Source organism: Dyella soli (genome assembly GCF_054482295.1).
Genome location: NZ_JBTFFU010000001.1, coordinates 2200622 through 2245703, shown reverse-complemented (window position 1 = coordinate 2245703; position 45082 = coordinate 2200622). Strand labels below are relative to the sequence as shown.

Sequence of the window (45082 nt, the reverse complement as noted above, 5' to 3'; positions counted from 1 at the left end):
TCCCGAACTCGGAAGTGAAACGCAGCTGCGCCGATGGTAGTGTGAGCTTTCATGCAAGAGTAGGTCACCGCCAGGGGCTTCATCCCTCAAACGCCTTCCCATCCGGGAAGGCGTTTGTCTTTGCGCGTTCGAAAAATCTCCCGCGACGCAACGCGGTCGCGCACTGAGTTCCCGTGGTGCCCCGCGCGTGGGCCTGGCTCCCATCGCGGCCTGGTGTTGCTACGCTTCGCCACGACCACCCAAGCCTGATGGAGCAAGCGGATCGTGGAGAAGCGTTACGTGCTGGCCCTGGACCAGGGCACGACGAGCTCGCGGGCGATCCTGTTCGACCGTGCCGGCTCGGTGTTGGGGTGCGCGCAGAAGGAATTTCCCCAGGTATTCCCCCAGCCGGGTTGGGTCGAACACCGTCCGCGTGACATCCTGACCAGTGTCCTGGTGACGGTGACCGAGCTGCTCGCCAAGGCCCAGGTCGAGCTGGGCGAGATTGCCTCCATCGGCATCACCAACCAGCGCGAAACCACCGTGGTGTGGGACCGCGCCACGGGGCAGCCCATCTACAACGCCATCGTGTGGCAGTCGCGCCAGAGTCTGCCGATCTGCGAGCAGCTGCGTGCCGATGGCTGCGAGCCACTCGTGCGCGAGCGCACCGGCCTGCTGCTCGACGCCTATTTCTCGGCCACCAAGTTGCGCTGGATCCTCGATCACGTGGACGGCGCGCAGGAGCGTGCCGAGCGTGGCGAGCTGCTGTTCGGCACCATCGATACCTGGCTGATCTGGAACCTGAGCGGCGGCGCGGCGCATGTCACCGATGCCACCAACGCAGCGCGCACGCTGCTGTATGACATCCATCGACGTTGCTGGGACGACGACCTGCTGCACATGCTGCGCATCCCTCGGGCCATGCTGCCCGAGGTGCGTTCGAGCAGCGAGGTTTACGCCAACACCGCCCCGTCGCAGTTTTTCGGCGCCAGCGTGCCGATTGCCGGCGCGGCGGGCGACCAGCAGGCGGCGCTGTTCGGCCAGGCGTGCTTCGAGCCGGGCATGGCCAAGAACACCTACGGCACCGGCTGCTTCATGTTGATGCACACCGGCGCCCAGGCGGTGCCATCGAAGCATGGATTGCTCACCACGATTGCCTGGCAGCTGGGCGATCGCGTCGAGTACGCGCTGGAGGGCAGCATCTTCGTGGCGGGCTCGGTAATCCAGTGGCTGCGCGATGGCATGCGCATGCTGGGCAAGGCGAGCGATTCGCAGGCTTACGCCGAGCGGGTGTCGTCCAGTGATGGCGTGTACGTGGTGCCGGCCTTTGTCGGCCTGGGCGCACCGTACTGGCGCAGCGACGTGCGCGGCGCGGTGTTCGGCCTGAGCAGGGGGACCAGCAAGGAGCACTTCGTGCGTGCGGCGCTGGAGTCGATGGCCTATCAGTCGCGCGACGTGCTCACCGCCATGGAAGCGGATGCCGGCGTGCCGTTGAAGGAGCTGCGCGCCGACGGTGGCGCGATCTCCAATGACTTCATGGCGCAGTTCCAGAGCGACTTGCTCGGCGTGCCGGTGGTACGCCCACGCGTGCAGGAAACCACGGCGCTCGGCGCGGCCTACCTGGCGGGCCTGGCGGTCGGCTTCTGGCGTGACTGCCATGAAATCGCCGGCCTCTGGCAGGTCGATCGCCGCTTTGCGCCGCAGATGCCCGCGGCCGAGCGCGACCGCCTCTATCGAGGCTGGCAGCAGGCGGTGAACGCAACCATGGGATTTCGCGTCGACTGAACGAGCGAGGCCTCCGTCAGGAGGCCTCGTCGTTACTTGCCACGCCCGCCGGGGTTCAGTCGAGCGCGTAGCCGAACTGTTCCTTGAACTCGGCAGCGAACTGCGCATAGTCGAAGCGCTGGTTCTGCGTGCCCGGGTGCTCCACCTTCAGGGCGCCCATCAGCGAAGCCATGCGACCCACGGTCGGCCAGTCCTTGCCGGCCATGATGCCGAAGATCAGGCCGGCGCGATAAGCATCGCCGCAGCCGGTCGGATCGACCACGCGACGCTCGCGCGCCGCCGGGATGTCATGCGTGGTGCCGCCGGTGTGGATCTGCGAGCCGCGCGGCCCCTGCGTCACGATATAGGCCTGCACGCGCGAGGCGATGTCCTGCGCGCTCCAGCCGGTGCGCTGCTGCAGCAGCTGCGACTCGTAGTCGTTGACGATCACGTAGGTGGACTTTTCGATCATCGCCCGGAACTCGGCGCCGTCGAACAGCGGCATGGCCTGGCCCGGGTCGAAGATGAAGGGCACGCCGCGCGCGGCGAACTCGTCCACGTGCTGCAGCATGGCGTCGCGGCTGTCCGGCGCCACGATGGCGAAGCTGATCTGCGGGATGTCGCGCACGTGGTTTTCATGCGCGCTGAGCATGGCGCCCGGGTGGAAGGCGGTGATCTGGTTGTTGTCCAGGTCGGTGGTGATGAAGCACTGCGGCGTGAACTGGTCCTCGAACTCGCGCACGTAGTCCAGGCGGATGCCGCACTTTTCCATGTGGGCGCGATAGGGCGCGAAGTCCTGGCCCACCGTGGCCACCGGCAGCGGATCGGCACCCAACAGCTTGAGATTGTAGGCAATATTGCCCGCGCAGCCGCCGAATTCGCGACGCATCCGCGGCACCAGGAACGACACGTTCAGGATGTGCACCTGGTCGGGCAGGATGTGGTTCTTGAACTGGTCCTGGAACACCATGATGGTGTCGTAGGCGAGCGATCCGCAGATGACGGCAGACATGATGGCAGGACGTTCCCTGGCAAATGAACGGGTAGCCTGGGCGCTGACTGGAAGCGGCCCGGCTCAAAGTTCCCGATCATACCGGGATCCGCTTTCGACCGCGACTTTCCCGCGTGCGGCAGGACGCCTGCGGATATCTGAAAACGCGCATATCATCGCGTTGCCAAAGGCTTTCTTAACGAGATTGTCCTTGCGATCCGGGGGTTTGCTGACTAGACTGGCCCGCTTACTTTTTAGCCACAGCCGGCCTACGGCGGACCCATGTTCAAGAAGTTTCGCGGCTTTTTCTCCAACGACATTTCCATCGATCTCGGCACCGCCAATACGCTGATTTACGTGCGTGGCCAGGGCATCGTCCTGAATGAACCGTCGGTGGTGGCGATCCGTCAGGACCGTGGTCCCGGTGGCCCGCGTGCCGTCGCTGCGGTGGGTACCGACGCCAAGCGCATGCTGGGTCGTACGCCCGGCAACATCGCCACGGTGCGTCCGATGAAGGATGGCGTGATCGCCAACTTCTCGATGACCGAGGCGATGCTGCAGCATTTCATCAAGCAGGTGCACAAGTCGCGCATGCTGCGTCCAAGCCCGCGCGTGCTGGTGTGCGTGCCGTGCGGCTCCACCCAGGTGGAGCGCCGCGCCATCAAGGAATCGGCCGAAGGCGCCGGTGCGCGCGACGTGTTCCTGATCGAGGAGCCGATGGCTGCCGCGATCGGCGCCGGCATCCCGGTGCACGAGGCGCGCGGTTCGATGGTGCTGGACATCGGTGGCGGCACCTCCGAAGTGGCCGTGATCTCGCTCAACGGCATCGTCTACTCGCAGTCGGTGCGCGTCGGTGGCGACCGCTTCGACGAGGCGATCATCAATTACGTGCGCCGCAACCACGGCACGCTGATCGGTGAATCGACCGCCGAGCGCATCAAGCTGGAAATCGGCTGCGCCTTCCCGCAGACCAACGTGCGCGAGATCGAGATCTCCGGCCGCAACCTGGCCGAAGGCGTGCCGCGCATGTTCACCATCAACTCCAACGAAGTGCTGGAAGCGCTGCACGAGCCGCTGTCGGGCATCGTGGCGGCGGTGAAGTCGGCGCTGGAACAGACCCCGCCGGAGCTGTGCTCCGACGTGGCCGAGCGCGGCATCGTGCTCACCGGCGGTGGCGCCCTGCTGCGCGACCTGGATCGCCTGATCTCCGAGGAGACCGGCCTGCACGTGCAGGTGGCCGACGAGCCCCTGACCTGCGTGGCGCGTGGCGGCGGCAAGGCGCTGGAGCTGATCGACCAGCACGGCAGCGATTTCTTCGCTGCGGAATAAATCTAGCGACAGGGGAAGAGGACGATGGCGCTTGCGCGCGAGGAATCCTCGCCCCTGTTCGCCGGCACGGTTGCCGGAACACTCAGGCTGATCTTTTATCTCGCGCTGGCCATGGTGCTGATGGTGCTCGACCATCGCAATGGCTGGATCTGGCGCCTGCGCTACACCACCTCCGTACTCGTCGAACCGGTCTACCGGCTGGCCAGTTTGCCTGCGGCTGGCCTGCGCGCGGCCAGCGTGGCCTTTTCCGACCGCAAGCTGCTGACCGAGCAGAACCAGCGCCTGCGCGAGGATCTGCTGCTGGCCAATGCCAAGCTCAACCGCATGGCGGCCGTGGCCGAGCAGAACCAGCGCCTGAAGGAGCTGCTCGACACGCAGCACAGCCTGGAACTCAACGTGCAGCTGGCCCGCGTCATTGACGTGGACCTCGGCTCGTACCGCCATCGCATGCTGCTCAATGTCGGTGCCCGCGACGGCGTGAAGTCCGGCCAGGTCGTGATCGACGCGCATGGCGTGATCGGGCAGGTGGTGGAAGTGATGCCGCGCACCTCGCTGGTGATGCTGGTGACCGACCCCGACCACGCCATTCCGGTGGTGATCGAACGTACCGGCCTGCGCACGGTGGCCTATGGCACGCGCGACGGCGACGCGCTGAGCCTGCCCAATATCTCCATGGCCTCCGACGTGCACGCCGGTGACAAGCTGCTGACCTCCGGCCTCGGCGGGCGTTTCCCGCCGGGCTTCCCGGTGGGCGAGATCCGTTCGGTGGGACAGTCGGCTTCCGGCATGTTCCTCGAAGGGCATGCGCGTCCCACCGCCGACCTCGACCGCAGCGAAGACGTGCTGTTGCTGCACGACCTTGCCGAGCCCGTGGGGCCGCCGGCGCCGGTGACGCCTTCGGGGCCGCCCACCGACCTGGCGCCGGCTCCGGGCCAGGCTCCGGCGCCCGCTGCAAGCAGTGCAGCGCCGGCGCGTGCCGCCGAGGCGCATGCGTCGCCGGCCCCCGCCACCAGCACCGCGCAGGCGCAGCCATGAACAAGCAACGCGTCAATCTGCTGTGGTTCGTCAGCACGCTGGTGTTCGCGTTGTTGATGATGCTGGTTCCGCTGCCGGCGCCGCTGCAGCCGTTCAAGCCGTATTGGCCGGCGCTGTTCCTGCTGTACTGGTCGCTGGAATCGAGCGACCGGGTGAGCCTGGGGCTGGCCTTCACCATCGGCCTCGGCGCGGACCTGCTCGATGGCGTGCTGCTGGGCGAGCAGGCCATGCGCCTGTGCGCGCTGGTGTTCATCGCGCTGCGCTTCCGTTCGCGCCTGCGCTTCTTCCCGATGTGGCAGCAGACCCTGGCAGTGCTCGCGCTGTTGCTCAACGACCGCTTCCTGCTGCTGATGGTGCGCACCTTCGCCGGTGAGTCGTTGCCGCCGGCCAGCTGGTGGATTTCACCGTTCGTCGGCGCGATGCTCTGGCCGTTCCTGTTCCTGCTCATGGACGACCTGCGCATGCGCTTGCGCATCCAGTAACCGCCATGGCCCTGAAGCGACGCTCGATCAAGGATTCCCGCGGCGAGAGCGCACTGTTCCGTGTGCGTGCGCTGGTGGGTTTTGCCTTGATCCTGCTCGGCCTGGGCACGCTGGTGGCGCGCTACGTATACCTGCAGGTCCATCGCCACGACGAGTTTGCCCTGCGCTCGGAAAACAACCGCGTGAAGCCGCGGGCGATCCCGCCGGCGCGCGGGCTGATCTTCGACCGCAACGGCGTGCTGCTGGCCGACAACGTGCCAGCCTTCCGGCTGGAAGTCGTGCCCGAGCAGGTGCCGGACATGAAGGCGCTGCTCGCCGAGATCGGCACCGTGGTGCCGCTGGGCGATGACGACATCGACACGTTCCGCAAACAGCTCAAGCAGAACCGCCGCTTCGACAGCGTGCCGCTCAAGCTGCACCTGACCGAGGACGAGATCGCCCGGTTCGCCATCAACCGCTGGCGTTTTCCGGGCGCCGACGTCGTGCCTTACCTCACGCGCCGCTATCCGTACGGACCCTTGTTCGCGCACGTGGTGGGCTATGTCGGGCGCATCGATGCGGACGACCTGAACCGGCTCGACGCCGACCGCTACAAGGGCACCAGCCACGTGGGGCGCAGCGGCCTGGAGCGCTCCTATGAAGACATGCTGCACGGCGAACCCGGCTACGAGCTGGTCGAGGTCAACGCCGACGGCCGCACCCAGCGCGTGCTGGAAACGCATGCGCCGACGCCGGGCAGGAACCTCTACCTGAGCATCGACGTGCGCGTGCAGAAGGCCGCCAACGATGCGTTCGCGGGACGTCCTGGCGCGGCGGCGGCGATCGATCCGCGCAACGGCCAGGTGCTGGCCATGGTCAGCGTGCCGAGCTTCGACCCGAACCTGTTCGTCAATGGCATCAGCCGCGCCGACTACACCTCGTACATGACGGCCGAGGACAAGCCGCTGCTCAATCGCGCGCTCAAGAGCTCCTATCCGCCGGGTTCGACGGTGAAGCCGTTCCTGGCGCTGGGCGGCCTGGAATACGGCATCCGCCGGCCGGAGGACACCGTGCTGTCGACCGGCGAGTTCTGCATACCCGGCCAGCAGCGTTGCTACCGCGACGACACGCGCGGTGGCGACGGCACGGTGAACATGGTGCGCGCAATCGAGAAGTCGACCAACACGTACTTCTACAAGCTTGCGCTGGACATGGGCATCGACCGGCTGAGCAGCTGGATGGGCAGCCTGGGCTTCGGACGCAAGACCGGCATCGACCTGCTGGGCGAAGCCGAAGGCATCCTGCCGTCGCGGGAATGGAAGGCCACGCGCAGCAAGTACGGCTGGTTCCCCGGTGAAACCGTCATCGCGGGCATCGGCCAGGGCTACTGGAACGTGACGCCGCTGCAGCTGGCGCATGCCATCGCCACGCTGGCCGGCCACGGCACGCCTTATGCGCCGCGACTGGTGATGGCGACTGCCAATGTGAAGGAACATCCCACGCCGCTGGCCAATCCGCCCAGCGGACCGTCGCTGATTCGCAAGCCCAACGACTGGAACGTGGTCAACCAGGGCATGGAAGCGGTGGTTTATGGCGCCGGCGGTACCGCCAAGGTGGCGGGCGTGTTCAACGGTTTCCCGCTGGTGGTGGCCGGCAAGAGCGGCACCGCCGAGCGCTTCTCGCGCCGCGGCAACGACTACGACACCAACAAGAACACGGCCTACCTCGCGACACGACATCGCGCCTGGTTCATGGCCTATACGCCGACCGAGGCACCGCGCATCGCCGTGGTGGCGATGCTGGAGTCGGGCGCCTGGGGTGCCGCTGACGCAGGCCCGATCGTGCGCAAGGTGATGGATGCCTGGCTGGTCGCGCAGGGTGGTCCGGTGCCGCCGAAGAACACGCCGGAGACGGGCATCACCACCACGCCCGCCGCCGAAGAACCCGAAGACACCCCGGTGGCCACGCCGGCCGACATGCCCGCCGGCGCGCCGGCCGACAGTTCAAGCACTGCAACGCCCGAGGACGGAGGCAACCCATGATCGACGCCCTCCAGGCACGTTTCCTGCGCTTCGTGCGCCGCGTGATGACGCGGCCGCGCATCGACCTGCCGCTGGCCTTTGGCCTGTTCCTGCTCGGCATCGTCGGGCTGATGACCTTGTACAGCGCCAGCGGCGGCAGCATGGGCATGATCGTGGGGCAGGCCGGGCGCTTTGTCTTCGGCGGCCTGCTGGTGCTGCTGATCTCGCGCATTCCGCCCACCGTGCTGCGCGGCTGGACGCCCTGGCTCTACGCAGGCAGCGTCGCCCTGCTGCTGGTGGTGGCCGCCGTGGGCGAGGTGCGCAGTGGTTCCAAGCGCTGGCTGGACCTGGGCCTGCTGTCGTTCCAGCCGTCCGAGCTGCTCAAGCTCACCATGCCGATGATGGTGGCCTGGTACCTGCATCCGCGCCAGCTGCCGCCCAGCTGGAAGGACATCGTCATGGTCGGTGTGCTGATCGCGATTCCGGCCGGACTGATCGCCGAGCAGCCGGACCTGGGCACGGCCTTGCTGGTGACGGCCGCCGGCGCGTTTGCGCTGTTCCTGTCGGGCATGGCCTGGTGGAAGATAGGCAGCCTGCTGGCCGCCGTGGGCGGCATGATCCCGGTGGCCTGGCATTTCCTGCACGAGTACCAGCGCAACCGCGTGCGCACGCTGCTGGATCCGGAATCCGATCCGCTGGGCAACGGCTGGCACATCATCCAGTCGCAGATCGCGGTGGGCTCGGGCGGCATGTTCGGCAAGGGCTGGCAGCACGGCACGCAGTCGCGGCTGGATTTCCTGCCCGAGCACACCACCGACTTCATTTTCGCGGTGTTCTCCGAGGAGTTCGGCCTGGTCGGCGTCATCGGCATCATGCTGCTGTACGCCTTCATCATCGGCCGCTGCCTGTGGATCGCCATGGAGGCGCGCGACACCTATTCGCGCCTGCTGGCCGGCGCGATCGGCATGAGCTTCTTCGTGTACGTGTTCGTCAATGGCGGCATGGTCGCCGGCATGTTGCCGGTGGTGGGCGTGCCGATGCCGCTGGTGAGCTACGGCGGCACCTCGGCGGTGTCGCTGCTGACCGGCTTCGGCGTGCTGATGTCGATCTTCGCCAACCGCAAGATGCACGACTGATCGCAGCAAAATATCGCGCGATGTGCCTGGTTTGCGCCGGCTCGCGTGCTAGGCTTTGCGTGAAGCCGTTCACGACAGCGAAGTCCTTCATGCCCTTGATTCCCGCGTCGCTCCCGACTCGTCGCCTCGTCGCCACGCTGGGCCTGCTCATCGCCGCCGTCTGCACGCCGGTTCTCGCGGAAACGCATCCCGGCCAGGACCAGCTGGTCAGCGAAGTGGCCAAGGACACCGGCAAGAGTCCGCAGGCACTGAATGCCTTGCTGGATGGCGCGAAGAAGCAGCAGAGCATCCTCGACGCGATCAGCCGCCCGGCCGAAGCCAAGCCGTGGAAGGACTACCGGCCCATCTTCATCACCGACCAGCGCATCAACGACGGCGTGGCCTTCTATCGCGCGCATCGCGACGTGCTCGAGCGCATCGGCCAGCAGTACGGCGTGGCCCCCGAGTACATCGTCGCGATCATCGGCGTAGAAACGTTCTATGGCCGCAGCACCGGCAAGTACAAGGTGCTCGATGCGCTGGTGACGCTGGGTCTGTACTACCCGCCGCGCGCCACGTTCTTCCGCGAGCAGCTCAAGACCTTGCTCGAGCTGCCGGACAACCATCTCGCCGGCCCGGTGGATACGCTCACCGGCTCGTACGCGGGGGCGCAGGGCTGGGGCCAGTTCATGCCCTCGAGCATCCGCGACTTCGGCGTGGACGCCGATGGCGACGGCCGCATCGACCTGAAGAACTCGCTGCCCGACATTTTCGCCAGCGTGGCCAATTATTTCGCCAAGCACGGCTGGCAGGCGGGCGGCCCGGTGGCGGCGCGCGCGCAGCCCGATGCCGCTGCCAGGAAAATCACCGTCAACGACTCCTCGCCGCAGTGGCCCCTCGAGCAGCTGGTGGCCTGGGGCTACGCGCCGGTGCAGCCGCTCAATCCGGGGCAGCCCACGAGCCTGCAGTCGCTGGAAGGCGCCAACGGCATGGAGTACTGGTACACCTTCCAGAACTTCTACGTGATCACCAAGTACAACCGCAGCCCGCTGTACGCGCTGGCGGTGTTCCAGCTGGCGCAGGCCATTGCGGAAGGGGTAGGCATGGCGGATAGCCCGCGATGAAGTGGCAGCACGCGCTGCCGATCCTGATGATCGCGCTGCTGGCCGGTTGCAGTGGCGGCAAGACGCGGCCCTCGTCGGGTCACGCGGGCTCGTCGTCGTCGCGTAGCGCGGCGGGCGGCGCCAGCGGCGCGCCAGGCGGCGGTTTCTATGACGACACCAGCCGGCCGCAGAACAGCCGCTACCGCGACGGCAGCGACAGCGTGCCGGGCGGCCCGCCGCCGGACGTGAGCAAGCTGCCCGAGCCGGTGCCCCGGGTCGAGCCGCGCGCGCTGTATGGCAACAAGTCGCCGTACACCGTGCTGGGCCAGACCTATACGGTGCTGCCCGGCCCCGGCGGCTACGTCGAGCGCGGCATCGCCTCGTTCTACGGCAACAAATTCCACGGGTACAAGACCTCGAGTCTCGAGGACTACGACATGTACCAGTTCACCGCGGCGCACAAGACGCTGCCGCTGCCCAGCTATGCCCGCGTGACCAACCTGGACAACGGCAAGAGCGTGATCGTGCGCATCAACGATCGCGGCCCGTTCCACGAGAACCGCCTGATCGACCTCTCGTTCGCCGCAGCCGTGAAGATCGGCGTGTGGCCCAAGGGCACCGGCCTGGTGGAAGTGCGCGCGATCGACCCGTCGCAGTCGCTCGACGTGCAGGCCCTGCCGCCACCACCGCCGGCGCCGAAGCCTGCCAGTCCGGGGCCCGGCATTTACCTCCAGGTCGGCGCATTCTCCGACCTCGGCAACGCCGAGCGGGTGGCCCAGCAGCTGCGCAGCGCGAATTTTGCGCCGGTACAGGTGGTGGATGCCCAAATCAACGGTCGCGCCATCCGCCGCGTGCGGGTGGGACCCATCGCCAGCGTCGACCAGGCGGACGATGTCACCTCGCGAATCGAGGGCATGGGGCTGCCTCGGCCGCAGGTCGCGGTAGACTGACGCACTGAAATTCTTGCGGCGTCTCAGGCGCCGCCATACAGCACTGGATTGAACCGAACGATGAAGCTGATTCGCCGCACCCTGTCCTCGCTCGCCGTCGCCGCCCTGGTTGTCGGTACCGCCCTCGCCCAGCAGACCCCGCCCAAGCCCGTGCCGGTGCCGCGTCCGGTGGTGCCCGAGGCACCGGTGCCGCCGCCGCCGGATGTGGACGGCAAGAGCTGGGTGCTGATGGACTACGCCACCGGCCAGGTGCTGGCGTCGAAGGACCCGGACGTGCGCGTGGAGCCGGCCTCGATCACCAAGGTGATGACCGACTACGTGGTGTCCGCCGAAGTCGCCAACGGCAAGATCCACATGGCCGACCCGGTCACCATCAGCGAGAACGCCTGGCGCAGCGGTGGCGCCGGCACCGACGGTTCCACCAGCTTCCTCAAGCTCAACAGCCAGGTGCCGCTGAAGGACCTGCTGTACGGCATGATCATCCAGTCGGGCAATGACGCCGCCATCGCGCTGGCCGAACACACCGCCGGCTCGGAGTCCGCGTTTGCCAACCTGATGAACGCCTATGCCAAGCAGCTGGGCATGGTGAACTCCAATTTCGAGAACGCCTCGGGCTATCCCATCACCAACCACTACAGCACGGCGCGCGACATCGCCTTGCTGTCGCGCGCGCTGATCCACGATTTCCCCGAGGACTATGCGATCTCGGCGATCAAGGACTTCGAGTGGAACGGCATCAAGCAGCACAACCGCAACCTGCTGCTGTGGCGCGACAACACGGTGGACGGCATCAAGACCGGCCATACCGCCGCCGCCGGCTACTGCCTGGCCGCCTCGGCCAAGCAGGGCGACGCGCGCATGATCGCGATCGTGATGGGCGCCAGCAACGAGAAGGCCCGCGCCGACGCCGCGCTGGCGCTGATGAACTACGGCTTCCGCTTCTACGAGACGCACAAGCTCTACGACAACACCAAGCCGCTGGCCACGCCGAAGCTGTGGAAGGGCCAGGCCAATAACCTGCCGCTGGGCGTTACCGACAATGTGCTGGTCACCGTCAAGCGCGGCGACTACGACAAGCTCAAGGCCACCATGGACATTCCGGCCACGCTGATCGCTCCGTTCACCAAGGGCCAGCAGGTGGGCACGCTGCGCATCACGCTCGATGGCCAGTCGGTGCAGAACGTGCCGCTGGTGGCCCTGGCCGACGCGCCGCAGGGCGGCTTCTTTGCCCGCCTGTGGGACAGCATCATGCTGTGGTTCCATGGCGACAAGAAGAACGACGCGAAGTAACGGAGGTGGCGTGATGCGCGATATCGATTCCATCCAGGCCCAGCAGGAAGGCCAGGGCTTCCAGTTCCCGGGCGAGTTCGAGATCACCGCCATGGGCAATGCCAGCGTGGACCTCAAGGCCCGCGTACCGCAGATCCTGGAAGGCATCGGCCTGCACGTGCTGCATGAGACGGTCAAGCACCGCCACTCGCGGGAGGGCAACTTCCTCTCGGTGACGGTGAGCTTCCGCTGCGAGACGCGCGAGCAGTACGACGCGGCGCACTCCGCGCTGCGGGCCGACCCGGATATCCGCTACACCCTGTAACACCCGCATGGGCAGGGCCGGGGGCGCCGCAGCACGCGCCCCGGTCGATCCCGGGCCGACCCTGACTTCCGGCCCACTTGGCTTCCGTGCATCCCGGCCACACTTCTTTCGATCATCCCCGTCCCCAGGTGCAGTCCCCATGTCCCTGCCGCTCAAAGTCCGCCGTCTCGGCCGCCAGCCCTACGCGGCGACGTGGGAGGCGATGAGCCAGTTCACCAACAACCGCGGCCCGGACACGCCCGATGAACTGTGGCTGCTCGAGCACGACCCGGTGTTCACCCAGGGGCAGGCGGGCAAGGCCGAGCACCTGCTGGCGCCCGGCGATATCCCGGTGGTGCAGGTGGACCGTGGCGGCCAGGTGACCTATCACGGCCCCGGCCAGATCGTGGGCTACCCGCTGATCGACCTGCGCCGCGCCGGGGTCAGCGTGCGCGAGCTGGTCAACAAGATCGAGCAGTCCCTCATCGATACGCTGGCGCATTGGAACATCGGCGCCGAACGGCTCGAGGGCGCCCCCGGCGTCTACGTGGCCGGCGCCAAGGTGGCGGCGCTGGGCCTGCGCGTGCGGCGCGGCTGCAGTTTCCATGGCCTGGCCTTCAACGTGAACATGGACCTGGAGCCCTATCACCGCATCAATCCTTGCGGTTACAAGGGTTTGGCGGTCACCCAGGTGCTAGACTTGGGCGGTCCGTCGCGCCTGTCGGACGTCGAGGACGCGCTGGTGGAGGAGTTCTGCCGCCAGTTTGGGTTCGACGCCGAACCGGCCACCCCCACACTCCCTGAACTACCCGCTCGCGTAGCGGTCTGAGCCTGCCTACATGAGCGAAATCTCCTCTTCCAAGGTCATCCCGATCAGCGTCGTCGCTGGCACGCCTGCGGTTGAAAAGCAGCTGGGCAACGACAAGATCGCGCTGAACCGCGCGGGCTTCGAGACGGCCGTGCCCACCCTGCGCAAGCCGAGCTGGATTCGCGTGCGCCTGCCGCAAGGCAACGCGGTGGCGCAGCTGAAATCACGCCTGCGCGAGAACTCGCTGGTCACGGTGTGCGAAGAAGCCAGCTGCCCGAACATCCACGAGTGCTTCAGCAAGGGCACCGCCACGTTCATGATCCTCGGCGAGGTGTGCACGCGCCGCTGCTCGTTCTGCGACGTCGCCCACGGCCGCCCGGCCGCGCCCGATCCGATGGAGCCGGCGCGCCTGGCCGAAACCATCCGCGACATGCGCCTGAAGTACGTGGTGATCACCTCGGTCGATCGCGACGACCTGCGTGACGGCGGCGCCGAGCATTTCGCCGCGTGCATCCGCGCGGTGCGCCACGCCAGCCCAAACATCCGCATCGAGATCCTCACGCCCGACTTCCGCGGCAAGGGCCGCATGGAGCGCGCGCTGGAAGTGCTCAAGGACTTCCCGCCGGACGTGTTCAACCACAACCTCGAAACCGTGCCGCACCTGTATCGCGAAGTGCGCCCGGGTGCCGACTACCAGTGGTCGCTGGACCTGCTCAAGCGCTTCAAGGCGCAGCATCCGGAGGTGCCGACCAAGTCCGGCATCATGCTGGGCCTGGGTGAGACGATGGAGCAGGTGCTCGAGACCATGCGCGACCTGCGCGCCCATGACGTCGAGATGATCACCATCGGCCAGTACCTGCAGCCCACGCCGCACCACCACCCGGTGATGCGTTACTGGACGCCGGAAGAATTCGAGACATTGCGCGAGGCCGGCGAGGCGATGGGTTTCCATCACGTCGCTTCCGGCCCGCTGGTTCGTTCGTCCTACCACGCCGACCTGCAGGCTCACGCCGCGGGCGTCACCGAACACGCCTGAAGAGCACCTATGAAACTGCGCCCATCGATCGCCCTGCTGTTCGCCCTTGCCGTCACCGGTGCCGGTGTCCATGCGCAGTCCGCCGCGGACCTGACCCCCAGCACGCCGCGCAAGGTCTCCTCGCTACCGCTGAAGGCCACGTCCACCCAGGCCGATGCGGCCAAGCTGTCGGCGCGATTCCTCACCCGCTTCCACTACGACGCCAAGCCGCTCGACGATGCGATGTCGCAGAGGATCTACAAGGCGTACCTGGACAGCCTCGACAGCGAGAAGGTGTTCTTCACCCAGGGCGACCTCGTGAAGTTCGCGCCGCTGAAGACGCAGATGGACGACGCGATCTGGAACGAGGACCTCTCCGGTCCGTTCAACATGTTCAACATCTACGTGCAGCGCGCTGTCGAGCGCATGGGCTTTGCGCGCAGTCTGCTGGCCAAGGGCTTCGATTTCCAGGCCAACGAAAGCTACAACTACGACCGCAAGAACGCCCAGTGGCCGAAGGACCAGGCCGAGCTCGACACGCTGTGGCGCCAGCGCACCATGAACGACTGGCTGCGCCTGAAGCTCGCCGGCAAAGCCGACGATGACATCCGCAAGACGCTGGACAAGCGCTATGCCGGCTACATCGACCGCGTGAAGCAGCTCGACGGCGAGGACGCGTTCCAGTCGTTCATGAACGCCTACGCCGAATCCACCGACCCGCATACCGACTACCTAGGCCCCCGCGCCGCGGAGAACTTCGACATCGCGATGAAGCTGTCGCTGGAAGGCATCGGCGCGGTGCTGCAGGCGCGCGACGAATACACCGCGATCCGCGAGGTCGTGCCCGCCGGCCCGGCCGCCAAGTCCGGCAAGGTGCACGTGGGCGACCGCATCGTCGCCATCGGCGAAGGCACCAACGGCCCGATGGTCGACGTGATCGGCTGGCGCCTGGATGACGTGGTCAAGCACATCCGCGGCAAGAAGGACACGACCGTGCGCCTCGAGGTCCTGCCTTCCGACGCGGGCGTGGATGGCAAGCACGAGCTGATCACCCTGGTGCGCCAGAAGGTCAGCATCGAGGAGCAGGCGGCCAAGAAGAAGGTCATCGAGATCAAGGACGGCGACGTCAGCCGCAAGATCGGCGTGATCGACCTGCCGAGCTTCTATTCCGATTTCGGTGCCCGCCGCGAAGGCGACAAGGACTTCAAGAGCGCGACCCGCGACGTTTCCAAGTTGCTGGGCGAGCTGAAGGCCGCCGGCGTCGAAGGCGTGGTGATGGATCTGCGCAACAACGGCGGCGGTTCGCTGGCCGAGGCCAACGAGCTCACCGGCCTGTTCATCGACAAGGGCCCGGTGGTGCAGGTGCGCGATGCACGCGGCCAGGTCGAAGTGCAGGGCGATGACGATGCCGGCATGGCCTGGAGCGGCCCGATGGCCGTGCTGGTGAACCGTGGTTCGGCCTCGGCGTCGGAAATCTTCGCCGCCGCGATCCAGGACTACGGCCGCGGCCTGATCATCGGCCAGCCGACCTTCGGCAAGGGCACCGTGCAGAACCTGGTGGACCTGGACCGCTTCACCCGCAGCACCCGCGAAAAGCCGCAGTACGGCGAGCTGAAGATGACCATCCAGGAATTCTTCCGCATCAACGGCGGCTCGACCCAGCTCAAGGGCGTGACGCCGGACATCCAGTATCCGAAGAACGGCGACGAGAAGGACTTCGGCGAGTCGACCTACGACAACGCGCTGCCGTGGACGCAGATCGCGCCGGCGGACTACAAGCCGGTGGCCGACCTGAAGGCCTACCTGGGCCAGCTGCAGTCCCGCCACGATGCGCGCGCGGTCAAGTCGCCGGGCTGGAAGCTGATGCTCGACGAGCTGGCGCAGTACCGCAAGATGCGCGACAAGACCACGATCTCGCTGAACTTCGCCCAGCGCCAGGCCGAGCGCAAGGAACAGGACGCCATCCAGGCCGACTTCCGCACGCGCCACAAGGCGATTGACGGTGTTGCCAGCGGCGGTGACGAGGATGCGGTGGTGCTCGACGATGGCCTCAACGCCAACGAGCGCAGCCTCAAGAGCGAGCTGAAGCAGGAAGACGAGGCCAAGAAGGCGGCCGATCCGCAGCTGCAGGAAACCGCGCACATCCTGTTCGACGCGGTGGGCCTGATCAAGGCCGACCCCAGGCTGGCGGCGGCGGTGCTGCCGTATGGCGGCAAGCCCAACGGCGGCTCGACCGCCTCGGTGGCGCCGGCCAACCCGAGCCCGACCACGCACTGACCGAAGCCTCGGTCGAATCATCAAGGGCGGTGCGCAAGCGCCGCCCTTTTTGTTTGCGCGCGGCGCCTCGCTTGACCGCGCCAGCGAGGGGCGCATGCTTGTCGCACGACGATCGCGTTGCGGCCACGGGAGCACCGATGGACACGCTGCAGAGCATTGCATTGGCGGGCGGCCTTTCCTGGGCCAGCGGCTTGCGCCTCTACGCCACGGTGTTCATCACTGGACTGCTGGCACGGCTGGGTTTCGTGCACTTGCCCGACGGCCTGAGCCTGCTCACCGACAACTGGGTGCTCGCCGTCGCCGGTGTCCTGGCGGTGGGCGAATTGCTGGCGGACAAGCTGCCGGCGTTCGACAGCGTGTGGGATGCCGTGCACACGTTCATCCGGATTCCTGCCGGCACGCTGCTGGCGTGGGGCGTGTTCCGCGACTCGGGCCCCGGCGTGCAGCTGGCCGCGGCACTGCTCGGCGGCGCGCTGGTCTCCGGCACCCACCTGGCCAAGACCGGCAGCAGGGCGCTGGTGAATACCTCGCCCGAGCCCTTGAGCAACTGGAGCCTCAGCCTGGGCGAGGACGTCTCGTGGCTGGGCGGCCTGTACCTGATGTGGCAGCACCCGGCGCTGTTCCTCGCCCTGTTGCTGCTGTTCGTGCTGTGCCTGCTGTGGCTGCTGCCGAAGATCGTGCGGGGCCTGCGCGCCCTTGCGCGCAGGCTGCGGGGTCTCGGGGCAAGCTCGTCGAATGCGTGACCGGCGCTGCAGTCAGCGCGTGTAGCGCTGCTGCAGGAAGGCAAAGAACGCGCGCAGGCCCAGTGCCTCGCCGCCGCGCGGACGACCGGGGCGATCACCGTCATTCCAGGCGTAGGTGTCCAGATGCAGCCACGGCGTGGTCTCGGGCACGAAGCGTTCGAGGTAGAGCGCGGCCGTGATCGCGCCCGCATGGCGCGAGGGCCCGGCGTTGGCCATGTCGGCCAGGTACGACTCGAGCATCTTGCGGTACGGGCGCCACAGCGGCAGGCGCCACAGCGGATCGTTGATCGCGCGGCCGGCGGCCACCACCTGGTCGGCGACATCGTCGCGATTGGCGAACAGCGCCGGCAGGTCCGGGCCGAGCGCGACGCGCGCGGCGCCAGTCAGCGTGGCGAAGTCGACGATCAGGTCGGGCTGCTGCTCGCTGGCATAGCTGAGCGCGTCGCACAGCACCAGGCGGCCTTCGGCGTCGGTGTTGTCCACTTCCACCGTGATGCCGCCACGCGTGGTGATGACATCGCCGGGACGCAGCGAGGCGCCCGATACGGCGTTCTCCACCGCGGGAATGAGCAGGGTGAGTCGCACCGGCAGCCTGGCCTGCATGATCAGGCCGGCCAGCGCGATCGCGTGCGCGGCGCCGCCCATGTCCTTCTTCATCCAGCGCATGCCATCGGCAGGCTTGAGGTCGAGGCCGCCGGTGTCGAAGCACACGCCCTTGCCGACCACAGCGAGCTTGGGATCGCCGGCCTTGCCCCAGGTGAGTTCCACCAGGCGCGCCGGGCGATGGCTGCCACGGCCCACGGCGTGGATAGTTGGGAAGTTGGCGGCCAGCAAGTCGTCGCCGACCCACTCGCGCACCTTGGCCTTGTGCGCCTTGCCCAGCTGTTTCACCGCGTCGGCGAGCTGCTTGGGGCCCATGTCTTCGGTGGGCGTGTTGACCAGGTCGCGCACTTGCGCGGTGGCCTCGACCAGCGGCGCCAGCAGCTGCGCCTCGGCGGCGGCGATGGCCAGCCGGGCCGGCGCGCGGCGCGCCTTGCGATAACGGGTGAACTCATAGGCGCCCAGCGCCCAGCCCAGCGCGGCCTGGCGCGTGTCGTCGAGCACGCCTTCGTCGGCCAGGTGGTAGGTGGCCTCGGGCAGGGCGCGCGGCAGCGTAGCCAGCGCGCCCAGGGCGTCGCCCGCGTCCACGCCGGCGAGCACGCGCACCAGCTTGCCGGTGGCATCGGCGACCAGCGCAAACGTGCCTGGCGCGGCCTCGAAGCCGCTGTCGGCCAGCCAGCGACGCTGCGCGGCGGTGAGGCGGCGTCGGGTGGCGGCAAAACGGGAAGGGTCGGTGGTCTCGATGGCGATGCTCTGGCGCTCGCCGGCTTTGCGTTCGATCAGGACAGACATGAAATTCCTTGCGCGGCGCGGCGCGTCCGCTGGCCGCGGTGGCTACGTGGTAATGGTGCCAATGATGCGCGCTTTCGGCGGCGCTGCCTACGCGGAAGCGGTGTCGCTGGCTTCGAGCCAATGGGCCAGCGCCGTCATGTCGCGCAGGTCCAGGTCGGGTGCGCTGCCCAGCGCGCCAGGCCACGGGTGCCGGCCGCGATTGATCCACGCCGTGCGCATGCCGGCGTCGCGGGCACCTACGACATCCAGCTCGGGATCGTCGCCCACGTGCAGGATCTCGTCGGGGGCGAAGCCCAGCCGCTCGGCGGCGAGGGTGAAGATGCGCGCATCGGGCTTGGCGATGCCGGTGTCACGGGCGCAGACGTGATGCGCGAAGTGGCCGCGGATGCCAATGCGCTCGAGGTCGGCGTTACCGTTGGTCAGGCTTGCGATGGGCCAGCGGCGGGTGATGCGTTCCAGCGCGGGCAGGCTGTCGGGATACAGCTCGACGCTGTTGCGCGCCGAAAAATAGATTTCCCACAGCGTGTCCAGCGGCGCCTGCTCGATGCCGCAGGCCGCGAACGCGCGCTGCATGGTGATATAGCGCTGTGCAGTGAAGTCGTGGGCCAGATCGGTGCGATCAGCGGCGACTTCGGCACGCAGCGCGCGCATGGCCGGGATGGGCCAGGCGCGCGCGACGTCGGGAAAGTGCTGGCGCAGGTACGCGTCCAGGTCACGATCGGCTCGCTCCAGGGCCGGCAATACCGGCCACAGGGTGTCGTCCAGGTCGAGCGTGAGGGCGCGGATGCGCACGTTGCGCCGCCCTCAGTCGCCGCCGGCGGGCAGCATCGGATCGAACGCCGCTGTGGCGCGCGACCGATGCATGCAGCTCCCCGGCGGCGTCAGGGTCACCGTGCCGCTGCCGTCGGGACGGCGTCCTCGGCCGGCATCTTGAGGCCGATTTCGCTGAGGATCTTGGCGCGGCGCGCGTGATCCTGCTCGGCCAGGCCAGGCGCATCGGCGTATGGCACCAGCTGGTGCTGGCGGGCGAGTGCCTTGACCTGGTCGGTGCGCAGGAATTCCATGAACGCCTCGACCTGGGTGGCCTTCGAGCTGTTCTTGTTGGTCACCAGGTAGAGCGGGGTGTACAGCAGGTAGCTGCCGTCGGTCACCGTGGCGAGGCTCGGACGCGTGCCGTTGACGCTGACCATCTTCACCTTGCTGTTGGTCGCCACGCCGGACAGCGTGGTCACGCCCAGTGCATTCGGATCGAGCGTGACGGCTTCTTCCAGCTTGGCCGTGTTGACGTACAGGCGCGGAGCGGCCACCGGCTGGTTGCCGCGACCGAAGATCAGGCGGCGCAGGCTGTACTCGACACCGTCACCGGGGCTGGCCACGGCGTACAGGTTGATCGGCGCGTCCTTGCCGCCCAGTTCCTTCCAGTTGGTGATCTTGCCGAAGTAGATGTCGTGCAGCTGCTTGACGGTGAGGTTGCTCACGCCATTGGACGGATGGTCGATCATCACCAGCGCGTCATAGGCGACCGGCGTGAACACCAGGTCGCTCTCGGCGCCACCGGCGCTGCCGCGTGCGCTGCCGGCGACGTCGGCGAGGCCGTGGGCCACGGCGTCCAGGCCCGAGGCGGTGTTGAACGGCTGGATCTCGAAGCGGCCCTTGCCGCTCTTCTCCCAGGCCTTGGCCACGTCGTCGACCACGCCACGGGCGGTGGCGTAGTCACCACGCCAGATCAGTGCGGGTGCGGTGGAAGCCTTGGCGGGTGCCTTGGCCTTGGTCTTGCCGGCGGCGGCGGCTGCGTATGCGCCGCTGGCGGCGCAGGCGCTGAGCAGCGCGACGATGAGTAGGCGGGAAATGCGATGGGACATGGCGGTTGTGAACCCCGGATGCTGATGATGGTGTTCGCGAGCCGCCTTAATCGGGCGCGCGTGCAGGAAGTGTGTAGCCAGGCTATTTCAGCTAGCTCGACACCAAACATCAAGCGCAAACACGTGCGCAAACCATTGAAAAACGCGATGCGGCGCACGCTGTACTCAAGCCGTTCATCGGGGGTTGCGCGTCTCAGCGGGGGCCATACCGTCGCAGTTGGAGTGCGACGAGTGCGGCCCCGGCTGCTGCGCGCATCCGCGCCTGCCTAGCGGCGACGAACGGCGACGTTGCCGTTCGCCTAGCGAATATCCACGTAGCGCACGCCGTCGTCGTCGGACACCACCAGCACGAGCTGGCGCGGATTGACGCCGGCGAGCCGGCTCATCGTGCGCAAGTCAGGTACGCGCAAGTTGCCCACGCCGATCACGATGTCGTTGGACTGCAGCCCCGCCTGCGCGGCGCGACTGCCGGCGCGCACCGAAATCACGCCCACGCCCGCGATGCCCTGGCCGCGCAGGTTCTGCGGGAGATCGCTGAAGGTCACCCCGGCCAGCCGTGCATCGAGCTTGGCGCCGTCGAGCGTGGCGAGCTTCTCGGGCACCAGCTTCGCGGTGACTTCGCGCGCGCTGCCGTTGCGCTGCACGCTCAGCTTCACCGCGCTGCCGATGGGCAGCAGGCCTTCGGCGTTGCGCAGCTCTTGTGCGTTGCGCAACGGCTTGCCGTCGACCGCCGTGATCACGTCGCCCACCTGGATCTCGGCGCCCTCGGCGGCGGAGCCGGTCGTCACGCGCGTGACCACCACGCCGCTGGTGTCCTTCAGGCCCAGCACCTGGGCGATGCGCGGGGTGATGTCCTGCGTCTCCAGTCCCAGGTTGCCGCGGTTGACCTTGCCGTGGGCGATCAGCTGCTGCATCACCTCGCCGCTGAGATTGGTCGGGATGGCAAAGCCGATGCCGACGTTGCCGCCGGACGGCGAGAAGATCATGGTGTTGATGCCCACCAGTTCGCCGCGCAGGTTCACCAGTGCGCCGCCGGAATTGCCGGGGTTGATCGAAGCATCGGTCTGGATGAAGTCCTCGTAGCCGGTGCCGCCGAGCCCGCTGCGGCCCAGCGCGGACACGATGCCCGAGGTCACCGTCTGGCCCAGGCCGAACGGGTTGCCCACCGCCACGACGAAATCGCCCACGCGCAGCCTGGCCGAATCGGCCATCGGCAACGCCTGCAGGCCGCTGGCCTGGATCTGCACCACGGCCACGTCGGTATCCGGGTCGGTGCCGACCAGGCGGCCCTTGAAGTTGCGTCCGTCCTGCAGCGTCACCGTGATGTCGTCGGCGCCGCCCACCACATGGTTATTGGTGAGCACATAGCCCTTGGCGGCATCGACGATCACGCCCGAGCCCAGGCTCTGTTCCACCCGTTGGCGCGCCTGGCCCTGCAGGCCGAAGAACTGGCGGAACATCGGGTCTTCGAAGAACGGGTTGCGCACCTGCACGCGCGTCTTGGTGGAGATGTTCACCACCGCCGGCGTCACCTTCTCCAGCATGGGCGCCAGCGAGGGCAGTGGCTGGCCGTCGATCGACGGCGGCAACGCGGCGTGGCCGGCCAGCGGTGTCGCGGCAACCAGGGCGAGGCACAGCGCGGCCAGACGGCGGGCGAGGCGGGCAAACATGGACGCTCCTTTCGCTATGGAATCAACCGTCGTTCGACTCGGCGCAGCGGTGGCGGTTCCGTCAGCCGACGCCGACAAAACCACTTTACATCGACGCATGCGAGGGGTAACTTTCACTTCCGTTCACGACCACAACATCTTGTGTAACCAAGCCGGGATCAAACCCAAGAGCTGGTGTCACAAGGCCTCTCTCAGGGGGAGCTGTCGTAGGTCAGGGGGAGTTGTCGGAGGTCAAGGCATGGAACGTCGGGTCGGGCCGCTGTGCTGGCTTGGTTTTTTCCGGTGCATGGCCTGACGTGGACGGCTTAGCCGAGTAAAACAAAAACCAACGGGGCCGCAAGGCCGTACCGCGAGGTCAGGAAGCCGATGAGCACCATGCGTGCACCAGCCGTAATTCGTGATACCGCAGCCATTCCGCTGCAGCCGGCGTCCTACGACATCTGGGACAAGAAATACCGCCTCAAGGCCAAGTCGGGCGAGCCCGTCGACGGCAGCGTCGACGAGACCTACCAGCGCGTGGCCCGCGCCCTGTCCGAGGTGGAAGCCACCCCGGAGCTGCGCGAGCACTGGTTCGAGCGATTCCTGTGGGCGCTGCGCCGCGGTGCGATTCCCGCCGGCCGCATCACCTCCAATGCCGGCGCGCTGGAACACAAGCCCGCCACCTCCACCATCAACTGCACCGTGTCGGGCACCATCCGCGACTCCATGGACGACATCCTGGAGAAGGTGCACGAGGCGGGCCTCACGCTGAAGGCCGGCTGCGGCATCGGCTATGAGTTCTCCACGCTGCGTCCGCGCGGCGCGTACGTGTCGGGCGCCGGTGCGTACACTTCCGGCCCGCTGTCCTTCATGGATATCTACGACAAGATGTGCTTCACCGTGTCGTCGGCCGGTGGCCGTCGCGGCGCGCAGATGGGCACCTTCGACGTGGCCCATCCGGACGTGAAGGAATTCATCCGCGCCAAGCGCGAAGACGGCCGCCTGCGCCAGTTCAACCTGTCCCTGCTGGTTACCGACGGCTTCATGCAGGCGGTGGAGCACGACCAGGACTGGCCGCTGGTGTTCCCGATCCATGTCAAGGAACAGGGCGAGATCGACCTGGCCGACGCCGCCAAGGTCGTGTGGCGCGAATGGCCCACCCACGAGAACTACGTGGAGCGCGAGGACGGCCTGGTCGCCTGCAAGGTCTACGGGCACATCCGTGCGCGGCACCTGTGGGACATGATCATGGTGTCCACCTATGACTATGCCGAGCCGGGTTTCATCCTGATCGACAAGGTCAACGAGATGAACAACAACTGGTGGTGCGAGCACATCCGCGCCACCAACCCGTGCGGCGAGCAGCCGCTGCCGCCGTACGGCTCGTGCCTGCTGGGCTCGGTCAACCTCACCACCTTCGTGCGCGACCCGTTCGGCCCCAAGGCCCGCTTCGACTGGGACGAATACCGCGAAGTGGTCAAGGTGTTCACCCGCATGCTCGACAACGTGGTGGAGATCAACGGCCTGCCGCTGCCGCAGCAGCGCGACGAGATCCTCTCCAAGCGTCGCCACGGCATGGGCTTCCTGGGCCTGGGCACCACGCTGACCATGCTCAAGATGCGCTACGGCACCGCCGAGTCGGTGTCTTTCACCGAGGACGTCTCCCGCGAGATGGCCGTGGCCGGCTGGGAAGTCGCCCTCGACCTTGCCCGCGAAAAGGGCCCGGCCCCGGTGCTGCTGCGCGACTACACCGTCACCGGCGACATGCTGCGCAAGCGTCCGGAGATGGTCACCGACGGCTACAAGGTGGGTGACACCATTCCGGGCCGCCTGCTGCACGCCAAGTACAGCCGCTACATGCAGCGCATTGCCAGCGTGGCCCCGAACCTGGTGGCCGAGCTGGCCGAGACCGGCGCGCGCTTCACCCACCACAGCTCGATCGCGCCCACCGGCACCATCTCGCTGTCGCTGGCCAACAACGCCAGCAACGGCATCGAGCCGAGCTTTGCCCACCATTATTCGCGCAACGTGATCCGCGAAGGCCGCAAGACCAAGGAAAAGGTCGAGGTCTTCAGCTACGAGCTGCTGGCCTACCGCGCGCTGATCAACGCGGACGCCATGCCGTTCTCCAGCGAGGCCCACGCCAAGCTGCCGGACTACTTCGTTTCGGCCGACGACATCTCGCCGAAGGAGCACGTGGACATCCAGGCCGCCGCCCAGCTGTGGGTGGACTCGTCCATCTCCAAGACGGCGAACGTGCCCACGGACTACCCGTACGAAGACTTCAAGGACATCTATTTTTACGCTTACAAGCAGGGTCTGAAGGGCTGCACGACCTTCCGTTTCAACCCCGCCGCCTTCCAGGGCGTGCTGGTCAAGGAAGCGGATCTTGAGAGCACCCTCTATCGCTTCGAATTGGAAGACGGTAGCGTTGTGGAACTGAAAGGCAACGAAGAAGTGGAATACGACGGCGAAATGCATACCGCCGCCAACCTGTTCGATGCCTTGAAGGAAGGGTATTACGGAAAGTTCTAAACTCGCTGCCGGGACCTGGCCTCCAGGTGCCGGCATGCTTGCGAAAGCTGTTTCGGGTACCTAGAGGCAAGGCTCACTACAAGTTCCAAAATCCACGTCGGAGGGGATTACAAGCATGTCCATCGATACCGAAGTCGCAATGAAAGAAGACGTCGCACTGGTTGTTGATGCGCCGGTGGAGGTTGCCGCAGTCGCTGTGACGCCGGCCGCCCCCAAGAAGGCCCGTGCCAAGAAGAAGTCGGCTCCGGCCAAGAAGGCAGCTCCGGCCAAGAAGGCTGCGAAGAAGGCGGTGAAGAAGACCGCCAAGAAGGCTGCTGCCAAGAAGGTCGCGAAGAAGGCCGTGAAGAAGGCGGTGAAGAAGACCGTCAAGAAGGCCGCCGCCAAGAAGGTCGCCAAGAAGGCGGTCAAGAAGGCAGCTGCCAAGAAGGTCGCCAAGAAGGTCGCCAAGAAGGCGGTCAAGAAGGGCGCCCGCAAGGCGGTCAAGAAGGCCGTGGCCAAGCGCGTTGCCAAGAAGGTGGCACGCAAGGCCGTCAAGAAGGCCGTCGCCCGCAAGGTCGCAAAGAAGGTCAGCAGCAAGAAGACGGCCAAGAAGGCCGCAGTAAGGAAGGTGGCCAAGAAGGTCGCCGGCAAGAAGGCCGCCAAGGCGGTCAAGAGGTCCACTGCCAGCAAGAAGGCAGGCGTGAAGAAGGCGGTCCGCAAGGTCGCCAAGAAAACCGCCCGCCGCAAGTAAGCCGTACCGCGGTCCGGCCCGGCGCTAACCCGCCGGGCCGGGTCGTTCCAGAGTCACCGACAGGACCCAAGGGAACAGGACGCTTCAGTCGTCCCGTCATTCCTGCGAAAGCAGGAACCCAGCGCCTTTAAGGCCCTGGCCCCAGTCCCAACATAAGGGACTACGGCCCTCCTGCCGACCACCCAAGCCGTCGCGCGCCGCCAACTACTCCAAAAGAAGCACACACCATGGCGATCAAGATCGAAAAGAAGATCAAGGGCTACAACGTCGTCAAGCCCGAGGACAAGGCCGCGCCCGCCGCCGCTGCCGCCCCTGCCGCTTCCAAGGAAGCGCCCAAGGCGGAAGTGATCCAGATGCACGAGAGCCTGGAGCGTCCCGAGACGCTGGTCGGCTCCACCTACAAGATCAAGTCGCCGCTGTTCGAGCATGCGTTGTACGTCACCGTCAACGACATCGTGCTCAACGCCGGCACCCCGTACGAACAGCGCCGCCCCTTCGAGATCTTCATCAACTCGAAGAACATGGACCACTTCCAGTGGATCGTGGCGCTCACCCGCATCACCTCCGCCGTGTTCCGCAAGGGCGGCGACGTCACCTTCCTGGTGGAAGAGATGAAGGCCGTGTTCGACCCGCGCGGCGGCTACTTCAAGGCCGGTGGCGTCTACATGCCCTCCATCGTGGCCGAGATCGGCACCGTCATCGAGCAGCACATGAAGATGATCGGCCTGATCCACGACCCGGAGATGGACGAATCCACCCGCAAGCTGGTCGCCGAAAAGCGCGCCGCCTACGAGGCAGCTGCCAGCGGCAAGAAGTCCGCTGCCGCCACCACCGACGCCCCCGCCGAAGCCTCCACCGGCTTCCCGGCCGGCGCAACCCTCTGCGCCAAGTGCAACACCCAGGCGCTGGTGCTGATGGACGGCTGCCAGACTTGCTTGAATTGTGGGTATAGCAAGTGTGGCTGAGATTGGCTTGTAGGTACTGACATGCGTCCAGAGAAGGCGGCAGTGATGCCGCCTTTTTTTTTGCACCGATTGTCGAAGACGACCGTGCGTCGATTGAGATGGTGAGCTACGTTGTCAGATGAAATTGCCCCCTTGATTTCAACGTTGCGTCGCACTTCTCTTCAAACTTCACTGGGGCTCTAGCTATGGCCTGGATTCCTGCAATTACAACGACGTCGCTATTCGCGGCAGGGCTCTGGTTAGCGCGCAACCTCATATCGACGCGTCTGACGAAACGTGTCGAGCATGAGTTCAATGAAAAGCTCGAAAAGACTCGCGCGGACTACAGACGGGGCGAGGACGAGCTCCGTGCAGTCCTGCAGGCAAGAGCGGCTGAAATCGAGGCTCTAAGGGCTGGCGCCCTCGCCACAATGTCCACACGACAGGCTGCTATCGACAAGCGTCGTCTCGAGGGGGTGGACCAGGTTTGGGCATCAGTAATGGCGTTGGGCCAGGTAAGGGTTTTGGCTGCGTCGCTTTCCGCAATAAGGGTTGATGTCATTGGGGAAATGGCAGGGCGTGACGAGAAGGTTCTTCGATTCGTTGAAATGCTTGGTTTCGGATTCGATCCAAAAAAGTTGGATCATGCTAGCGCTGCTAAGGCGCGGCCATTCGTCTCGCCCATGGTATGGGCCGTGTACTCAGCAATGCAGGCAGTGGCTAGCCATGCTGTCATTCAATGGCATGCCCTAAAGAACGGCGTCAATCCCAATGGTCTTCTAGATGAAGGTAAGATCAAAAATCTCATTAAGGTCGCCTTACCTCACTACGGCGACTATATCGATAAGCATGGAGCGGAGGCCTTCTACTACACACTTGACGCGTTAGAAGCTCAACTTCTAGTTGAGATACAGAAGATGCTAAATGGCGCCGAGGATGATAAGGCCAGCATGGACCGTGCCGCTGACATTCTTCGGCATTCTAAAGAGCTTATGAGGGTGGCCGCGACAGCTACTCCAGCAGCCTAAGTGTTAGCGGGGCCGCACAGGACGGAGTCAGGTATGAGCAACGCCATTGGTTACGCCGAGCGATGCTTGCCTGGAAGGCATATGCCGCCGCAAAGTCCGGCGGGTGATGGTGCGCATTGCTGCGTCTAATTCTAGAAGACGTCCGACAATCTATTTTCAATGTGCACAGTGCGATTGTCTATCTGTCGATATCAGAGGCTGCATGAAACGGAACTGGTCGCCGGCAAAGAGCGTGCTTTTACTTCTTGGCCTATTCTTCATTCTATCTATTTCAACAAGCCTAATAGGCTTGGAGCGGCATCTAATTTCATTAAATGAGAGCCAGGTTCTTTATCTGTTTTCTACCTCCGCGCAGGTGATAGCTGGGATATATGGCTTGACCATCACGGGGTTTATCTTCTTTCGAAACGAACTTAGTCGCGAGGAGTTTGAAGATGAGACGTTGATGGACGTCGTGGAGAGCCTGAAGCGGCGATATTCGTTACTTCTCCTGTTTGTTACTGCCTTTGTTTTACTTACTTTGCTCCTATCCAATTTGGCAATAGCATATGAAGCTTACGGTGAGCCAACAGTCCGCACTATTATTGTGAACACGGCTCAATCGTCGTTTGTCGTAAGTCTTCTTGCCATAACCTATTTTATCTTCGACGTTATAGCACCCAAGAGAATTCAAGCGGCTAGTCAGCGCCTTCAAAATAAACTGGACCCCAGTCGCTCGAGTGAAACTAAGGGAGGGCTAGAGGCGTTTTTGAGGAACTATAATCAGATTGAGGATCTGCTCTTCGCTGCTGGGGATCCGTATAAGGCTTTTTCGACCATTGCATATAGGACCACCTCGCAGAGGCGATTATCGAATTCTAGGCTGGCGGACATTTTGTATCGCAATAACAAGATCGACGCTCGCCTCCTTGATAGGCTCAAGGATTTGATCACTCTTCGCAATTCAATAATTCACGGTGCGGACCCCGTGGTAAGTGAGACCGTCGTTGAAAAGTCGAGTCTGGTTCTCAGCGCTTTAAGAGCGGCCTTGGAAAGCACGAGTGGGTAGTGGGAGGAAAGGGGACAGGTTCTCTTATCGGCTTGGAACGAAGGAAAAGGGGGAAGAAGATGTCGCTTTCAAGTGAGCAGGCGCTCAGGCAGGAGCTTGGGCGGGATGAGCGGTTGCTTTGGAATGGGGTGCCGAAACAGGGGCTGCTCTTCCGTGCCAGTGATCTCCTGGCGGTACCATTCAGCCTGCTGTGGGGCGGCTTCGCGATCTTTTGGGAGTACTCGGTGACTTCCGCCAAGGACGCGCCAGTCATCATGGAGCTGTGGGGCATCCCTTTTGTGTTGATCGGCTTGTACATGATCGTCGGGCGTTTCTTTGCCGACGCCTACCTGCGCAAGCGCACCGTCTATGGCGTCACCGATCAGCGCGTGATCATTCTCAGCGGCCTGTTCAATCGCGAGGTGAAGAGTCTGGCGCTGACGACGCTCAGCGATATCACCTTCACCGGGCGATCCGATCAGCGCGGCACCATCACCTTCGGTCCAAGCGTCTTCGGACTTTCCATGATGGGCAGTGCCCCATGGCCGGGCGCGGGCAAGCGCATCTTTGACGCCACGCTCGGCGCTACCCACCTGGTCAGCGGCGGGTGGAACAGCAACCAGTACAAGGTAGAAAGAGCCGGCGAACCTGGGGCGACAGTCACGCTGGACTCCGACGGCCCCATCCATGCGATGCTGCTTGTCTCTCTCCTTCTGTGGCGCTCGACACCTACGAAGGCCCACGGGATCACGGTGAGCGCGCACTAGTGGCCATCTTCGAGTTGGCAAACAAGGGGATGGCACATCTCACCAGCGCATTGCCTGAGGGATATACAAACGTTGATCTGGAAATCGCCAGCAAGGGCATCCGCGTGCTGATTGGGAACAACCTTTACGCCAAGCTGGGCAGAGATATTCCTGAACCTCCTAGGCCGGATTCCGGGTATCGGGGAGCGAACAGACGATGAATAGGTTGCCGGCAAATACCAAGGCCTATTTCATCAAGCTGGGCGAAGGAGGTGAATGGGAACATCTCTGCTTGGAAACCGGAACGATCAGGTTTGGCTATAGCCCCACGCCGCTGGACCTGTGCGTGAGCGGAGACTGGGAAGGAGTTCAGGAGTTTTGGGCCGAAAGGCGAAAGAACGCAAGCACGGGAAAGAACGATGCTCGCCAAATCCAGACGTTCTTTGAGGCCGACGAAAGCGCCATCTTCGTTACTTTCGCCAAGGGATATCTCTGGTGGTGTCATCCGAACGGCGTTCCGGGGACCGATCTTGAAAAGGATGGGGCCCGCGTGCGTCAAACTGTAGCTGGATGGAAGAAGACGAGCCTTGGCGGTGAGCCGCTTTTGGTGAGCCGACTCTCGGGCAAATTGACTAGAACTCAGATGTATCGAGGGACAATTTGCGAAGTGGCCGAAACGGCCTATCTGCTGCGCAGAATCAACGACGAACAGACTCCGGAACTTGTGGCAGCAGAGGCCACCGAAAAGGTGTTGCTAGATCAGATCCTGGCGATGGTTCGACTGCTCGCCCCGCTGGATTTCGAACTGATGGTCGAGCTTATCTTTGCGCACAGCGGCTGGCGGAGACAGACGCGAACGGGCGGCTCACAGAAGACGGTGGACTTGGACTTGCTGTTGCCTACCACCGGCGAGCGAGCCTTCGTACAAGTGAAATCCACGACGAATACCAAGCAGTTCGACGGGTACGCCGACACCTTTGCGGGGACGGACGCCCACGCCCGCATGTTTTACGTCTGGCACTCCGGCGTCATTCACCGGGATCCTCCACCCAACATCACGTTCTGGGGTCCGGGTGTCATTGCCAGCAAGGTGCTGGAGGCTGGTCTCCTTGCCTGGCTTAAAGATCGCATTTCCTGAGCTTCATCCCTGACCGCCTAGCCATCTACCCAACAAGAGGGGTCAGCGACATTAAATTGAGAAATGTCTCTGACCCCATTCCCTCATCAATCCATCAAGCCACGGAGGGCACATGCGACACGGCATCATCAAGCTGACGCAGGGCAATCTCAACAACGATCACCTGTATCTCACCGGCATCATGGACCTGTTCCCCGCGGCCTCGGTCGGCGGCAGTTCGGACGCCGAGCGGGCCCCTCAGTTGCTGGAAGTGCATTCCGGCATCGGTGAGCCGGTTGTCACGGATATCGCCGGCGACAAGAAAATCTTCCGGCGGCGCGCCTGGGTGGGCGAATTCTTCGAGAGGCACCAACTCAAGGCCGGCGACTGCGTCGTGGTCGAGCAGACGGGGCCGCATCGTTACCACGTCTACCCGCAACGTAGCGTCTGATCAAGAACAGGCCGGAAATGGTGCCAGGGTCAATTACCCGTGCCAGGTTGATTCCTGAGCAAATTGTCCCTGACACGATTTTTGCCGTAAGCACCAGGAGATTCTTCGTGAGCTTGCCGCGATTGACTTCCATCGATATCGACGGCTGGATGATTGACGACGGCGAGGTCGCGCATGCCGCCGCACCAGAAACGTATTGGATACCCTCCCTGGCGGATCGTTTATCCATTCGGCCCGGGGATCTGGCGAAGATCCGGTTTTACATCCGCGTCGCCGAAGAAGGGGGCGAGGTGGTCGACCTTGGCGAGCGCATGTGGGTGCAGGTAACAGGCCGCCTGGATGATTGGTATCGTGGCGAGCTGGACAATCAGCCTTCTTGCACCGACGACATCACCCCTGGGTTGGAGGTCTGGTTTCAGTCGAGGCACGTCATCAACATCCTTCGGTGTGATGATCCCGCTCAAGGTGCCTCCGAAGCGGGTTAAGGAAAAGGCGTCAGGGGCAATTTAGGAGTTTCCAAAGGGAAATGAGCCCGTATTGGGGCCTACACCCTGTTCCCACTTCATCGTTCTCAGTTTTCGGGCTTCTACCGCAAGGACCCCTATGAGCAGGATCGCTGTAGCAGTGGTATGGATATGCGCGCTGCTGTCTTCCGCTTCGCATGCCATGGATTCCGCCTCTGCGGCCTATCTGGCGGCGAGGGACAAGGCCATTGCGGAGATCAACAGCAGCCACTTGTCTGATGCGGAGTTGGATCAGAAGAACAAGGAAGCGCTGCAGCAGTTACAGGGCATGATGCAGGGGATAGTCGGACCCATCCATCTGGCGGGCTTTCCGACTAACGGCACCTACAGCGTCGAGACGCTGTTCCAGGAACTGGGCTTTGGCGGGCTGGATGGCATCGCCGTCAACTCTTTCGATGGAAAGGCCAGGGCGGTCGTGACGACGGTGCCGTTACTCCAGGTGTGGCTCCGGGACACCCCCGATCTTCTGAAGCACCCGCCGAAGCGAGGTACGGCTGACTTCGGCGAGGCGTTTGCCTCCGAAGATTTTCATTCTATGGCCGTCGGCGACGATGACGTTCACTTCTATAAATACGCAGAGCTACCCGTCTTCCAGGGTGTCGGTTTGGCCCGAGCAATGCTGTACGTTCCGGCGCAGGACGACCCTGCACCCGCGTCGCCGGAAGGTGTCCTGGTTGCGGTGATGAAGGGAGACAAAGTTGTGCTGTTTAGGAAGTTGCTCGTAGCGCCCGCCATCCCCGAATGCGCGGCGGCGTTCGCAGAGGACAGCAAAAAAGCACTGGCCCGGGAGGCCGCTTACGCCGCTGCGAGGGCAAGGAATGACCCCTCGGCTTCCGATGTTGACTGGTACGGGCAGGCAAGCAACGCGTTCATTCGCTGCTATGCCCGGCGCTTGCCTGGAACGGCTGCGTATCCAGCGCTCGTTCGTGAGGCACAAACGCTGGTCGATCTGGTCAATTGAAGCGCCGATCGCGCTTGTGCTCGCGTGGCGCGAGGATGCCAACAACACAGAAAGCAACGGCCCATGTTGGCGTCAGGCACGGCGAATCGAGGGATCATCGCTTTCGGCGATCCGTGTAGGGGATCAACAGGTAGCGGCGTGCGGTATCGCCAGGTGCGGTGCATCGCCGGGTTGGCCGATGCACCGCGGGGACGATCATCGGACTCGCTTACGCGTTCGCTTTCTGCTTGCCGGCGAGCTGGAGTGCGTACAGTTCGAGACACCGAATGGCGACGCTCACGCCTTCCTTGAACATCGGTGTGAGCGGCCATGCCATGGGTTCTGCGTGGATATGCCTTTCCCGGGCCACGCGGAACCGTTCGTCCTCGAGCCACAGTTGTGCCAGCGCGTGGTGCGCCAACGCTATGTCATCGAGGGTGGAGAGGCGCATCGAATGTGCCGGACCGGACGTTGGCCGGTCGGCGGCGGAGCCCGCGGTGAACGCGTCGTCCGTCGGGTACGACGGGCGTGCGGGTGCCGTATGATCGTGGACAGCCATGATCAACTCTCGTCTAGTTGGTAATGGTTAGCGGGTCGTAGGTGCTCGTTACACCTGCGGCCCGCGCCTCATGACATTGCTGCCATGGTCACTCGCGTTGCCCCGTGAAGAACGCCGCGAGTGACACGCCGAAATTAGCAAATGCAAGTCTCGCCGCCTGTCAGGGCTTGCCGACGCGGCACATGCGTTGATGGGACAGGGGCGTCGTCGTCCATGGACTTCCCTCGGCGTTGGCATCAAGGGCCAGCCTTGGGACGCCCCCGGATCTGGAACGACGCGCGGCGAACGTGGCCCTGTTCTTCGCCGCGCTTTACGACCGCGTGAAAACCCGGTGAAGGGCACCGGCGCATGCCTTGTGCATCGGATGGCTTGCGCCTTGCGCAGTCGCTGCATTCGGTACGATATTGCTGATCCGCGCGCACCTGCGTCGAAAGTCGAGCCATCGCTGCGCGCATGGAACTGGTTGTGTGCTGATGCGGAGTCACTGCGATGGGGATTTTCAGCTCTCGCGCACCTATCCCGACGATGTCCGATCGTGCACGGCAAGACCGCTGCACCGACGAGCTCATTGGCATCTGCCGAGGCATTCTTGCCGACGGTACCGTCAACCTGCAGGAAGCCCGTTTCCTGCTGGACTGGCTCGAACGCCACCGCGAATTCATCGGTGTCTATCCTTTCAATGTCCTGTACCAGCGTGTCCAGGGCGCCATGTTCGACGGCGTGCTCGACAGCGACGAGGAAAAGGACTTGCTCGACGTGCTGGTCCGGACGGTCGGGGGCGAGTCGCATGCGGCAGGCAGCTCCGCCAGCCTGTCGACCGCACTTCCATTCGACAACCCGCCGCCCGAGATCACCTTTGCCGGGCACGTCTTTGCCGTGACCGGCGTCTTTTCCTTCGGGCAGCGCAGGGATGTGGTGGAAGCCATCCAGCGTCGCGGAGGCCAGGTGAAGCCGACCGTTTCGAAGAGCGTGCGATTCCTCGTCGTCGGCGAGATCGGCTCGCGCGACTGGACCCACTCCTGCTTCGGGCGAAAGATCGAAGAGGCGATGGCCCTGCGGGCCGAAGGCCAGAACCTGTCGATCGTTTCCGAGGAGCTGTGGTCGCGGTCGCTCAGGTGACCTGATCGACCTGCAGAAAAGGAAATGGGCGGCCCATGCGCGGCCGCCCATCGGTCTGTCCAGCCAGCCCCTTTCAGTAGGCTGATGGTGCTCCGCCAGTATGGCGGTCGCCTGCTTGTCCGAGTCGTCCAGTCAACTCGGGAGCAAGGCCAGATTAGGCGAGTGATTGTTGAACTGTCATCACGGGAATCTTAGTAAGTCGTAAAAAGACGACAAATGTTTGCTCGGATCGCAAATTCTTTGAAGCAGACGCAAAAGATGTCAGAGATATTTCGCCGCAAGCTTTCTCTGATCTTTCTTTATGACCCTTCCGCGACAAGCCGGCGGCCTTACTTCGTCACCACGTCGAACACAAACCACGGCCTGAAAACCTTGTCATAGCCGACCGTCGGCAGGGCGCCCATGCTCTTCACCGCCTGCACCAGCGAGGCGCGCGCGTTGTCGTCGAGCTCGCAGGTGTCGAGCGGCTCGGCATCGGTGATGGTGCCGTCCGCTTGCTGGCTGATGCCGAGCACGCAGTGGGAACCCGCGCTGGCGGGTGAGGGCGGCGTCCAGTGCCGGGCAATCTCATCGCCGACGGCATGGACGTAATCGGCCACCATGGCGGCCTTGTCGGCGGGCCACGCGTCGAAGCTGAAGTTGTAGGGAATGCGGACGGTGCGGGCGATCGGCTTGAGGTTGGCCATCGCGGGCTTGAACAGCGTGCGCCTGGCGTGATCCATGGCGGAAGCATCAATGTCCGCGCGACCGCTCGAGGTCTGCAGCCTGACGAAATCGACGCCGCCGGCTGCATTGACCCCGACCAGCACGATGGCGGTGCCGCCCTCGTTCGCGGCCAGGGCCTGCAGCGGGTACTGCACAGGGGGTGCGTTGATGCGCTCTGGCAGCGAAGCGGGTGCCGACGGTGGTGCGGGCGGCCGCGGAATCGCACCCGGGGGCAGGAATGGCGACAGCGGCATCCACAGGCTGGCTTCGTAGTGCAGGCTGACCGCCAGCGGTGCATGCGCGCCGGCCGAGGGGAAATCGATCTGCGCGAGCCCGTCGCGGAAGCATACGGTCACCGGCGTTTCCGGCTGCACGTGGGCGTAGGCGAGGCGCTGGTCTTCCTTGACCACACCCACTACGTCGAATTCCTCGTGCGGCGTGGGCGCCAGCTTCGCGCAGCGTTGCAACAGGTCACTGGCCTGCTTGAGCACCGGGTTGCCATAGAGTGCCCGAAGGTAGTCCTGGCCCCAGGTCGTGGCCGAGGCCACCAACGCCTGCGCCTGGAGTTGGGCGTAGTTGGCGTGGGCCAAGCCGTCATCGGAGGCATGCGCCGATGCGCAAACGAGCAGCAGTGCAGACGCCAGCTTCTTCATGGTGTTCCCGGCCTGGGGGTGGTGGTTGCCGAGGCAGGCATCAGTACGCCTGCCACTTGCCGCAAGTGCCGTGGCGCGGACAAGGCGCTGCCGGGCAGCGGCTGGATCCGCTGCGCAAGCGATGCCTGTGCTTCCCCTGTCCAACTCCACGGCCTGACGGCCCGGGGCATCCTATCGAAACCGTGGGCTCCCGGTCACTTGATCGGCCGAGTGTCTCCGACCCCTGTTCAAGTGATCAGCGCTTTGCGCTTCCGGGCTCGAGCTGCGCCTGGAAGCGATCCGCGAGCCAGTCGATGAACACGCGCAGGCGCTGCGACAGATGGCGGTTGGGCGGGTAGACCAGATGCAGGGGGTAGGGCCTGGGTCGCCAGCGCGGCAGCAGTTCGACCAGCTCGCCGCTGGCGACGGCATCGCGGGCGATGAAGGCGAACGTCTGGATCACGCCAAGGCCCGCCAGTCCCGCGGCAAAGTGAGCATTGCTTTCGTTGATGCCGACGGCATGGCGGGGGCTGATCTGGAGCCGGCGCCCATTGCTCTCGAAGTGCATCGGAAGCGGGCGTCCGGTGAGGGCGGAAAGATAGTTCACCACCGGATGCGTTTCTCCCAGGTCCTGCGGATACTTCGGCCTGCCATATCGCTTGACGAACTCCGGCGAAGCACAGGTGATCCAGCCGGCGCGAGCGATGGTGCGCGCTACCAGGCCGGGATCGGTAAGCGCACCACCACGGATCACGCAATCGACGTTGTCGCCGATGAGATCCACGTGGCGATCGGATACGCCGAGGTCGATGCGGATATCCGGATAGCGGGCGAGGAAGTCCGGCAGCGCGGGTACCAGCAGGCGGCTTGCCACCGACGAGCCCAGGTCCACGCGCAGATGCCCGCGCGGACGCGCCTGCGCGGCGCTGAAGCTGGTATCGATGTCTTCCAGTTCCCGCAGCACGCGCGCGCTCTTTTCGTAGTACGCGGAGCCGTCAGGCGTGACGACGATGCGACGCGTCGTGCGCTGGAGCAATTGCACGCCCAGGTGCGCCTCCAGCGTCTGCACCAGCTTGCTCACCGTGGCCTTCGGCAGCTGCAGCGAATCGGCGGCCTTGGTGAAGTTGCCCGCCTCGACCACGCGGGCGAAGGCGCGAATGGCAAGCAGCTGGTCCATGGCGATTGTCCATGTGGGTGGATAAAGAATGCTTTAGTGGCGGCTTTATCAACTAATACCGCGGATCTACGTTAAGCGCGTCGGCAATCAGCCCTCATACGCAAAGGTAGATTTCCATGAGTACGTCCTTCACCAACAAGGTTGCCCTTGTCACCGGCGGCAGCACGGGCATTGGCCTGGCCACGGCGCAGGAGTTCGCTTCGCGCGGTGCAAAGGTCTACATCACCGGGCGGCGCCAGGCCGAACTCGATGCAGCGGTGGCTGCAATCGGCCACGCGGCGACGGGCATCCAGGCCGATGCCGCGAGCCTGGCCGACCTGGATCGCGTGATGGCCCGGATCAGGCGCGAGACGGGTCGCCTGGACATCGTGTTCGCCAATGCTGGCGGTGGCGACATGTTGCCGCTGGGCGCGATTACCGAGGAGCACTTCGACCGCATCTTCGCGAGCAACGTCAAAGGCGTGCTGTTCACCGTGCAGAAGGCGTTGCCGCTGCTGGTGGATGGTGGCGCCGTGATTCTCACCGGTTCGACCACCACGCTGCAGGGCACCGAAAACTTCAGTGTGTACAGCGCGAGCAAGGCGGCCGTGCGCAATTTCGCCCGTTCATGGCTGCTCGACCTCAAGGCGCGTCGCATCCGCATCAACGTGATCAGCCCGGGCCCGGTACGCACGCCTGGCCTGGCCGGGCTGGTGCCGCCGGAACACAAGGATGGCCTCTTTGCCCAGCTCGCCAGCGTGGTGCCGATGGGGCGCCTGGGCGAGCCGGAAGAAATCGGCAAGGCCGTGGCCTTCCTTGCGTCCGAAGACGCCAGCTTCATCAACGGCATCGAGCTGTTTGTCGATGGCGGCACGGCGCAGATCTGAACATTCATCAGGAGACTCCCATGCTTACTCCCACCCAACTGCTGCGGGCCTATCTTTCCGAGATACAGGATCCGGCCGCCGTGGCCGCACTGTTCGCCGACGACGGTGTACTCGAACTGCCGGCGCTCGCCTCGATGGGCATCGACGCCCGCGCACAGGGGCCGGCTGCGATCGAGAAGTTCATTGCCAGCCTGCTGGCCAACGTGCCGGACTTCCGCTTCCAGGACATCCGCATTTTCATCGAAACGCCTGACCAGGCGTTCGGCGAATACAGCGTTGAGGCGGCCGTGCGTTCCACCGGAAAAATCTATCGCCAGACCTATGCCGGGCGGCTGGTCGCCGAGCGCGGCAAGATCAAGTTGCTGCGCGAATCGCTGGATACGCTCGCGGCATACCGGGCCTTCAGCAAGGACGTGTGACGGTTGATGAGAGCTTGAGCGCCGGCGCTGTCGGCGAACCGAGGGACAGGGACAATCCATGGTCTGGATGTTCCTGATCCTTCTTCACGAGCTCCCCGGGTCGCCTCCTTGTCCAGCCACGCCGACGCCATTTCGGGCCTGATCCGATATGCGAGCCTGGATCAGCGGGCGCATAAGGTGACAGCCAGCGGGCGGGAGCCGCTGGCGTGGTGGCACGCATCGGAACGAAGTTCTTCCCCGGCTACCACCGGCATGACCTGATCTCGGCTGGCGCTCGACTCAAAGGGACTGGAAAGGAGAACGCGATGATCTTTCGAAAGATGCTTCTGGGACTGGCTGTCGCCTTGTTCGCATCAGACATTTCGTCGGTGCAGACGCCAGGCGCCAAGGTGCCTGTCACTGCAAAGACGACACCGCAGCAGTCGCTGACGCTGACCCCGGTGCAGGGGACCGCCAACGTATTTACCGATACCGTCGGCAACCGGTTCACCGTACAGCCGGAAGACGGTGGCTCCCTGTGCGACCCGAATGGCTGCATGGTGAAGGTCTGCACCGCATCGGGCGCCTGCAGCTGGTATTACTGCACTGCCATCAAATGCGTGTCGATCAGGCCGCAGGGCGCGCCGGTTCCTGGAGACAAGTCACCGTCCACGGGCTGAGGAAGCAACGATGTGAGGGCCTGGGCGTTCACTCCGTGCCACGTCCAGGCCTTCCGGGTAGTGAATCGCTCTGACCATCGCTTCAAGGCTGCGGTGGCTGCGTCCCACAACCGGGGCGCCCGGAAGGCCATTGCCGGCAACGCCGTAGCCCACGCCAGCCCGTGGGGCAAGTGCAGGGAGGGCCGCCCCCGGGCCATCGCACTCGCTCCGGCAGTTATCTACACTGGGCTCGAGCTGGCCCGGAGTAGCGGGGGCGGATGAGGGGCAGGGTCGGCGCAAGTCCCGGCAGGTTTCGGCCTGAAGGGGGCGCTCATGCGTTGGGGGGAGACGATCGATGGACGGTGCTGTCGATTTTCATGCGACCCGATGGGTTGCTGCCGGCCGTGCCCGCGGCGGGCGCGAGACGCAACAGGACGACCTGATCTGCCTGCATGACGCGGCCGCGGACGTGCACCTGCTGGTGCTGGCCGATGGCATGGGTGGCGATGGCGCGGGCGAGCTGGCCTCCGACGGGGTGATCCAGGTGGCCCGTGCGCTGTGGGAGCAGCGCATCTGGGAGCAGCAGCCCGGCGCGCTGTTCCTCGAATTGCTCTGCCAGGAAGCGCATACCGAGCTGCGGCGTCGACGCGATGGCCTGTCGAGCGGCGAGCCGCACTCCACCGTGGTGGCCCTGATGATCCGTGGCAAACGGGTGGCGTGGGTACACGTCGGCGATAGCCGTCTATACCGCTTCCAGGGCCGGCGCTGCATCGGGCGGACCGAGGATCACAGCCTGTCCCAGCTCAAGCTGAGCCGGGGCGAGCTGGTCGAATCGCAGCTGGCCAGCGACCCCGATCAGCACCGCTTGCTGCGGGGGCTTGGCGGACCCGAGGCGCCCGTCGTCGAGCATGGCTGCGCCGAGCTGCGCCCCGGCCACACTTTCGTGCTGTGCAGCGACGGCGTCTGGGAGCAGTTGAGCGCGGGCGAGCTGGCCGAGCTGGCGCGGCGCCCCGACCAGCACGACGCCGTGCGCGAGGCGCTGGCGCTGGCAGTCGAACGCGGTGGCCGGGATGGGGACAATGTCGCACTTATTCTCGTGCGGCCCGGCTACGCTGGATGGTGGCGGCGATGCCGTGACAGGATCGGGCTGGTGCTGCGCCGGGTCGCCTCGCTGGGGCGATGGCCCGGCGAGCAGGCCCCCACCATGCGCAACGAGGTGTGACCTTGCTTCGATCGATCGGTTTCACGCGCGCCGGCCGCCGGCTGGCGACGCAGCTGGTGCTTTCGGTGGCCCTGCTGAGCATGGCCGGCTGCGCCCAGATGAGCGCGCTCAAGTCCCGGGTAAGCGGCTCGCATCCGGCCGAAACCGCGGCACCGGCGAGCACGACCGAGGCTGCGCCGGAAGTGGCCCAGCCGCTGCCGCCCGGCGCGATCGCCACCAACTATCTTCAGCACGGGCACTATGCCGAGGGCGAGCAGCAGCTGCGCCAGTTCCTCGCCAAGTACCCGGGCGACCGCTCCGCGCAGCAGCTGTTGCGCCAGCTCACCGCCGAGCCCAAGAGCATGCTCGGCGCCTCGTCGCGCGCTTACGTCGCGCAACCGGGTGATTCCTACAGCACGCTGGCCGCGCGCTATCTGGGCGATTCCAGCCTGTTCCTGGTGCTGGCTCGCTACAACGGCTCGACCGATCCGTCGACGCTGAAGGCTGGCGATGCCCTGCGCCTGCCCACCCTGGGCACGCGCGCGCCGCTGCCGGAGGCTGCTTCATCGAAGTCGGGTGGGGCCAGTCGCAATGCCGCCAGCAGCGCCGCGGCCGCCGCCGCGACACCGCCCGCCGCCGCGCCGGAGGCGGCGCCAGCCGCCGCCGAAACGCCCGCGGCCCGCGCGCAGCGCCTGCAGGCGGAGAGCGACGCCCTGCTCAAGCAGGGGCAGAAGATTCAGGCACTGGCGCGTCTGGATCAGGCGCTGAACATCGATCCGCACCTGAAGCCGACCGCCAACCAGCCATTGCGCGAGCAGCTGCTCGCCTCGTACCACGAGCGTGCGGTGGTGTTGTATCGCGACCAGAAGCTGGACCAGGCGATTGCGCTGTGGGACCACGTGCTGGCCATCGACCCGGGCTACGAACGCGCGACGATCTACCGTGCGCGTGCGATCGAACTGCAGCACCGGCTCAAGCAGATCTGAAGCGGCCGGGCAGCGCGCCGCCGCGAGCCGCTAGCGCGGGTCGTTGCTCGCTTCCGGCGGCGCGATCACCCGGGTGACCTGGCTGGCGTCGTCCGCCGCGTGGCCGGTCGTGGGCGCGCCATCCTTGGGCTCGCGTGTCTGCAGTGCGCTGTTCATCAGGTTGAAGGCGGCAAACAGCCGCCCCAGTTCGTCGCGGCGCACGAGGCGGATACGGTAGTGGTAGTCGCCACGCGCCACGCGCATCAAGGCGTCGCCGAGCATGCCGAGCAGGGCGAGCGGGCGGCGGAACAGCCAGTAGGCAGCGCCCACCACGGCCGTGAGCGTGACCAGCAGCACCGCCACGATGACCCATAGCGTGGTGCGCTGCGCGACCAGCAGCGGCTCATTGCCCACGCCCAGGCGCAACTCCCCCACCAGCTTGTCCTGGTAGCGGATCGGCAGGTCGAACAGCAGCATCTCGCTGCCCTGGGGCCCTTCGGCCACGGAGCCCAGATAGCTGTCGACGGCGCTGCTGACCGCCGGTGGTTTCGCTTGCGCGCTGGCGAACGGATGGCCGACCTCGGCTGCGCGCGTGCTGGCGATGACCGCACCCTGTCGATTGGCGATGGCGAGGTAATGAATCTGCTTGTTGCGCGCGATGTCCAGCACCAGCGCGCGGGTGGCGGCGTCATCGCCGAGCAGCAGGTTTTCCGCCGATTCGCTGGCCACCATGCGTCCCAGCGAACTGCCGAAGTCCTGGGCCAGGCCGGTGACGGCGTCGCCCTGCTTGGCATAGATCGTCGTCAGTCCCAGCAACAGCACCAGGCAGAGGATGGCGGCGAGGCCGCCGATCCAGCGCAGGCGCAGCGAGATGATGCGCGCGGCCAGCGGCGCTTCGTGCGAGCGTTCGTATTCGCGACGCGCCAGGCGCAGGTCGTCGATGACCTCGGCGCCGTTCTGGTAGCGCGCATCGGCGGTGGGCGACAGCAGGGTGCGCACGATGCCGACCAGCATCGCGGGCGTGGCCGGATCGATCGGCGCGATGGTGGGGCGAGGCCGGCGTTGCCGGTCCCTGATCAGGCGATTGAGGTCCTGCGTTTCGATCCACGGCATCTTGCCGGTGACCAGCCAGTACAACACCACGCCCAGCGAAAACAGGTCGCTGCGCGCGTCGGCGGGCTCGCCACGCAGGCGCTCGAGCGCCATGTACGCGGGCGTGCCGCCGATCTGCAGGTCGCCGCCATGGCGTGGATCGCGCAGCGCGCGGCGCTCGGCGGTGCCGAAGTCGCTGAGCTTGGCGTAGTGCCAGTCCTCGGCGAGCATGATGTTTTCGGGTTTGACGTCGTGATGGATCACGCCTTGCCCATGCGCGTAATCCAGCGCCGAGGCAATCTGCGTCGCCAGCTCGATGGTCACCGAGAGCGGCGGCAGTCCATCGCGTGCGACGCGGCTGGCCAGCGTTTCGCCGGACAGCCGTTCCATCGCGATGTATTTGCGGCCATCGTCGGTTTCGCCGGTGTCGAACACGGTGACGATGTTGGGGTGGACCAGATGGCCCGAAGCGCGTGCCTCCAGCAGGAAGCGATCCTGCGAGCCCGGATCGGTGGCCATGCTGCGATGCAGGCATTTGATCGCCACCGGCCGGTCGATGCCCGGATCGAAACCGGCATACACGATGGCCATGGCGCCTTCGCCAAGCACGCCGTCGATGCGATAGCGCCCGATGGCGCGCGGAGCGGTGCGTTCAGTCATGCATCGGCTCCTACAGCAGCCACCAGGCCAGCGCGGCCAGGCCCGCCAGCACCAGCAGGCCCGCCGCCAGCGCGTACAGGCGTACGTGTGTGCGCTGGCCGGGCTCGCGGGTCAGGAACACGAACTCGACCTGGCCGAAGCGGATGCGGTCGCCATGCTTGATGGTCGCTTCATGCACGCGCCTGCCGTTGACGAAGGTGCCGTTGGTGGAGAGCGTGTTCATCACGACGTAGTGGCCTTGCTGGTTCATCACCCACGCATGGGCCGAGGAGACGCTCTGGTCGCCGATCACGATGTCGTTGTCGTCGCGGCGGCCGATGGTCTGGCGGCCGGGGCGCAGCGAAAAGCGATGTCCTTCCAGCCCTTCGTTGAGGCCTTCCAGCACCGGCTCGCGGACGCTGGCGCGCCCGTCGGACGCAGGGCCGCTCGCCCGCGCGAGGCGACTGAGTTCCTCGGCGGAAAACAGCCGCGTGCCCTGCGGGCCTGAGCGGCGCTTCCAGGGTGCGGGAGGCGGCATGTGGCTAGAGCTGTCCATCGAATGCCTTGGCGCAAGAATCTACCGGGACAATATAGCCAATAAGTCGGTCGCCAATGCTCGGACCTGGCGCACAATGCCAGCTTGGTCCGTTACTTGCGGCAAGCTGACGGAGTGGGCCGGTGGTGGGCTGGGCGGGTGCGTCAGCCGGGGGAGGCCAGCGTTTATCATCGCTGGCCTTTGCCACCCCGCACCGTGCCGAACCATGGCATCGGCAGGGCCCCGGCCCGGCGCCAGCCCCGGTGCCCCGGGCCGCTGCACCCGTTCGTTCCAGGAGATCAGCCCCCGTGTCGCATTATTCAGGTCCCCTGCTCACGCGTCCCGTCGCGGAGAAACTGCTGGCCGCACGGGATGCCGGTGCAGGCGACTGGACCGGCACGCTGGACCTGGGCCGTTCAAGCGGCCAGGCGCTGCTGCAGGCGGACGCGTGGACGTGGATGGAGCAACGCTACCCGTATCCCCCGAAGCTGAAGGACCGCACGATCTACTACTGGGATGGCGAAGAGTTCACGCCGGTGTCGCGCTTCTCCGGCTCGCTGATCAAGCTGGTGCCCACCGAATGGGGCGCGCCCACGTTCGAGATCGACGGCATCAAGATGCTGCCCACCTCGAAGGAGTCGCCGTTCGAGGATGCACGCCGCAAGGTGGCCCTGGTCGAGCCGCGCAACAAGGTCCTGCTGGATACCTGCGGCGGCCTTGGCTACTTCGCCGCCTGCTGCCTGGAAGCGGGCGTGTCGCGCATCCATTCGTTCGAGAAGAACCCCGACGTGTTGTGGTTGCGCACGCTCAACCCGTGGTCGCCCGATCCGGATGCGCCCGCCAGCGGCGGCCGCCTGCAGCTCACCCATGCCGATGTGTCGCAGACCATCACGCAGATCGCCGACGCTTCGGTGGACGCCCTGCTGCACGACCCGCCGCGCTTCGGCATCGCCGGGGAGCTCTACTCGCAGGTGTTCTACGACCAGCTGGCCCGCGTGCTCCGCCGCAACGGACGCCTGTTCCACTACACCGGCAGCCCCAACAAGCTCACCAGCGATCGTGACGTTCCGCGCGAAGTGGCCCGGCGGCTGGAGAAGGCGGGCTTCAAGGCGCAGCTGGCGCTGGATGGCGTGCTGGCGACACGGCGCTGACCAGCGCGCTGCGCGCGCCGGGTGCTCAGCCGACCTTGCGGAACTCGAAACCGTGGCCTTCGCGCCGCGACGAGAATCCGGTCACCTTGCCGTGGCCATCGCGCTCGAAGATCCGGCGTGCACGCGCCTGGCCCGGCGTAAACAGCACGTCGCGCGCTTCGGCCAGCAGCGGCGTGGGCGCGGCGCCATTGGTGGCGCTGACAAGTTGGTTGCCCTGCCTGGCGATGGTGACGGTGAAGCCCGGCGCCGCCCGATAGGTGCCGACGTACTCGTCCAGCGCCTCAGGAGCGAGCACCACGCTCGGCGGGTCATCGGAGAGCGCCACGGTCTGGCTGGAAATCATGCGCCAGGCGTCGCCCTCGTCGAGCCAGACTTCTGTTGAACGGAAGCGCGGCCGCATGGCCTGGTCGCCGAGTTGCACGGTGGCGTTGTCGGTAAAACTGGTGACGGCGACCTTGCCGTGCAGTTCGATATGGAAGTCCGATTGCACGAGCCGGTTGCTGACCGCCTTGGGTCCCGCAGGGCCGGGCGTGATGATGTCCTGCCTGGTGGCGATGTCGCCGCCTTCGTTGATGAAGACCACGCGGTCGTCGAGGTAGCGCGCGAGCGTCGCGGTATCGCCCGAGGCGGATGCATCGGAGAACTCCTGCGACTGGCGCCTGATCTTCGCCACGACGTCTTCGGTGGCGTGCGCCGTGCAGGCAGCAACAACGGCAAGCAACATCATCGCGTGAGGCAGGACGCGCTGCATGGCAATCTCCCGTGGCTGGCGGCCAATGTATCGCCACGACCCATCGTTTCATGTGCCGTTCGTCGTGGTGGAACAGGCGCCGACGGGATCGCCCGTCGCCAGCCTTGCATGCCGCCGCCGGCGGGACTTGTTGCCGCTGCGCCTGCGAGGCAAGCTGGCGAGGTCCGCTTCCGACGCCAGACCCACAGGGCAGGCCATGCACACTGTGCGCGAGATCGCCTATGTCGTCTTCTTCGTCTGGCTCTTCATCGATGCCATGGTGGTGTTCCGCCTGAAGAGCAGCGAGTCGGAAAATCGTGATCGCCAGTCGCTGAGGCTGCTGATGATCGGCAACCCGATCGCCTATGCCATCAGCATCGCGCTGGCGTACGGCAGGGCAGGCGCCATGGACAGTGTTCCCCTGCAGGTCACTGGCCTGGTGATCCTGGTCATCGGCATCGCCATCCGTACGGCGGCGATCATGCAGCTTGGCCGTCTGCATACCCCGAATGTGGCCGTGCGCACCGACCACCAGCTCAAGCAGA

At 65.3% G+C, this 45082-nt stretch carries 43 protein-coding genes and 1 rRNA gene (1 of these 44 only partly in view); 33 read left to right on the top strand and 11 right to left on the bottom strand.

What is annotated here, in order from left to right:
* Positions 1-76: ribosomal RNA gene (gene rrf / locus ACXU4B_RS10360) — 5S ribosomal RNA — on the top strand; the annotation flags it as partial.
* A gap of 188 nt (positions 77-264) precedes the next feature.
* A complete protein-coding gene (gene glpK, locus ACXU4B_RS10355; RefSeq protein WP_131410216.1) occupies positions 265-1764 on the top strand; it encodes a glycerol kinase GlpK in 1500 nt (499 codons plus the stop codon).
* 55 nt (positions 1765-1819) lie between these two features.
* Here glpK and ACXU4B_RS10350 read toward each other — a convergent pair whose 3' ends face one another.
* A complete protein-coding gene (locus ACXU4B_RS10350) occupies positions 1820-2755 on the bottom strand; it encodes a carbohydrate kinase family protein (protein WP_131410214.1) in 936 nt (311 codons plus the stop codon).
* 261 nt (positions 2756-3016) lie between these two features.
* On the opposite strand from ACXU4B_RS10350, the gene ACXU4B_RS10345 reads away from it, so the two are divergent.
* The 13 genes from ACXU4B_RS10345 to ACXU4B_RS10285 all read left to right on the top strand — a co-directional run bounded on the left by ACXU4B_RS10345 (position 3017) and on the right by ACXU4B_RS10285 (position 17164).
* The gene (locus ACXU4B_RS10345; protein ID WP_131410212.1) at positions 3017-4063 is read left to right on the top strand and encodes a rod shape-determining protein; all 1047 of its coding nucleotides are present in this window, start codon (positions 3017-3019) and stop codon (positions 4061-4063) included.
* A gap of 24 nt (positions 4064-4087) precedes the next feature.
* Entirely contained in the window at positions 4088-5098 is a 1011-nt protein-coding gene (gene mreC, locus ACXU4B_RS10340; RefSeq protein WP_131410210.1) for a rod shape-determining protein MreC, read from the top strand.
* Complete coding sequence (gene mreD / locus ACXU4B_RS10335) at positions 5095-5580, top strand: rod shape-determining protein MreD (protein WP_131410208.1); 486 nt, start codon at positions 5095-5097, stop codon at positions 5578-5580. The genes mreC and mreD overlap by 4 nt, the downstream gene beginning before the upstream one ends.
* Before the next feature lie 5 nt (positions 5581-5585).
* Entirely contained in the window at positions 5586-7601 is a 2016-nt protein-coding gene (mrdA, locus tag ACXU4B_RS10330; RefSeq protein WP_131410206.1) for a penicillin-binding protein 2, read from the top strand.
* A complete protein-coding gene (rodA, locus tag ACXU4B_RS10325; RefSeq protein WP_131410204.1) occupies positions 7598-8716 on the top strand; it encodes a rod shape-determining protein RodA in 1119 nt (372 codons plus the stop codon). The genes mrdA and rodA overlap by 4 nt, the downstream gene beginning before the upstream one ends.
* Before the next feature lie 89 nt (positions 8717-8805).
* Entirely contained in the window at positions 8806-9819 is a 1014-nt protein-coding gene (mltB, locus tag ACXU4B_RS10320) for a lytic murein transglycosylase B (protein WP_131410203.1), read from the top strand.
* On the top strand, positions 9816-10748 hold the full coding sequence (locus ACXU4B_RS10315) for a septal ring lytic transglycosylase RlpA family protein (protein ID WP_131410199.1): 933 nt from the start codon (positions 9816-9818) through the stop codon (positions 10746-10748). The genes mltB and ACXU4B_RS10315 overlap by 4 nt, the downstream gene beginning before the upstream one ends.
* Positions 10749-10808: 60 nt before the next feature.
* Positions 10809-12038, top strand: a complete 1230-nt coding sequence (locus ACXU4B_RS10310; RefSeq protein WP_131410197.1) for a D-alanyl-D-alanine carboxypeptidase family protein — start codon at positions 10809-10811, stop codon at positions 12036-12038.
* A 13-nt stretch (positions 12039-12051) separates the two neighbouring features.
* The gene (locus ACXU4B_RS10305) at positions 12052-12342 is read left to right on the top strand and encodes a YbeD family protein (protein WP_131410195.1); all 291 of its coding nucleotides are present in this window, start codon (positions 12052-12054) and stop codon (positions 12340-12342) included.
* A gap of 139 nt (positions 12343-12481) precedes the next feature.
* Positions 12482-13150, top strand: coding sequence for a lipoyl(octanoyl) transferase LipB (gene lipB, locus ACXU4B_RS10300; protein WP_131410193.1), 669 nt, complete (start codon positions 12482-12484; stop codon positions 13148-13150).
* Between the two features lie 10 nt (positions 13151-13160).
* On the top strand, positions 13161-14165 hold the full coding sequence (gene lipA / locus ACXU4B_RS10295) for a lipoyl synthase (protein WP_131410191.1): 1005 nt from the start codon (positions 13161-13163) through the stop codon (positions 14163-14165).
* Between the two features lie 9 nt (positions 14166-14174).
* Complete coding sequence (locus ACXU4B_RS10290; protein WP_131410189.1) at positions 14175-16421, top strand: carboxy terminal-processing peptidase; 2247 nt, start codon at positions 14175-14177, stop codon at positions 16419-16421.
* Positions 16422-16519: 98 nt separating this feature from the next.
* Complete coding sequence (locus tag ACXU4B_RS10285) at positions 16520-17164, top strand: DUF4126 domain-containing protein (RefSeq protein WP_458910866.1); 645 nt, start codon at positions 16520-16522, stop codon at positions 17162-17164.
* A 12-nt stretch (positions 17165-17176) separates the two neighbouring features.
* Here the strand turns inward: ACXU4B_RS10285 and ACXU4B_RS10280 are convergent, their stop codons facing one another.
* From ACXU4B_RS10280 to ACXU4B_RS10265, 4 genes are all read right to left on the bottom strand, one after another.
* The gene (locus tag ACXU4B_RS10280; RefSeq protein WP_131410187.1) at positions 17177-18556 is read right to left on the bottom strand and encodes a leucyl aminopeptidase family protein; all 1380 of its coding nucleotides are present in this window, start codon (positions 18554-18556) and stop codon (positions 17177-17179) included.
* Positions 18557-18643: 87 nt separating this feature from the next.
* Positions 18644-19348 carry an HAD family hydrolase gene (locus tag ACXU4B_RS10275; RefSeq protein ID WP_131410185.1) on the bottom strand — a complete coding sequence of 235 codons (705 nt, stop codon included), beginning with the start codon at positions 19346-19348 and terminating at the stop codon, positions 18644-18646.
* Between the two features lie 95 nt (positions 19349-19443).
* Positions 19444-20418 carry a substrate-binding domain-containing protein gene (locus ACXU4B_RS10270; protein WP_131410183.1) on the bottom strand — a complete coding sequence of 325 codons (975 nt, stop codon included), beginning with the start codon at positions 20416-20418 and terminating at the stop codon, positions 19444-19446.
* Positions 20419-20717: 299 nt separating this feature from the next.
* Positions 20718-22088 (bottom strand): Do family serine endopeptidase, encoded by a 1371-nt coding sequence (locus tag ACXU4B_RS10265; protein ID WP_131410181.1) that lies wholly within the window; start codon positions 22086-22088, stop codon positions 20718-20720.
* A gap of 366 nt (positions 22089-22454) precedes the next feature.
* Here ACXU4B_RS10265 and ACXU4B_RS10260 point away from each other — a divergent pair, with 366 nt between their 5' ends.
* From ACXU4B_RS10260 to ACXU4B_RS10215, 10 genes are all read left to right on the top strand, one after another.
* The gene (locus ACXU4B_RS10260; protein ID WP_131410179.1) at positions 22455-24602 is read left to right on the top strand and encodes an adenosylcobalamin-dependent ribonucleoside-diphosphate reductase; all 2148 of its coding nucleotides are present in this window, start codon (positions 22455-22457) and stop codon (positions 24600-24602) included.
* Positions 24603-24717: 115 nt separating this feature from the next.
* A complete protein-coding gene (locus ACXU4B_RS10255; RefSeq protein WP_205746550.1) occupies positions 24718-25332 on the top strand; it encodes a histidine biosynthesis protein HisIE in 615 nt (204 codons plus the stop codon).
* A gap of 227 nt (positions 25333-25559) precedes the next feature.
* A complete protein-coding gene (locus ACXU4B_RS10250; protein ID WP_131410177.1) occupies positions 25560-26297 on the top strand; it encodes a TSCPD domain-containing protein in 738 nt (245 codons plus the stop codon).
* A 185-nt stretch (positions 26298-26482) separates the two neighbouring features.
* Positions 26483-27304, top strand: a complete 822-nt coding sequence (locus ACXU4B_RS10245) for a hypothetical protein (protein ID WP_131410175.1) — start codon at positions 26483-26485, stop codon at positions 27302-27304.
* Between the two features lie 202 nt (positions 27305-27506).
* The gene (locus tag ACXU4B_RS10240; protein WP_131410173.1) at positions 27507-28352 is read left to right on the top strand and encodes a hypothetical protein; all 846 of its coding nucleotides are present in this window, start codon (positions 27507-27509) and stop codon (positions 28350-28352) included.
* A gap of 59 nt (positions 28353-28411) precedes the next feature.
* Complete coding sequence (locus ACXU4B_RS10235) at positions 28412-29098, top strand: hypothetical protein (RefSeq protein ID WP_131410171.1); 687 nt, start codon at positions 28412-28414, stop codon at positions 29096-29098.
* Positions 29099-29294: 196 nt separating this feature from the next.
* A complete protein-coding gene (locus ACXU4B_RS10230; RefSeq protein ID WP_131410169.1) occupies positions 29295-30215 on the top strand; it encodes a hypothetical protein in 921 nt (306 codons plus the stop codon).
* A 112-nt stretch (positions 30216-30327) separates the two neighbouring features.
* On the top strand, positions 30328-30645 hold the full coding sequence (locus ACXU4B_RS10225) for a hypothetical protein (protein ID WP_131410167.1): 318 nt from the start codon (positions 30328-30330) through the stop codon (positions 30643-30645).
* Between the two features lie 107 nt (positions 30646-30752).
* Positions 30753-31130 (top strand): hypothetical protein, encoded by a 378-nt coding sequence (locus ACXU4B_RS10220; RefSeq protein ID WP_205746549.1) that lies wholly within the window; start codon positions 30753-30755, stop codon positions 31128-31130.
* A gap of 118 nt (positions 31131-31248) precedes the next feature.
* On the top strand, positions 31249-32130 hold the full coding sequence (locus tag ACXU4B_RS10215; protein ID WP_131410165.1) for a hypothetical protein: 882 nt from the start codon (positions 31249-31251) through the stop codon (positions 32128-32130).
* A gap of 208 nt (positions 32131-32338) precedes the next feature.
* On the opposite strand, the gene ACXU4B_RS10210 is transcribed toward ACXU4B_RS10215, so the two are convergent.
* A complete protein-coding gene (locus tag ACXU4B_RS10210) occupies positions 32339-32668 on the bottom strand; it encodes a hypothetical protein (RefSeq protein WP_131410163.1) in 330 nt (109 codons plus the stop codon).
* A 525-nt stretch (positions 32669-33193) separates the two neighbouring features.
* Here ACXU4B_RS10210 and ACXU4B_RS10205 point away from each other — a divergent pair.
* Entirely contained in the window at positions 33194-33787 is a 594-nt protein-coding gene (locus ACXU4B_RS10205; RefSeq protein ID WP_165583181.1) for a BRCT domain-containing protein, read from the top strand.
* A gap of 329 nt (positions 33788-34116) precedes the next feature.
* Here the strand turns inward: ACXU4B_RS10205 and ACXU4B_RS10200 are convergent, their stop codons facing one another.
* The gene (locus ACXU4B_RS10200; protein ID WP_131410159.1) at positions 34117-35145 is read right to left on the bottom strand and encodes an energy transducer TonB; all 1029 of its coding nucleotides are present in this window, start codon (positions 35143-35145) and stop codon (positions 34117-34119) included.
* Positions 35146-35380: 235 nt separating this feature from the next.
* Complete coding sequence (locus tag ACXU4B_RS10195) at positions 35381-36301, bottom strand: LysR family transcriptional regulator (protein WP_131410157.1); 921 nt, start codon at positions 36299-36301, stop codon at positions 35381-35383.
* A gap of 116 nt (positions 36302-36417) precedes the next feature.
* Between ACXU4B_RS10195 and ACXU4B_RS10190 the strand changes: the two genes are divergently transcribed.
* From ACXU4B_RS10190 to ACXU4B_RS10170, 5 genes are all read left to right on the top strand, one after another.
* Complete coding sequence (locus tag ACXU4B_RS10190) at positions 36418-37167, top strand: SDR family NAD(P)-dependent oxidoreductase (protein ID WP_131410155.1); 750 nt, start codon at positions 36418-36420, stop codon at positions 37165-37167.
* 20 nt (positions 37168-37187) lie between these two features.
* Complete coding sequence (locus tag ACXU4B_RS10185; protein ID WP_131410153.1) at positions 37188-37586, top strand: nuclear transport factor 2 family protein; 399 nt, start codon at positions 37188-37190, stop codon at positions 37584-37586.
* Positions 37587-37792: 206 nt separating this feature from the next.
* A complete protein-coding gene (locus ACXU4B_RS10180; RefSeq protein ID WP_131410151.1) occupies positions 37793-38245 on the top strand; it encodes a hypothetical protein in 453 nt (150 codons plus the stop codon).
* A gap of 334 nt (positions 38246-38579) precedes the next feature.
* Positions 38580-39446, top strand: a complete 867-nt coding sequence (locus tag ACXU4B_RS10175; protein WP_131410149.1) for a PP2C family protein-serine/threonine phosphatase — start codon at positions 38580-38582, stop codon at positions 39444-39446.
* A 2-nt stretch (positions 39447-39448) separates the two neighbouring features.
* A complete protein-coding gene (locus ACXU4B_RS10170; protein ID WP_240734069.1) occupies positions 39449-40411 on the top strand; it encodes a LysM peptidoglycan-binding domain-containing protein in 963 nt (320 codons plus the stop codon).
* Between the two features lie 30 nt (positions 40412-40441).
* Here ACXU4B_RS10170 and ACXU4B_RS10165 read toward each other — a convergent pair whose 3' ends face one another.
* The gene (locus tag ACXU4B_RS10165) at positions 40442-42142 is read right to left on the bottom strand and encodes a protein kinase domain-containing protein (protein ID WP_131410147.1); all 1701 of its coding nucleotides are present in this window, start codon (positions 42140-42142) and stop codon (positions 40442-40444) included.
* 10 nt (positions 42143-42152) lie between these two features.
* On the bottom strand, positions 42153-42659 hold the full coding sequence (locus ACXU4B_RS10160; RefSeq protein WP_131410145.1) for an FHA domain-containing protein: 507 nt from the start codon (positions 42657-42659) through the stop codon (positions 42153-42155).
* Between the two features lie 305 nt (positions 42660-42964).
* On the opposite strand from ACXU4B_RS10160, the gene ACXU4B_RS10155 reads away from it, so the two are divergent.
* Positions 42965-43807 (top strand): class I SAM-dependent methyltransferase, encoded by an 843-nt coding sequence (locus tag ACXU4B_RS10155; protein ID WP_131410143.1) that lies wholly within the window; start codon positions 42965-42967, stop codon positions 43805-43807.
* A 25-nt stretch (positions 43808-43832) separates the two neighbouring features.
* On the opposite strand, the gene ACXU4B_RS10150 is transcribed toward ACXU4B_RS10155, so the two are convergent.
* Positions 43833-44558 (bottom strand): nuclear transport factor 2 family protein, encoded by a 726-nt coding sequence (locus ACXU4B_RS10150; RefSeq protein ID WP_131410141.1) that lies wholly within the window; start codon positions 44556-44558, stop codon positions 43833-43835.
* A 196-nt stretch (positions 44559-44754) separates the two neighbouring features.
* Between ACXU4B_RS10150 and ACXU4B_RS10145 the strand changes: the two genes are divergently transcribed.
* Positions 44755-45082, top strand: the 5' portion of a protein-coding gene (locus tag ACXU4B_RS10145) for a methyltransferase family protein (RefSeq protein ID WP_458910865.1). It continues 233 nt past the right edge of the window; the window shows 328 of its 561 coding nt (coding positions 1-328); its start codon is at positions 44755-44757; the stop codon falls past the right edge of the window.

Bases quoted from the DNA above. Each gene is read 5' to 3' on its own strand.
- ACXU4B_RS10350 (WP_131410214.1), bottom strand. From the start codon at position 2,755: ATGTCTGCCGTCATCTGCGGATCGCTCGCCTACGACACCATCATGGTG.
- ACXU4B_RS10345 (WP_131410212.1), top strand. From the start codon at position 3,017: ATGTTCAAGAAGTTTCGCGGCTTTTTCTCCAACGACATTTCCATCGAT.
- mreC (WP_131410210.1), top strand. From the start codon at position 4,088: ATGGCGCTTGCGCGCGAGGAATCCTCGCCCCTGTTCGCCGGCACGGTT.
- mreD (WP_131410208.1), top strand. From the start codon at position 5,095: ATGAACAAGCAACGCGTCAATCTGCTGTGGTTCGTCAGCACGCTGGTG.
- mrdA (WP_131410206.1), top strand. From the start codon at position 5,586: ATGGCCCTGAAGCGACGCTCGATCAAGGATTCCCGCGGCGAGAGCGCA.
- rodA (WP_131410204.1), top strand. From the start codon at position 7,598: ATGATCGACGCCCTCCAGGCACGTTTCCTGCGCTTCGTGCGCCGCGTG.
- mltB (WP_131410203.1), top strand. From the start codon at position 8,806: ATGCCCTTGATTCCCGCGTCGCTCCCGACTCGTCGCCTCGTCGCCACG.
- ACXU4B_RS10315 (WP_131410199.1), top strand. From the start codon at position 9,816: ATGAAGTGGCAGCACGCGCTGCCGATCCTGATGATCGCGCTGCTGGCC.
- ACXU4B_RS10310 (WP_131410197.1), top strand. From the start codon at position 10,809: ATGAAGCTGATTCGCCGCACCCTGTCCTCGCTCGCCGTCGCCGCCCTG.
- ACXU4B_RS10305 (WP_131410195.1), top strand. From the start codon at position 12,052: ATGCGCGATATCGATTCCATCCAGGCCCAGCAGGAAGGCCAGGGCTTC.
- lipB (WP_131410193.1), top strand. From the start codon at position 12,482: ATGTCCCTGCCGCTCAAAGTCCGCCGTCTCGGCCGCCAGCCCTACGCG.
- lipA (WP_131410191.1), top strand. From the start codon at position 13,161: ATGAGCGAAATCTCCTCTTCCAAGGTCATCCCGATCAGCGTCGTCGCT.
- ACXU4B_RS10290 (WP_131410189.1), top strand. From the start codon at position 14,175: ATGAAACTGCGCCCATCGATCGCCCTGCTGTTCGCCCTTGCCGTCACC.
- ACXU4B_RS10280 (WP_131410187.1), bottom strand. From the start codon at position 18,556: ATGTCTGTCCTGATCGAACGCAAAGCCGGCGAGCGCCAGAGCATCGCC.
- ACXU4B_RS10270 (WP_131410183.1), bottom strand. From the start codon at position 20,418: ATGTCCCATCGCATTTCCCGCCTACTCATCGTCGCGCTGCTCAGCGCC.
- ACXU4B_RS10265 (WP_131410181.1), bottom strand. From the start codon at position 22,088: ATGTTTGCCCGCCTCGCCCGCCGTCTGGCCGCGCTGTGCCTCGCCCTG.
- ACXU4B_RS10260 (WP_131410179.1), top strand. From the start codon at position 22,455: ATGAGCACCATGCGTGCACCAGCCGTAATTCGTGATACCGCAGCCATT.
- ACXU4B_RS10255 (WP_205746550.1), top strand. From the start codon at position 24,718: ATGTCCATCGATACCGAAGTCGCAATGAAAGAAGACGTCGCACTGGTT.
- ACXU4B_RS10250 (WP_131410177.1), top strand. From the start codon at position 25,560: ATGGCGATCAAGATCGAAAAGAAGATCAAGGGCTACAACGTCGTCAAG.
- ACXU4B_RS10245 (WP_131410175.1), top strand. From the start codon at position 26,483: ATGGCCTGGATTCCTGCAATTACAACGACGTCGCTATTCGCGGCAGGG.
- ACXU4B_RS10240 (WP_131410173.1), top strand. From the start codon at position 27,507: ATGAAACGGAACTGGTCGCCGGCAAAGAGCGTGCTTTTACTTCTTGGC.
- ACXU4B_RS10235 (WP_131410171.1), top strand. From the start codon at position 28,412: ATGTCGCTTTCAAGTGAGCAGGCGCTCAGGCAGGAGCTTGGGCGGGAT.
- ACXU4B_RS10230 (WP_131410169.1), top strand. From the start codon at position 29,295: ATGAATAGGTTGCCGGCAAATACCAAGGCCTATTTCATCAAGCTGGGC.
- ACXU4B_RS10225 (WP_131410167.1), top strand. From the start codon at position 30,328: ATGCGACACGGCATCATCAAGCTGACGCAGGGCAATCTCAACAACGAT.
- ACXU4B_RS10215 (WP_131410165.1), top strand. From the start codon at position 31,249: ATGAGCAGGATCGCTGTAGCAGTGGTATGGATATGCGCGCTGCTGTCT.
- ACXU4B_RS10210 (WP_131410163.1), bottom strand. From the start codon at position 32,668: ATGGCTGTCCACGATCATACGGCACCCGCACGCCCGTCGTACCCGACG.
- ACXU4B_RS10205 (WP_165583181.1), top strand. From the start codon at position 33,194: ATGTCCGATCGTGCACGGCAAGACCGCTGCACCGACGAGCTCATTGGC.
- ACXU4B_RS10200 (WP_131410159.1), bottom strand. From the start codon at position 35,145: ATGAAGAAGCTGGCGTCTGCACTGCTGCTCGTTTGCGCATCGGCGCAT.
- ACXU4B_RS10195 (WP_131410157.1), bottom strand. From the start codon at position 36,301: ATGGACCAGCTGCTTGCCATTCGCGCCTTCGCCCGCGTGGTCGAGGCG.
- ACXU4B_RS10190 (WP_131410155.1), top strand. From the start codon at position 36,418: ATGAGTACGTCCTTCACCAACAAGGTTGCCCTTGTCACCGGCGGCAGC.
- ACXU4B_RS10185 (WP_131410153.1), top strand. From the start codon at position 37,188: ATGCTTACTCCCACCCAACTGCTGCGGGCCTATCTTTCCGAGATACAG.
- ACXU4B_RS10175 (WP_131410149.1), top strand. From the start codon at position 38,580: ATGGACGGTGCTGTCGATTTTCATGCGACCCGATGGGTTGCTGCCGGC.
- ACXU4B_RS10165 (WP_131410147.1), bottom strand. From the start codon at position 42,142: ATGACTGAACGCACCGCTCCGCGCGCCATCGGGCGCTATCGCATCGAC.
- ACXU4B_RS10160 (WP_131410145.1), bottom strand. From the start codon at position 42,659: ATGCCGCCTCCCGCACCCTGGAAGCGCCGCTCAGGCCCGCAGGGCACG.
- ACXU4B_RS10150 (WP_131410141.1), bottom strand. From the start codon at position 44,558: ATGCAGCGCGTCCTGCCTCACGCGATGATGTTGCTTGCCGTTGTTGCT.